Source organism: Dorea chungnamensis (assembly GCF_039832125.1).
GTDB lineage: Bacteria > Bacillota > Clostridia > Lachnospirales > Lachnospiraceae > JAFBIX01.
On sequence record NZ_JBDOHT010000013.1, the window covers coordinates 1 to 57,671 of the forward strand.

Consider the following 57,671-nt stretch of genomic DNA (forward strand, 5'->3'; position numbering starts at 1 on the left):
TTCACTTTTTTCATTCCAAAGGAAAAAACGCCATGAAAATATGACAAAATGGCAAACCCGCCAGGCCCTGTATTTATTGGGCTTGACGGGTATTTTATACTTATTTTCTTGCAAAAGTCAGGTTATTATTTTTTTATTATATCATATTCGTGAAAAAAGTTATAGACATCCTGTGCTGATTTTTCATTCATAGAAGGGAGTTCTTTCAGTTGTTCTATTGTAGCATTTCTTATTGCATCAATACTCTCGAAATGTTTCATCAAGTCCTTTCTACGAGCCGGCCCTACTCCCTTAATGTCATCCAAAATCGAATGTACCTGTCCCTGACTTCTCAATTTACGATGGAAAGTAATGGCGAACCTGTGTGCCTCATCTTGAATTCTGGTAATTAATTTGAAGCTCTCAGAATTCTTATCTATAGCAATTTCTTTATTTTGATAATACAGTCCTCTTGTACGGTGATTGTCATCCTTGACCATTCCACAGACTGGAATATTCAGATGAAGTTTATCCAACACTTTTAACGCCACATTTACCTGCCCTTTTCCGCCATCCATAAGAATCAGATCAGGAAAAGATGTAAATCCACCCATATCTTTTCCTTCTTCTTTTTCTCGCATTCCATGTTCAAATCTTCTGATCAGAACTTCTTCCATACTGGCGTAGTCATCCGCTCCCTGCACGCCTTTGATCTTAAATTTACGGTAGTCATTACGTTTCGGCTTTCCTTTTTCATAGACAACCATAGAGCCAACAGATGCAAAACCACTGGTGTTGGAAATATCATATGCTTCCATCCGTACTACTCCTTTTAACCCAAGAAGATTTTCCAATTCTTTTACAGCGCCGATGGTTCGTCCTTCTTCCCGTTTCAACCGTTCTTTATCTGTGCTCAGAACAAGAGCCGCATTTTTTCTGGCCAGCTCTACCAGTTTTTCTTTCGTTCCTTTTTTCGGAACTCTCAGATGAACTTTATGTCCTCTTTTCTTTGCAAGCCACTCCTCAATAACTTCTGCGTCCTCAATCTCCTCTGGAAGCATCAGTTCCGACGGAATATATGGTGTCCCGGCATAAAACTGCTTCACAAAGCTGGACAGAATCTCTTTTTCAGTCTCTCCTTTCGCTATTTTTAAATAAAAATGATCTCTTCCGATCAAGCGTCCTCCCCGGATGAAAAATACCTGTACAACTGCATCCTCTTCTTCTACTGCCACCGCCAGAATATCTCTGTCATCTCCTGCTGTATCTGTAATCTTCTGTTTTTGAGCAATCTTCTGCACGCTAGAGAGTAATTCACGATATTCAATCGCCTTCTCAAATTCTAACGCTTCTGATGCCGCCTGCATCTTTTCTTCCAGCTCTTTTATGATTACGTCATAATTTCCATTCAGAAAATGAATCACTTCATGGATAGATTTACGATACTCTTCCTGTGATATATAACCCTGACAGGGTGCCTTACACTGATGGATATGATAATTTAAGCAAGGACGTTCTTTCCCGATATCCTTAGGCAACTTCCGGTTACAACTTCGTATGTGATAAAGCTTACGAATCAGTTCAATTGTATCCTTCACAGCACCGGCACTGGTGTAAGGTCCAAAATATTTTGCCTTATCCTTCACCATGCGTCTTGCCATCATCACCCTGGGATAAGGCTCGTCTACGGTTACTTTAATAAATGGATATGTTTTGTCATCCATCAACATTGTATTATATTTTGGTCGATGCTCCTTAATCAGATTGCATTCCAGTACTAATGCTTCCAGTTCAGAATCCGTCACAATATATTCAAATCGAGTGATATGGGTCACCATCTGCTCAATCTTGGCGCCCTTGTTCCGGCTGCTCTGAAAATACTGCCTCACACGATTCTTGAGACTGATTGCTTTTCCAACGTATATGATGTCATCTTTCTCATCATGCATAATATAAACGCCTGGTTTCCCAGGCAGCTTTTTTAATTCTTCCTGAATATCAAACATAGGCTCTCCCCCTATTTCTTCCACTTCATTATTACATAAGAAAAAATTCTTTGCAATCAAGTCTGAGAATTGATCACAAAGAACTTTTATCTGTACGCGTCTTTATTTCTACCTATTCTTCTGTGCTGTCTGTAACTTCAACAGCTTCTGTCTGGATATCTTCTCTTTCCACCGGATTCATACCGATTCTCTGTTCTTCTTTCTTAGGAGCATTCGGATCGATTCCTTCTACTTCATGGAATATTTCCATAAACTCTTTTCCGGTAATCGTCTCCTTCTCAATCAGGAATGCTGCAATCTTATCCAGGGAATTCCTATGCTCACTCAACAGTCTCTTAGCCTCTTCGTAAGCTTCCTTTAACATCTTCATGACTTCCTGATCAATCTCTGAAGCTGTCTCCTGTCCGCAATTGCTTACCGGACGGCCGTCCAGATAACGATTCTGAATAGATTCCAGCCCGATCAAGCCGAATTTTTCGCTCATACCATACTGCGTAATCATGGCTCTTGCGATACTGGTCGCTTTCTCAATATCATTGGCAGCACCAGTCGTAACGGTATCGAACACGACCTCTTCCGCCGCACGTCCTGCCAACATTCCGACTAACATTGCCTGTAATTCCTTCTTCGTATTCAGAAACTTCTCTTCCTCCGGTGTCTGCATGACATAACCGAGGGCACCCATTGTACGGGGAACGATCGTGATCTTCTGCACCGGTTCGGAATCTTTCTGGAGTGCACTGACCAGTGCGTGTCCTACTTCATGATAAGATACGATTCTTCTTTCTTCCTGACTCATGATACGGTCTTTCTTCTCTTTTCCGACCAGTACCACTTCCACAGCTTCGAACAGATCTGACTGAGATACTGCATTTCGTCCATTCTTAACGGCGTTAATTGCTGCTTCATTGATCATATTGGCAAGATCTGAGCCAACAGCACCGGATGTTGCCAGCGCAATTGCTTCCAGATCTACCGTTTCATCCATCCGCACATCCTTCGAATGTACCTTCAGAACATCAACTCTTCCTTTTAAATCAGGCTTTTCCACAATGATACGACGGTCAAAACGTCCCGGTCTCAAAAGTGCCGGATCCAGAATCTCCGGGCGGTTTGTTGCTGCAAGAAGCACCAATCCCTTGTTACTCTCAAATCCATCCATCTCTGCCAAAAGCTGATTTAACGTCTGTTCACGCTCATCATTGCTTCCAAGCTGATTGTCACGGCTCTTACCAATGGCATCGATCTCATCGATAAAGATTATACATGGAGCCATCTGCTGTGCCTGCTTGAACAGGTCACGCACACGGGATGCTCCTACACCTACATACATCTCGACAAACGCAGACCCACTCAATGAGAAGAATGGTACTTTCGCTTCTCCTGCAACTGCCTTGGCAAGAAGTGTCTTACCAGTTCCCGGAGGGCCTACAAGGAGTGCTCCTTTTGGAAGCTTGGCACCAACGCTTGTATATTTACCCGGATTATGCAGAAAATCAACGACTTCCTGCAAAGACTCCTTTGCTTCATCCTGACCGGCAACATCTTTGAAAGTAACACCTGTAGACTTCTCCACATACATCTTGGCATTACTCTTGCCAATACCCATCATTCCGCCGCCTTTTGACATCTTTCGAGTCATCCATACGATCAGACCGACAAAAATGATAATTGGTAAGAACGTCGCCAGAGTCTGCGCCACTACCATAGATGTCGTATCGGGTATCTCCTGACTGAACTTTACATCTGCTTCTGTCAGCTTATCTGCAAGCTTATCATCATTAACAATACCGGTATAATATTCTTTTGCAACTTTCTGTCCATCTTCTTTTTTCTCTTTAATCACGATCCGGTCGCTCTGAATCTGTACTTCATCGACTTTCCCGTCATCTACCATCTTGATGAATTCATCATAAGTGATCTCATTTCCTTCTCCTGTTCCCTGAAACTGGAACAGTGCCATAACTAGAATCATTGTTATTAATGTAACTAATATAATAAAAGAAAAACCCTGCTTATTATCTTTATTATTATGGTTATTTTTGTTTTTATTATTCTGGTTGTCCATATTTCTCCTCCTGTGCTTCTCTTTCATTATAAGGACAGCCTCCTTAGAAATCAACAAAAACATTATGAAAAGATTGTAAACTCTCCACATGGTGTAGTATACTTTTATTAATAATGCTTATGCGTAACTGGCAGTTTTTTTCCAGATACACGGCAATCGAAAGTATAATTCTATATAGAAAGACTAAGGGGAATGAACACAATGAAAATTGGATTTGACAATGAAAAATATCTTCAAATGCAGTCTGCCCATATCCGGGAGCGAATTAATCAATTTGACAATAAACTTTATCTTGAATTCGGTGGCAAATTATTCGATGATTACCATGCTTCCCGTGTGCTACCTGGTTTTCAGCCGGACAGTAAGCTGCGCATGTTAAAGCAGCTTTCTGACCAGGCAGAGATCGTAATCGTAATCAGTGCAGAGGATATCGAAAAAAATAAGATTCGCGGCGATCTCGGCATCACTTATGATTCTGATGTACTTCGCCTGATGGCTGTCTATCAGGAACATGGCCTCTATGTCGGCAGCGTTGTAATCACCAAGTTCAGCGGTCAGGAAAGTGCTACTTTATTTAAGAACCGTCTGGAAAAACTTGGCATAAAAGTATACCGCCACTATATCATTCCTGGCTATCCGTCCAATGTACCTTATATTGTAAGTGATAACGGATATGGCAAAAATGACTATATCGAGACTTCCCGTCCACTGGTCGTTGTTACAGCACCAGGTCCCGGAAGTGGAAAAATGGCAGTATGCCTTTCTCAGCTATACCATGAACATCAGCGCGGCATCTCTGCCGGTTATGCCAAATATGAGACATTTCCGATCTGGAATATTCCATTAAAACATCCGGTCAATCTGGCCTATGAGGCTGCGACTGCTGATCTGAACGATATTAACATGATTGACCCGTTCCATTTGGAAGCATATGGAAAGACTACTGTAAATTATAACCGGGATGTTGAGATCTTCCCGGTATTAAACGCCATGTTCCAACGCATTTACGGGGAAAGCCCTTATAAATCTCCTACTGATATGGGAGTAAATATGGCTGGAAACTGTATCTGTGATGATGAGGTCTGCCGGGAGGCTTCCCGCCAGGAAATCATCCGCAGATACTATGCATCTCTGCAGCGACTTCTCATGGGATCCTGTTCAGAAGAAGAAGTCTGCAAGATCGAGATGCTCATGAACCAGGCCGGAATAACGGTTCACGATCGTCTAGTCGTTGATGCTGCCCTGGAGCTTGCTCAGGCAACGGACGCGCCTGCTGCCGCTCTTCAGCTCCATGATGGACGTATGGTCACCGGAAAGACTTCTAATCTACTGGGGGCTTCTGCTGCTCTTCTTCTGAACGCATTAAAAGAGCTGGCAGGAATTGATCATAAACGTCATGTGATTTCTCCTGCAGCAATTGAACCGATTCAAAAATTAAAGACTTTATATCAGGGCAGCAAAAATCCACGACTCCATACCGACGAAGTACTGATTGCCTTGTCTGTTAGCGCAGCCACCGACCCAGTTGCACAGTTGGCACTCGATCAGCTGCCGGAATTAAGAGGATGCCAGGCACATACTTCTGTCATGGTCAGTTCTGTAGATATGAAGCAATTCAAAAAATTATCCATACAGGCCACTTTTGAAGCAAAGTATGAAAAAAACTCTGTATTTTTCAACGAAAAGGGTGTATAATCTTAAAGTATTTTTTTAATATAATGAATGAGAGACATGACAGATTGAACTTTAAGGAGGAAATTATGGCAGTAAAATACGTATTTGTTACAGGTGGTGTTGTATCAGGACTTGGTAAAGGAATTACAGCCGCATCTCTTGGCCGACTGTTAAAAGCACGTGGTTACACTGTGACCATGCAGAAATTCGATCCTTATATTAATATTGACCCGGGTACAATGAATCCGGTACAGCACGGTGAAGTGTTCGTAACCGACGATGGAGCTGAGACCGATCTTGATCTGGGCCATTATGAAAGATTCATTGACGAAAGTCTGAGCAAGAATTCAAATGTTACAACCGGAAAAATCTACTGGTCCGTTCTTCAAAAAGAACGCCGTGGAGACTTTGGAGGAGGAACCGTCCAGGTAATTCCTCATATAACAAACGAGATTAAAAATCGTTTTTACCGCAATCCTGCAGCAGAAAATACAGAAATTGCCATTATCGAAGTAGGCGGAACCGTCGGTGACATCGAAAGTCAGCCGTTCCTGGAAGCAATCCGCCAGTTCCAGCATGAAAAGGGTCATGAAAATGTTATCTTAATCCATGTTACCCTGATTCCTTACCTGCGTGCTTCCCAGGAAATGAAGACCAAGCCGACTCAGGCAAGTGTAAAGGATCTTCAGGGAATGGGAATTCAGCCGGATATTCTGGTATGCCGTTCCGAGCATCCTCTGGATGTTGGCATCAAAGATAAGATTGCCTTGTTCTGTAATGTACCATCCAATCACGTATTGCAGAATCTGGATGTAGAGTATCTGTATGAGGCTCCTCTGGCTATGGAAGAAGAGAATCTCGCAGGCGTTGTCTGTGAATGTCTGCACCTTGACTGTCCGGAACCAGACTTAAAAGACTGGGCTGAGATGGTAGAATATCTGAAGAATCCAAACACCGAAGTCACTGTAGCTTTAGTCGGTAAATATATTCAGCTTCACGATGCGTACATCAGTGTTGTAGAAGCATTAAAACACGGTGGTATCTTCAGTCGTGCTACCGTAAATATCAAATGGATAGATTCTGAAACTGTTACAGCTGATAACGTAGAAGAACTTCTGGGAGATGTCAGCGGAATTCTTGTTCCTGGCGGTTTTGGACATCGTGGAATCGACGGCAAATTAGAGGCAATCAAATATGCACGTACGCACAATGTTCCATTCCTCGGTCTTTGCCTTGGAATGCAGCTTGCCATTGTAGAATTCGCCCGGGATGTCATCGGCTACAACGATGCACACAGTGCAGAATTAAGTCCAAATACCACACATCCGGTCATCCACATCATGCCGGATCAGATTGGTATTGAAGATATCGGCGGAACATTAAGACTTGGCTCTTATCCATGTGTTCTTGATAAAAGATCTAAGGCTTACAAATTATATGGAACAGAAAATATCAGTGAACGCCACCGTCACCGTTACGAAGTAAACAATGACTACCGCGACGATCTTACATCACATGGTATGATGCTCTCTGGTCTGTCACCAGACGGAAGAATTGTAGAAATGATCGAAATTCCGGAACACCCTTGGTTTATCGCAACTCAGGCACATCCAGAATTAAAATCTCGCCCGAACAGACCACATCCTTTGTTCCGTGGATTTATCGAAGCCGCATTAGAATATCAGAAAAAATAATGATATAAATTCAAAGTCCCTGAGCTACAAGTTAAATGCATCTTGTGTCTCAGGGATTTCTTTTTGCCGGAGGAATTCTCCGTGACTTTCACTTCTCCGTCTTTAATTCAGATGAGCCTTTACGCACTTGAGAGCTTCGGATACAATCTGGTGCATATCGTAGTAGCGGTACATTCCGAGGCGGCCTCCAAAGATGACATGCGGTTCTTTATCCGCAAGTTGTCTGTATTTTTCGTATAAGGTGTTATTTTTCTCGTCGTTCATTGGATAGTATGGCTCCTGACCTTTGGACCAGGATGCCGGGTATTCTCTGGTGATGACAGTCTTTGGATTCGCCGGAATACCTGTATTGCCATAGCCCCCCTGACATCCATACTCAAAGTGTTTGTGTTCGATGATACGAGTATAAGGAATCTCATATTCTGTATAATTGACAACTGCATTGCCCTGATAATTCTCCATATCCAGTACTTCTGTCTCGAATCTCAAGCTTCGGTATTCCAATTCCCCATAACAATATTCATAATATGCATCAATCATTCCCGTAAAGACAATCTCTTCTGCCTCAGCTTCCAGTTCCTTACGATTCTGGAAGAAATCTGTCTCCAGCCGGACTTCGATTCCCTCTAGCATCTTTTCAATCATCTGTGTGTATCCGCCTACAGGAATTCCCTGATATTTATCATTGAAATAATTGTTATCATATACGAATCGAACCGGAAGGCGGCGGATGATGAAGCTTGGAAGTTCGTCGGCACGTTTACCCCACTGCTTCTCTGTATATCCTTTGACTAATTTTTCATAGATGTCCCTTCCCACAAGCGAGATTGCCTGCTCTTCCAGATTCCTGGGCTCTGTGATTCCAGCTTCTGCAATCTGACGGTCAATAATCTCTTTCGCCTCCTGCGGTGTCGTAATGCCCCACATCTTACTAAAGGTATTCATATTAAAAGGCAGATTATATAACTCATCTTTATATCTTGCCACAGGGCTATTGGTATAACGGTTAAATTCAGCAAATTGCTGGACATAATCCCACACTTCTTTATCTGAAGTGTGGAAAATATGTGCTCCATACTGATGTACCTGGATTCCTTCTACTTCTTTGGTGTAGATATTTCCGCCGACATGATTACGGCGGTCAATTACAACCACCTTTTTCCCTGCTTTTTTTGCCTCATGTGCAAAAATGGAACCGAATAGTCCGGCACCAACAATCAAATAATCATACTTCATATCGTTTATCCTGTCCTCCCTTTATCACTTTTCTCTCTGTTACGGTTCTTTCAAACTATATCGGGTCTGTCTCATCAGACCATCGGGCATGACTGCCATGTTCTGTCTTTTTAACCAATAGCTTGCAATCTATTTGTTCCTTTAATTCATTGACATGCGAGATGATACCAACCAGTCTCTTTTCATCTGCCAGATCACACAGGACCTTGATTGCCTGTTCTCTGGCAGCATCATCCAACGAACCAAATCCTTCATCCACGAACATCGTATCCAGATGGATTGCTCCTGCTGTATTCTGCACAATATCTGCAAGGCCAAGCGCCATTGCAAGAGATGCCATAAAGGATTCTCCGCCGGAAAGAGTCTTTACATCACGCACGGAATCACTGGCCATATGGTAGACATCCAAATCCAGCCCTGCCTGTCCCTGACTTCCAAGATTTTTCACTTCCCGGCACTGCAGGATGAATTCATTGGATGTCATCTGAACCAGTCGTTTATTCGCGGCATGTATGATCTGCTTAAAATATTGTCTCTGGACGTAAGTCTCAAAATCCATCTTGACGGCCCCGCTTAACGTTCCGTTAGCTGTCTTACTAAGATTGCTTACTACTTCGTATTGCTTCTGAAGACTTCCTGTTTTTTCAAAATAGCGTTTCAGATGCTCTCTAATCTCTCGATTCTTCTTATTGATACTGTATAACTGAAGATATTCTTCCTGTCTGATCTTCTGTTCCTGACTGACAGACTGAATTTGTACCTGAATCTCTTCCAGATCTTCTACTGTTTTTCCATCTATTTGTTCTTCCAGCGATGTTTTCATCCCGGAAATCTGATGCAGCTTTGTATGATACTGCTGAATCAGATTTTCTGACTCCTGGATCTCTTCCGAAGACATTTTCCCGGCATGATACTCTTCTTCATCTTTAAAACATTGCTGCTGTATCATGGTATGGTATACCTGATTCTGATATTTTTCTTCTTCCCTTTGCTGTTGAACTGCCTGCTTGAGGCTGTCTGTCTGTCCTTCCAGCTGCTGAACACTTTCCTTTGCCTGCTGTTCTCTTCGTTCTGCTAATTCTAACGCTTGTCTCACCTTTTGTAAAGAGTCCTCCAGTTTTTTCAACTGCTCTTTCGCAATCTTCTGCGATGCAGCCGGAAGTCCTTCACTTTTTGAATGAATCTCTGATTCCAGCTGACTAAGCTTTAGCGATACTTCTGCATGCCTTTCTTTTTCCTTCTCCTGGATGAGCTTTTGTTCTTCCACCTTCTTTAGAATCTGTTGTTCTTCTCGCTGGGCCTGTTCCAACTGCTCACTTTCCTTTTGTGCCAAAATCAGCGCATCTTGAAGCTTACAGATCTCTTCTGCGCATTGGAAAGCCTCATCCCGAATCTGCGCACCTGCTCTTGTTCCCTCAGCCAGTTCTTCCAGCGTAAATTCTCTTTCCATCACTCGGAGGAATTCTCTGGAAAATGATTTCTGTTCCGCCTCATATTGGACAGCTGCTGCTTGGAAGGCCTTTGTCGACTGGTCTCTGGACTGCTCCTTCTGATTTCTTATTCGCTTCGCTTCTTCTACTTCCTGCTGGGTTGGTGCTCCTTCTGACAATTGGCAGATCTTGGGATGATCACAGGATCCACACACCGGGCAGGGATCTCCTTCTTCTAATTCCTGCGCCAGTATTCCTGCCTGTTCCGCCAAAAACGCCTGATATTTCTGTTCATAATTCATCAATTCTTTCAAGTACCGGTTGTGATCCTGTTCCGCCTGAATCTTCTTTTTCTGACATTCTCTTTTCATCTTTTCAAGACTTCTGCATAGACCATCAAGGGACTCTAATTCCTTTTGTCTGGTTTTTTGCCGCTCAATTTTCAGGCAAAGCCCTTCCATTTTTTCTTTGCTTCCGGCACATTCTTTTTGAATCTTCACTAAAGTCTCTTTGCGATTCATCAGTGCGTCTAATGTCTGCACAGATTGATGCAATTCCTTTTCCTTCTGATCTTTTTCCTTTTTCTTTTCAACAAAAGATGCCTGCAACTGCTCAATCTTTTCATATAAGGGAAGTGCATCCTGAATTCGGATGATTTCCGGCGTACAGATTACTTCCTGTTCCTTCATCTGCTGCTTTGCGTTATCTTTATCTTTCACGCAGTCTTCTAAGCGAGTTTTCGCACTCTCAAGTCTGTCTACGGTCTCCTCAAGTGTCTTTTTATTCTTCTGAATTGCCTCGGTGATCTGTATCAGCCGACTTTCCTCGATATATACCTTTTCCGCTCTTTTCGCAGTGGATAGCCTTCTTTCTCTGTCCTGATACTCTTCCTTTTGATTCAAAAGTTCTTGTTCCTGATTCTTGATCCGTTCCAGGGACTGGTAAAGCTGGCTTAGTGTCTCCCCTTCCTTCTTTTTGCCATTTAATTCATCTATTTTTCTTTGTAGTCCTTCTGTCTCTTTTTTCTTCGCTTTTTCCAGGACGCTGCCTGCCTGAATCAGATTCTTTAACACTTCCAGAGCTTCTTCTTTCACAACGACAGGCAATGCCTTACATTCTTCCCATTTCCCATTTTCTTCAAAGTCTTCGATGTATTCTACCCGATCCATCTCTTGCCTGATATCCCGAAGATGATCTTCCAGCTGGTAATAAAGCTGATTCGCCTTCCTCTTTAATTCCTCTTGAACCCGATAATACAGACGAGTCTGGAATATCTTAGAAAATATCTTTTTTCGTTCTTTTGACTCTGCATGAAGGAGTTTTAGAAAATCTCCCTGCGCAATCATTGCAATCTGTGTAAACTGATCTGCATCCAGTCCGATAATCTCCACAATCTTCTGGTCTGTCTCGCGTTTCTTTCCCCGATACACATTCCCATCCGGAAGAATCAACTCCACTTTAGGGGACTCCTTTACATAACGCGGCGATCCATCTGCATATCGCCTCTTTCCAAGCCTGGTATACTCTGGATTTCTTCGAATCGTGTAAGTCTTCTCCTGATAGAGGAATGTATATTCTACATAAGTGTCCGTCTCATCGGATGCATATTGACTTCTCATCATATTACCATCGCGCCTGCCGCCGCTGGTCTGATCATAAAGGGCGTAAGTAATTGCATCAAATATGGTCGTCTTTCCTGAGCCAGTATCCCCGGTAATCAGGAAAAGTCCATGCTGGACTTTCGAAAAGTCTATCGTCTCTTTTCCTGCATAGGAACCAAATGCTGACATCACTAACCTGATTGGCTTCACTGCTTTTCCCCCTTTGCCTCTTCCAGAATCTGCATCATAATCTCCTGTTCCTCTTCCCCCATCTCTTTTCCCTGCATTTCCTGATAAAAATCCTCAAAACTTTCCAACGGATCTTTGATGGTCAGCTCTTCATCCAGTTCCTGCAATTTATTCCGTGTTCTGGTATTATCCACACGAACCTCCAGAATATGGCTGAATACCTTTTCCAATTGTTCTTTTGGCTTATATGGTTCAACTTCATCCGTCAAGGTAATACTGATGTAATCATCCTTTTCCTTCTCTTCTGCCTGCTTCAGGATCTCTTCAAGCTGCCCCCGCTTCTTCTGTACATCTCGTAATGGATGAAGCGGCAGAAGCTCAATCTGCGGTGATGTTCCCTTTTCCTTCAGCGTCACCACAGAAAGGGATTTGTGATGACTGCTTTCGCTGACCGAATATTTTAAAAGCGTTCCGCAATAACGAATATGAGACATTCCCACATTCTGTTCTCCGTGGAGATGACCCAGCGCCACATAATCAAACTCCTTCACACATCCGATATCTATATTGTCAATTCCTCCCACGGAAAACGTCTCAGAATCACAAGTCTGCGGATTGTCTTTACCCGTATAGAACTGATGAGAAATCAATACATTTCTTCTATTACAAAAATCAATCTTCTCTCGCTCAATTAAGCATCTTACTGCTTCTGAGTAAGTTTCTGGGATGTCTTCATCGAACACTTTTCTGACATATGCAGGCTTTAAAAATGGAAGCAAATAAAAATCTATTTCCCCATATTCATCCGTAAGGGTCACTTTTTCTATATATTCTTCTTGTGTCTTCGGTGCGATTCCAGCCAGATGGATCTGGTGCTTTTTCAATATGCCGGACGCATACTGTAAACGTTCCGCCGAATCATGATTTCCACTGATGATCAACACTGTAATCGCCGGTTCAATAGCAGAAAGAGCCGTCAAAAACTCGTCAAATATACTGACCGCTTCCGCTGAAGGAACCGATTTGTCATAGATATCTCCGGCAATAATAATCGAATCCGGATGTATCAGCTCTGCATAATCTATGACTTCGCCCAGAATCTTTTCCTGGTCTTCTCTTAAGTTATAATGATGAAGCTGCCTGCCAATATGCAAGTCAGACAAATGAAAAAACTTCATAAAAACGAATCCTTTCTATTTACATCTGAAACCATCTTACACTATAATCTTCTTATCTAGCAAGAAAAGATTATATCAGGAGAAATAACCATGTTAAGAAACATTGATCTAAATGAAATATCTGATGGAAAGCTCTATGGAATCAACGACATGGTCAAGGCTGACTGCGGCGGCTGTCATGGATGTTCCGCCTGCTGTCATGACATGGGAACTTCCATTATCCTTGATCCATTGGATGTCTTCCGCATAACCACAGGTCTTCAAAAATCATTTGAAGAATTACTAGATGGCTTTCTAGAGTTGAATGTTGTAGACGGAATTATCCTTCCCAATCTTAGGATGAGCGGAAATGATAAAGCATGCGCATTTCTTGACCAGAATCAACGATGCAGCATCCACGCCATCCGCCCGGGTATCTGTCGGATCTTTCCTCTGGGACGATTTTACCAGAATCATTCTTTCCAATACATTCTTCAGGTTCACGAATGTCCGAAACCAAACAAAAGCAAGGTAAAAGTCCGTAAATGGATCGACACAGAAGACAGCCGCCGTTACGAGAAGTATATCAACGACTGGCATTATTATCTCAAAGACCTGCAGGAATACATTCAAACTGCCAAAAACGATTCTGAGCAAAAAACAATCAGTATGTATCTGTTAAAACAATTCTTCCTGCTGCCATTTCAAACATCGCAGGATTTTTATGAACAATTTTACTCCAGACTGGAAGAAGCCATGGCATATACAGATCAATTTCTGTAGTCCATGGCTTCACGCCTATCCCTTCTTTAACTTATCATTCATTTTCATCTACAATTCAAACTCTTCCAACAACTTCTTTTGATATTCCTCATTGCCTGCTGCTTTTACAATATCTTCCGTACGATTTTGCTCTGCAAGCAACTGGTTCAGTCGGTTAAGACGCTGTGTTGCTAATACCTTACCTTTTGCCATTCCAGCGGCCTCGCCCTCTTCGTATCCCTCGGCACGTGTCTGACGCATATGTCTCTCTTCATCATATTCGTAGATACTCATTCGTTTCGCCTCCGCTCTGTTCTTCGACAGGAATTCTGACAGAATTCCTTCTTTGATACATTCTGTTATCGCTTGCTCCACAGCATCCTCCAGTGACATTCTATCTGCATATTCCCGTACTCTTGCCGTATACAGGGAATAATCCTTTAATGTTTTGCATGCATTCAACAATTCCGGATTATAATCCGGATTGATATTTAACATAAGCGCCGTTAACTCTAGAGAAATTTCATCTTCCTTAACGCTGTACATGTCTGACAACTTCAGAATCATTCGATCTGGAAATGGGTCTCTTCCGTTATAAAAGATTAAAAATCGAGGCGGTGGTATATTGATAACCTTTCGCCCATACAGATTCTCGTTCTTTGTAATATTCGCATAGATGTCTGATACATACAGTAAATACCGAAGTGGCAGATTCGGACTGTAAGTTGACTGGTGTTCATACAATGACAGTCTGGAATCAATGATAAAAGATACATCGTTCTTCATGGACATATAAATAGCATTTTGCAAAGTGTTGATTTCCAACAATTCAGGGATATCATAATCTGTTTTGTTGACTGCATTATACAAGGCAAGCAATTCTTTTTTGTCACTGAATATCATCTCAAAGATACGGGCTTTGTAGATGCGGTTTGAAGTAACTGTTCCTGTCTGTTCCATAAAAAGGCCTCCTTTTTCTATTCTTGCAGAGGCTTTTCCAATGCATCCTGTTCCATCCTGGAAATCCTCTGCTGTTATGTGGGTGATCAAGCATTGAGATTTCTAAGATTTTCTGATGATTGAGATGAATTTCAGACGCGTTTCGCTTAGACTGATAGAAATAAAATGCTCTGTGTGTATTCTAGCATAATGAATTTTGAAATACAACAACTCATACTATTTTATTTTCGACAGTAAAAATTACATCTATACACTACTCTTTAGTGTATCAATTTTTAAAACCATACGAAGTAGCGATCAGCAAAGCCTTTGAGTTTTCTGTTATTTTTTTCTCCTTTACAAGTTTTTTTACCCCCGCAACAGACAATGCAGAAGATGTTTCTAAATACAATCCGTTTCTCGCCAACTCAGACACCGATATTCCTACATAAGACGCTGGAACAGAGATTGCATATCCATTACTATTTTTTAATGCCAAATATGATTGTACTGTTACCGTATTGCCTCCAATTGATGGTGTATTTTGGCTATTACCTTCGAATTGTTTAATGCATTCATCCAAACTCCTAACTTTTTCTAAACGAGGAAATGGTTCTACCGCAACTAACCGTGGCATTTCTTTTATCTTTTCTGCATCAATCAAATCTTGAAATCCCTCATATATTCCCCACAACAAATCTCCGCGCGATGTAGGTATCAAAATATACTCTGGAATATCATCCTTCATTTCCTCAAATATCTCATAAGATATCGTTTTATATCCTTGCACACCAAAACAGCAACTGCCTACTGGAGGAACATTTACATTAGTTGCACTAAACCAATTTTCAGTCTCCATCTCTTCTCTGATTAATTTCCACCGACTCATTGAATCTTTCGCAATAATTAGTTCCGCACCAGTCGTTTCTATCGCTTTTTTCCAGTGTGAAGCAATGGCATCCGTTACAACAATACTACATGATATTTCATTTGCCGCAGCATAACATGCAAGAGAGATTCCTTCGTTACCACTTGAAGCTGCCACAATTTTAGAATACCCCATTTCTTTTGCTCTCGTTACAATCAAGGGATTCATTCTATCCTTATGAGAACCTGTCGGATTCTGAAACTCACATTTCACATAAAGATTTCTAATTCCTATTTCCTCTGCAAGACGTGGTATCTCCACAACTGGAGTTGCACCTTCCCCCAGAGAGATAAAATCATCAACCGGAAGCATAGAAATGTACCTTTTCATTCCTTTTTTCATCGGAAGTATTTTCAGATTTTCTTTATATTTGAATGTCAAACTAGACGGATGCCCTTTATTCAAACAGTCGGGACATCCTAACGGATACTCTCCAACAGGTAACTCTGCTCCACATTGAATACAGTACATATATTGAATCTTTTCATTTGTCACATCTAATTCCTCCGTAAAATATTATTCTGCTAGCATTGTAAAGAAATTATATTTACAATATGAAATTAATTAACCTTACAGATACAGTTCCGTCCTCCTGACTGAAACATATGGTTTTTCCTGTCGTATCATCGCAGATTCTTTCAAATCAATATCTGCATATAGTATCTTCTCGGTATCATCTGCCTTTACTATCGTCTTGCCTTCTGCAGATACCTGAAAGCCTGTATCAGATGCCGCATAATACTCCTGTTCATAGAACCTTTCTGCCTGAGCAATATGAACCATTTTCTGGATTCCAAGAATGGTACCTTCCTGATCAATCAATATACTTGCATCATAAGACTCACCATTTTCTGTAAGGTAGATATTGGGAACTGCCATGATGTGATAATCTCTGCAGGTATCACAAAAAGCTTTTACAATACATTCTTAAATTATTTTCACTTTTTCTCATATATCTCTCGCATTCTTGAAAGTAATATAAATGTAACTTATTCCAAATATCACACCACTTATGAGTAAAAGGAAATGCCTCAATGCGATGCCGCTTAGCAGAAATATTCCGATGGGAATAATCGCCAGCGCCATACTCTTCCACAATTTCGGCTCGATAAAATACAGCATCCAGGCAACCCAGTATGCAATTAGTAAAAGTACATTTCCTACTCCATACATCAAAAAAGCATTCACAGAACAAAATCCGAATTCCGCAATTCCGATATGAAACACCATAAGAAACATGGATGCATATCTTCCAATCTGTTCCATCAGATTCATTCCCTTATTAACTACTTTATTTTCCTGTCCCCGATAATAAAATGCATAGATAAGATTCGGAAGTAACATTAATATGATAATGATAAATCCAAAGATATTTATCCAGTTTTCTCCCGTCTGTCCTGCTATAAATACAGATGTCGGTCCATCTGCTCCGCCTATAGAATAACTCATTTTAAATCACCTCTGATCAAGACTCATTATATCATCTAATTCTGTTTTACACTAATCCTTTATGCCATAATACTGATAAATTGCTGAACCGATATACTTTGTAATTCCTTTTCCATATTGCTTGTCTGTGGCTTCTTCCATTTGAGAATTGTTTCGGTAATCGTTTGCAACTTCCAACAATAAGGCTCTCGCATTATCTACTTTAAAAAGACTTTTATAATTTTCTGCCAATCTTTTTACCGCTTCCATTGCCATATCGTTATCTGAATTTTCCATTGCATGGGCAAATTGTCTGTAAGTCATATCTATTTCATTTTGCTTCTCAGTAAATTCCTCTTTATCTCCTGTTGACTGCAGACTCGCCTCTATCGCTTTTTCTTTACTTCCATATATTTTAATCAACTGCTCACAGACCTTTTCGTCTTTGAAGTTTTCTGTTACAGTCTGTACGAACTGATCAATATCTCCATACTTCTCTACTATCGTCTTTTTATCTTCTTCACTCATAACCTCTAATGAATGATGAACTATTTTTTGAATATCGTCATGGTTAAATGCTTCAAAGCTCATCTTCTCCTCTCCTTTCAATACGTCAGAAATTAATTCAATTATTCCGTTCAGACGGTTACGCTTCATTTCTAACATCCATTTTTGCATTTCGAGAATTTTTCGCTTATCAGCATCAGGATTTCACATAATTGCTTTTATCTCTGATAATGGAACTTCTAATTCTCTGAAAAACATAATCTGTCGTAATTCCTTCAGCGATTTCTCGTCATACAAACGATATCCTGCTTCTGTTAATTTTGCAGGCTTAAGTAAATTAATTTCATCATAATACCGTAATGTTCTTATACTGATTCCTGTCAGCTCCGACACCTCTTTTACTGTTTTCATACTTCCTCCTTTCCTATTCATCGTAAACCGTTACGTTACTGGAGAGTCAAGATGTTTTCTGTTTTTATCTTATCATATTCCTAATAATCCTACACCCATTTTCGTGCATAGAAAAATGGCGCAGATAATATCTCTATTACCTACGCCATTTCTTATTACACTTTTCAATTCAAGTACTCTATTTGTCGGAAATATTTTCCTTCAATTTATTTCTGTACAATATTGATGATCTTCTTCGGAACATAGATCTCTTTTACAATGGTTCCTGTCAGCTTATCTGCCACTGCTGCTTTTCCGGCTGCAATTGCATCTTCTTTGGAAACATCTGCTGCCACAGAGATGACTGCTCTGGTCTTACCGTTAATCTGTACCGGAACTTCTATCTCATCATCTTTCATAGCTTCTTCATCGTAAGTTGGCCATCCGGCACTGAACACACTGCCTTCGTGTCCTAACTGCTCCCAGATCTCTTCTGCAATATGAGGTGCAAATGGGGACAGAAGAACTGCCATGGTAGACAATGTCTCCTTGTCAATTCCGCCTTCTTTCTTGGCAATCTCAATCAGCTTATTGTTATGCTCCATGAAACCAGAGATTGCTGTATTCAGGCTGAAGCTTTCCAGACGAGTAGTAATATCATATACCAGTCTGTGACGTTCCTTGATCATCTCTTTGGTAGCTTTTACATCTGCTTCTTTACTGTCCATTACCAGATTCCACAGACGTTTTAAGAAACGGTTTACACCGTCAATTCCACGGTCATCCCACTCTGCATCTAACTCCGGTGGTCCTACGAACAGCTCGTACATTCTCAGAGAATCACATCCGTAATCTCTCACAAGATCATCCGGAGATACCACATTTCCTTTTGATTTGCTCATCTTAATACCATTCTTGCCAGTGATCATACCCTGATTGAACAGTTTCTGGAATGGCTCATCAAAATCAATCACACCGATATCGTATAAGAACTTGGTATAGAAACGAGAATACAATAAGTGTAATACCGCATGTTCTACACCGCCGATATACATATCTACCGGAAGCATCTCATCTGCTTTTTCTCTGGATACCAGTTCTTTATCATTATGATTATCAACATAACGTAAGAAATACCAGGAAGATCCAGCCCACTGAGGCATGGTGTTGGTCTCACGTTTTGCAGGCTTGCCACACTGAGGACAGGTGCAATTCACCCACTCATCAATACCTGCAAGTGGTGACTCACCGGTTCCTGTCGGCTCATAGGATTCTACATCTGGCAGACGAAGTGGCAATTCTTCTTCCGGCACTGGTACACAGCCACAATCTGGACAATGTACGATCGGAATTGGCTCACCCCAGTAACGCTGACGAGAGAATACCCAGTCACGGAGCTTGTAATTTACAGTTGCACGTCCAATACCGCGCTCCTCAATGATATGTGGTGCTTCTTTCTTCAGCACTGCAGATTCCATACCATTCCACTCACCGGAATTGATCATTGTTCCGTTCGCTTCGGTATAAGCTTCCGTCATATTTTCAATTTCTTTTCCATCTTTCGCAATAACCTGAATAATCGGAATGCCAAATTTCGTTGCGAATTCAAAGTCACGGTCATCGTGTGCAGGTACACACATGATCGCACCGGTACCATAATCGGCCAGTACATAATCAGACAGCCAGATTGGTGTCTTCTCACCGTTTAACGGATTGATTGCATAACTACCTGTGAATACACCTGTCTTCTCTTTATCCTGCATACGATCTACATTAGACTTCATAGATGCATCGTAGATGTATTTCTCAACAGCCTCTCTGGTCTCATCCGTAGCCAGGCTCTTAGCCAGTCCATGCTCTGGAGCAAGAACCATAAAGGTTGCACCATACAAGGTATCTGGTCTTGTTGTATATACCGTAATCTTTTCTTCTCTTCCTTCAACAGGGAAATCTACTTCTGCACCGTAAGACTTGCCAATCCAGTCAGCCTGCATCTTCTTAACCTTCTCCGGCCAGTCAAGCTTGTCCAGATCATTTAACAGTCTGTCTGCATATTTAGTAATACGGAGCATCCACTGACGAAGATTCTTCTTCGTAACCTCAGTTCCACAGCGCTCACATTTTCCATTTACTACTTCCTCATTGGCAAGACCGGTCTTACAAGACGGGCACCAGTTGATTGGGAATTCCTTCTCATAAGCAAGCCCTTCTTTAAACATCTTTACAAAGATCCACTGCGTCCATTTATAAAAGTCAGGATCTGTTGTATTTACTTCACGATCCCAGTCATACAGTGCTGCAATCTCATTGATCTGACGCTTGATATTCTTAATATTCTCAGCGGTAGAAATTGCCGGATGCACTCCCATCTTAATGGCATAGTTCTCAGCAGGCAGTCCGAACGCGTCCCATCCCATCGGATGAATGATATAGTAACCCTGCTGCAATTTATATCTGCTCCATACATCAGAGATTACATATCCTCTCCAATGTCCAACATGAAGCCCATTTCCTGACGGATATGGGAACATATCCAGACAGTAATACTTCTCACGTTTTGTTCCATCTGCATTTTCTTTGACGTTAACAGGATCTTTTTCCCATCTTTCACGCCACTTTTTCTCAATTGCCTTATGATTATAAGGTACGTTTGACATCTTTCCATTCCTCCTATATTGATTACTTGGTGAGGTTCTACACGAACCTAGTAAGCAATATACAACCTGCTGGCTTAGCGAGGTCCTTTCGAGCTTAGCAGCATGGTTGTCTCCTTACTTACTTGGTGAGGTTCTACACGAACCTAGTAAGCAATATACAACCTGCTGGCTTAGCGAGGTCCTTTCGAGCTTAGCAGCATGGTTGTCTCCTTACTTACTTGGTGAGGTTCTTCACAAACCTGACAATAAAAAAGCCTTCACATCTCTCAAGAGACGAAAAGGCTTAGCTTCCGTGGTACCACTCTTCTTCATATGGAGGTAAAACTCCATATGCACTCATTCTTTTCTGTAACGGGAAATCCCGCTCCTGCCTATACTACTATGACTGCTTCAAATCGCCATAGCATTCAACAGAAGAACTCCGAGGCGAGTTGGGAGATTACGCTTACTGTCTTGCACCACCCGACAGCTCTCTGTAAACGATAGGCTCTTAATACTCCTCATCAACGTTTCTATCATATATAAACTATTTGCCTAATTATTATATGAAGAATGTTAAAATAAGTCAACCCCCTTGTTTTACTTTCCATTACACAACAAACAAAACATTGATCATCTTTCCATGAAAATGTATAATTTTAAGGTTGTTCCCTCTACACCTTTAGTGTATAATAGACATAAGTAAATCGTACTGAGATGTTCAGTATAATATGATACATAAAGGAGAGATTTCCCATGGTAAATTTATTAACAGGTCCGAAAGGCAGCGGAAAAACACAACAAATGATCGAACAGGCTAACGCAAAAGCAAAAGAATGTAACGGCAATGTAGTATTTATCAAGAAAACTCACAGAGATACAGCAAGTGTTGCATTTGATATCCGTACAATTTGTATGGATGATTTCCCGACAATTACCAATACAGACGAATACATTGGATTCTTATATGGCATGTATAGTTCTAACCACGATATCGAATGTATCTTTATCGATGGTATTCTGAAGCATGCTGATATTTCTTTAGACAGCATGCCCGATTTTATTGAAAGACTGAAAAAGATCTCAAAGGAATGTGGTATTGATTTCTATGTAAGCATTAGTGCCGATAAAGCTGATTTATCAGGTGTTAATGCCGAGGGATGCACATTTTTGAACTAATATAACTATTTCAAAAGGAAAGGGCAGTCCAATCGGGCTGCCCTTTATGGTACAAAAAGATGAGTGGGATCAAAGATGCAAAAAAGAAAAGAGCCAGACGCCAGAAGATGAAAAGACTTCGCATAATGTTGTGCATTCTTCTTTTTCTCTTTCTATGTATTCTACTGTTTTTGACAGTGCGTTCTTTTCATTCTAAAGATAAAGAAAAGAAGGTAGAAACACCTCCGCCTTCTGAAAATATTGATACATCCAAAGTCGATGTACAGGAACTAGTGATTAACAGTACAGAACCTTCCGACTCTGAAGCACCGGTTTCTATTACCGTAAGTTCTATGGGTGACTGTACACTGGGAACAGATGTCAACTTTGCGCAATCGACCAGTCTTCCGGCATATTACGATATCAACGGTCCCGATTACTTTTTCCAAAATGTTCGATCCATACTGGAAGCAGATGATCTGTCAATTGTAAATATGGAAGGAACCCTTACCACCTCCGACCAGCGCGCAGACAAAACTTATGCGTTTAAAGCCTCCCAGGATTACGTCAAGATTCTTTCCGACAGTTCTATAGAAGCTGCTAACTTGGCTAACAACCACAGCATGGATTATGGGGAGCAAAGTTATACTGATACAATCAATGCTTTAGATGATGCAGGCATCGCAAGTTTTGGCTTTGAACATGTGAAAATTCTGGACATCAAAGGGATCAAGGTAGGTGTTACCGGTATCTACGAACTTGCAGAACATCTGGAAAAGAAGCAGCAGGTAAAAGAGAATATAGCTGCATTAAAAAAAGCAGGCGCACAATTAATCATTATTAATTTTCACTGGGGAATGGAGCGAGAATACCAGCCAAACGATACACAGAAGCAATTGGCACATCTGGCAATCGACGAAGGTGCCGATCTGGTAATCGGTCATCACCCTCATGTATTACAGGGTATCGAAAAGTATAAAGACAAATATATTGCTTACAGCCTGGGAAATTTCTGTTTCGGAGGGAACTCCAATCCAACAGACAAAGATACCATGATCTTTCAGCAGACATTTACCATTACAGAAAATGGGGTTGAAAAAGACGACAACATCAATATCATTCCATGTTCGCTTTCTTCCGCCAGCAGCTACAATGATTATCGTCCTACACCGCTAGACGAAGACGAAAAGCAACGAGTACTGAACAAAATCAAAGAATATAGTTCGAATCTGTGATGAACAAACTGACCAATAATCCATTCTTGAATTTCAACAACAAAAGTGTTAAGATGAAAGTACGCACTTGCATGGAGGTATGCTATGGATGAGACAAGTCAGAAAATCATTGACGCCACGATGTCTTTAATACGGGACAAAGGATATGTAGCTACAACTACCAAGGATATCGCAAAAACTGCAGGTGTCAATGAATGCACTCTGTTCCGTAAATTTAAAAGCAAAAAAGATATCGTTTTACATGGCGTGGCCCAGGAGAAATGGCGCGGAAATATTACTCCAGAGATCTTCCAGAATGTCACATGGGACTTGCAGCATGATCTGGAAATGTTCATGAATGCATATATGGAGAGGATGACACCCGATTTTGTGAATCTTTCCATTGGATTACGGGCACCACAGCTTTATGATGATACAGCCTCATTAATTATGAAAGTTCCACAGGCGTTCTTATCTTCTCTCGTAGATTATTTTAAAAAAATGGAAGAAAAAGGGAAATTACCACATCTGGATTTTGAATGCCTGGCGCTCACTATCTTTTCATCCACTTTTGGATATACTTTTTTACGCGCATCCTTTGATGATAAGTTGACGTCTATAGAGAAAAAAGCCTTTATTAAGCAAAGCGTCGAAGTGTTTTGCCGGGGAATTCCGCAAATATAATGAATCAGGTACTATCGGATATTTATTTATCTGGCAGTACCTTAAATATTAATTTTATGCAAGCAAGTACATGCATACAAAGGAGGTCGAAATATGAAAATATCTGGTGCTGAATTATTTGTAAAAGCTTTAAAGGAAGAAAAGGTTGACGTACTGTTTGCCTATCCCGGAGGGCAGGCCATTAATCTGTTTCATGCCCTTTATGGCGAAACAGATATCAAAGTCATCCTGCCGCGGCATGAACAGGGATTAGTTCATGCTGCTGATGGTTATGCCCGTTCTACCGGAAAAGTTGGTGTCTGTCTTGTAACAAGCGGACCAGGTGCCGCCAATCTGGTAACCGGCATTGCGACTGCCAATTATGACAGTGTTCCAATGGTATGTTTTACAGGACAGGTGCCGACAAAACTAATCGGTAATGACTCTTTTCAGGAAGTAAATATTGTTGATATTACCAAAAGCATCAGCAAATACGCAGTTACTGTTAAAAGGAGAGAAAATCTGGCTGAAATTATAAAAAAAGCATTCTATATCGCCAAGACCGGGAAGCCAGGAGTCGTGGTAGTTGACATTCCAAAAGATATTCAACAGGAATTGGGAAGCGATGATTACCCTTGCACAGTAGATACTCAGGACTGCAAGCCCAAAAACACCACTCCTTCCCTTCAGATTATCAAAGCCTTAGACATACTAGATCACTCCAAAAGGCCTGTTTTCTTAATCGGTGGTGGTGTAAATATAGCTCATGCAGGTAAAGAAATGACAAAACTAATCCAACTGACCGGCATCCCTGCTGTCACGACCATCATGGGAAAAGGTGCCATACCATCCGACCATGAACTATACATTGGAAACATAGGCATTCACGGCAGTTATGCTGCAAATTCTGCAATCAGTCAGTGCGATGTACTATTTTCTATCGGGGCAAGATTTAACGACCGCATTACAGGAAAAACGGACGAATTCGCGCCAAATGCAAAAATCATCCGCGTTGACATAGATCCAATCTGCATTTCCAGAAATATTGAAGCAGATCTTTCTATCGTTGCTGACGCAAAAGATGTAATCTGCTCATTACTTGAGAAAGCCGGCCCTTTAAATATCAGAAGTTGGACAGAACAAATCAACACATGGAAAAAAGCACACCCTATCCATATATCCGGCGACGGTATGACACCTGAGTCGATTATCGGTCAGATCAACCAGATATTCAAAAATGCTATCATCGCAACAGATGTCGGACAACATCAATTATGGACGACTCAGTTTCTTGATCTCAATGAGCACAAACAACTTCTGACTTCTGGCGGTCTCGGAACTATGGGGTATGGTTTCCCGGCAGCACTTGGAGCCAAAATTGGAAACCCTGAAAAAGATGTGATCGTAATATCCGGGGATGGAAGTATACAGATGAATATTCAGGAATTAGCTACTGCTGTTGTAAATGAACTGTCGATTATTATCTGTATCTTCAACAACAGCTATCTGGGAAATGTAAGGCAATGGCAGGAGATGTTCTACCAAAAACACTATTCGCAGACCTGCCTTCGCCGCCGCAAAAGCTGTGCCGCTATCTGTAATACACCAACCCAAAACTGTCCGGAATATACTCCTGATTTTATACGTCTGGCAGAAAGCTATGGTGCAAAAGGAATCCGTGTCACAGAAGAATCGGAAATAGCAGATGCACTCACCGAAGCAAAGCAAAACCAGAAAGCACCAACAATCATTGAATTTATCATTGAACAAGAATTGAATGTACTGCCGATCGTCCCGCCAGGCAGACCGTTACAGCATATGATTTTAGAAGGCTCACAAAAGAATGCATAATAAAAAGTGGAGGATTTCATCTTTCCTCCACTTATCGTTCCGTCAATCAGTTCAGTTCTTTATATATAAAACAGGAATTCATACAATAGCGTGATCAAAGGCATGGTAATGATACAGAAAATGACAGACATTACATTAATTACGCTGGCATATTGCGCATCTTTATTATATATCTGGGCAAGCTGAGTTACCATAGCTGCCGAAGGTGCCGCTGTAGCAAGTAATACAACCATAAAGATATATTCTGCATCATTATGTAAGCCCAGATGACCCAGGAATGCAAAGGACACTGTTGCAATCAACGGAAATACAATCAACCGCAGCAGACAGATCAGATAAGGACGTTTTTGTCTGAACACCCACAGAAGATTCACATCTCCAATGACCATACCAATGACCAGCATGCTGGCGGTACTCACCATATCGCCAAACCCACTGACACTACTGCCTATTACAACTGGAAGCCTGATTCCAGTGGCAAAAAATACGAATCCAAGGAATATGGCAATCAGATTCGGATTCAACAGAATCTTCTTATAATCTCTCTGCTGTTCCTGATTCACAACGCTTACTCCATGTGTCCAGACCAAAACAGCCTGAACCATGATAAATGCAGATGTATAGAATACCCATTCACTTCCCAGTACCGCCGATACCAGCGGAATGATCAGATAGCCTGAATTCGTATAGATAATAGAAGCCTTTTCAATACTGTTAATATTTAAAGGCTTCTCAATGAGCTTTGTCACAGCAATCATCACAACATGCACAATAACTGAAAGAACCGTTGCCAGAAGCAGCCCATATACTTTGTCCTTTGTTAATTCAATTTGAAAGGAATTAAAGATTGCACATGGTGAACAGATATATACAACGATATTAGATATAATCTTACTGTCTTTCGTTTTAAATAGTCCTATCTTTACAATAATATATCCTACGACCATCGTTAAAAACATGGCCATAATCTGCTCTGCCAAAAGTATACTCAATTCCATTATTTCTCTTCCTTAATCTCCAGAGACATGACTGTGTTTGCTTTGTCCCCCTCTTTGTATTCCATGGTAATCTCCTGCCCGGTTTCACATCTGACAACATCAATATAATCAACAACTGATACGTCAAAGATATCATCAGAACCTTCCACCATGATATAATAGTGCGATGTTCCCTCTAGCACTGCCTGTGCAATCTTTGTAATCTTACCTTGGATGGTTTTTACCTCTCTGGTATCTTCTTCAACCTGTTTCACTCCATTGCTCAGCAATAATTCCAGATAATTTTCTTCACACTGGCTTACACTGTCGCCAATGGCAACAATCTGATATTTCTGAACATTTACCATAGCATACTTTTTCACAAGCCCCGCATCATCTTTTAGAGCAATAAAATATGTCGGTTCATCCGAAATATTCAACAACAGAGGAAATGTCGCAAGATATCCCAGATTCTGTACCTGTCCTTCTGCGGAAGACATGGCAGATGCTTCTGTCGCACCTTCTACTTTATAATATTTTGTCTCCATAGTACGCTGGTTCGAAAGCACAAAACCAACATTAGACTGATCTCCGTTTACAGATGTCACTCCTGTATACATCCACACGTCATCATCCAGAGCCAGGTAATTATATCCGTCTGTCGTTTCCAGACAGTCTTTCTGACTTAAAACGCTGTTCAGAAAACCATGTTTCAATGTTCCGTAATAATCAAACAACTGCACCAGAAGATCTGCAGAATATGCACGGTCTACCCACTGTGGTACATCTTCAATATCATAAGTCTTGGTTTCTCCGGTAATGGCATTACACAATACTACTTTCCCAACCGTTTCACCGCCAAAAAGTCCAATATTAAACTTCTTTACCGGTGCGATCCAATAAGGTACACCTTTGTCATCAATTTCAAAACTTAAGTCTCCATAGATATAGGTCGGATGTGCAAACCGCAGATGCCTGTAAATATTCCGATTCAGATGTTCACTGGTCGTATACTTCATTCCCTCGTCAAGTTTTACAAGTTCCGTAGTCTGTGTTGCCATATTAATACGGATATAAGCCGGAATTCCATTCGAACGATTGGTAAACCATTTGATCAAATTCGCATATTTCAGCGGAGACACACGAACCGGATTATCCTGATAATTAATCTGGCTATAGATATCATCCACCTCAAACTGTGAGACCATATCTACCATACTTCCCATCTTACGGTCTCCCAGAATCTCTGCCGTATCTTTATCCAGAAGCGGAATCTTATCAAACGAAAGTTCTTCTACATCTTCCGTAAACTCTCCTTCTTCAACAGTCAACAATTTCTGATACTTTTTGGCATTTACAATCGGAGACGATAATAGAGAGCCGATCAGATAGATGATTCCGAGTCCAAGTATAATAATTCCAAAACCTTTCATCACTTTACTCTGCCGGAATTCACCTCTTCCGAGTCTTTTACGCATTGCATAACAGACCGCCAGCACAATAAATATCACAATTACAAAAAACCATGTGTCTGAAGAGTGGATATTGATTGCCGGCAATGAAATATAATAATATAAACCTGCCAGCAATACTACAATAATTGCAATTAAAAACTTCTTTTTTCCTTTCATACTACCTCCTGTTCTATACTCTAGAACTTTCTTTTCCATGCTGAAGCTGTAAATAACATTAAAAATGGAAAGATTTCCAAACGCCCTGCAAGCATATCAATGCAAAAAACCAGCTTGGATAATGGTGAAAATGCTGCAAAATTTCCTGCCGGCCCTACCTTTGAAATTCCAGGTCCGATATTATTCATTGTCGCTAACACAGAGCTGAATGTAGTCGCAAAATCCATATTATCAATAGAAATAAGCAGAACAGACCCTATCAAAAGAGCAGCATATGACATCAAATAGACATTGACGCTTCGAAGAACTTCATGATCCACTTTTTTCCCGTTGACTCTGATAATATTTACAGACTTAGGATGTGCCAGTTTCATAATCTCCTGTTTAATATTTTTCAACACCATCAGAAAACGCGATACTTTCATTCCGCCGCCGGTAGATGATGCACACGCTCCAACGATCATCAAAAACAAAAGTATACATTGAGAAAACATCGGCCACTCATTATAATCTGCCGTTGCATATCCTGTCGTTGTAATAATGGATGCCACCTGAAATACTGCGTAGCGGAATGCTTTTAATGGATTGGGATACTGACCGCTGATATTCAGTGTAATCGCCGCTGTCGAAAGAGATATAATCAGCAAATACGCCTTTAATTCTTCATTTTTGAAAACCATTTTGTATTCTCCGATCAACAGCAGAAAATACAAGTTAAAATTAATACCAAATAATATCATAAATGTAGTAATGACACCATCGATATATGCACTGTTAAAATATCCGACACTGGCTCCGTAATTGGCAAATCCTCCGGTACCTGCTGTTCCGAATGAAAAGATCAGGCTGTCAAAAAGTCCCATTCCACCAAAGATCAAAAGTATGATTTCTATAGATGTCAGTCCAAAGTACATTCCATAAAGAATTCTCGCTGTAGAAGTCATCTTGGGAACCAGTTTATCTTTCTCTGGCCCCGGAACCTCTGCACGCATCAGGTGCATGGTATTCTTCTTGTCCAGAGAAGTAAGCACCATAACGAATACCAGCACTCCCATACCGCCTACCCAATGAGTAAAGCTTCTCCAGAAAAGCATACATTTTGGTAACGCTTCTATGTCTTCAAGAATACTGGAACCTGTTGTCGTGAAACCGGATACCGTCTCAAAAAAAGCATCAACAAAATCAGGGATACAACCTGACAGACAGAACGGTAACGCCCCAAATAAAGACCATAAAATCCACGCACTGGCGACAATAACCATTCCTTCTTTTCCATAGATTGTCCGATTCGCCGGGCTCTTTCTTCCAAACAGGAAATAAGCAACGAATAATATTACTGTGGGTATCAGAAAATACACTCCACAGAACTCCTGATAAATAAGGGATACAAAAGCCGGGAGCAGCAAAAGTACGCCTTCGACTCCCATCATCTTTCCCAATATGTATCGTATCATCTTTGTATTCATAATCTTTTCTCGTCTCCCTACGCCAAAATATCTTTCAAATCATTGATGATATGATCTTTCGTAATTACAATTACACTGTCGCCAACTTCCAGATGATCCTCTCCGTTTGGAATAATGATTCTTCTGTTTCGTCCAATACATGCAATCAGATTATTTGGCTTTGTCGGAAGATTTTTAAGCGGAACATTGGTCAGGCTGCTTTCCTTTTTTATAATAAATTCCATTGCCTCTAAGCTGCCATTTAATAACCGATATATAGTCTCAACATTGGCACTGCTATAAGAATTATTTCTTGCTCTTACATAACCGACAATTGCATCTGCTGCCGCACTTTTCGCAGAAATAATACTGTCAATTCCAAGACCTTCTACCATCTGCGCTCTGGAATCTTCATTCACTTTGGCAATAATCTTGCTGACTCCCTGCGTTTTAGCGAAAAGTGACATAATGATATTCTCTTCATCCATTCCTGTCAACGCAACAACTGCATCCGCATTTCCGATTCCTTCCTCCAGAAGCAGATCATGGTCTGCCGCATCTCCATGGATCACTGTAGCGCCCGGCAATGCCTCACACAGATATTCACAAGTCTTTTCATTACGCTCTACAATCTTTACCTGCATTCCTACCTGGAGAAGCTGTCTGGTAAGATAAAAGCAGACATTACCGCCGCCGCATATCAAGACCTTCTTTATCTTTGCATTTCTGCGTCCTAATGCCTTAAAAAAAGCTTTTAAATCCTGATGTGCAGCTGCGATATGGAGTCTGTCACCTTGCTGCAATACAAAATCTCCATCAGGAATATAGATCTCACTTCCACGCTTCACCGCGCACACCAATATTTTGATCTGGAACTTTCGATATATTTCAGCCAGTGACAATCCTGCTAACAGACTTTCTTCTCTCATAACATGCTCGATCAGTTCCACTCTTCCCTTCATAAAGGTCTCTACTTTACATGCCTCAGGGAGTAATAATACACGAGAAATCTCATTTGCTGCCGCGAGTTCCGGATTGACTGCCATACTCAGATGCAAATCTTCTTTTAAAATATCTATCTGGCGATAATACATTGGATTACGGACTCTTGCGATCGTATGTTTTGCCCCTAGCCTTCTTGCAAGCAGACAGCTTAACATATTCATCTCATCCGTAGATGCACATGCAATAACCAGATCGGCATGTGGTACATCTGCTTCTTTCTGTATCTCAACATCAGCGCCATTCCCTGTAATACAGAAAACATCCATTTGATTCAACGATTCCCTTAACTTTCCGGCATTCTGATCAATCAAAACAATATCATAATCTTCTTCTGACAACTGTGCTGCTACTTTATGCCCGACTTTGCCATCACCAATTACTACTATCTTCATTTTCTATGATCCTCTATCTACTATTATTTTTCATATAACAAGGAGATTATAGCACTTTTAATCTAAGAAAAAAAGCCCTTACGGGCTTTTCTTCTATGTGAAAAATCTCTATTCTTCTGCTGCTCTTTTTGCGATCTCAGCTTCCTGAACGTCAGATGGAGCCTGCTCATAACGTGCAAATTCATAAGAATATGTTCCTCTTCCTCCAGTCATAGAACGTAATACTGTACAATAACCAAATAATCCTGTCATAGGAATATCTGCAACGATCTCCTGGTAACCACCTGCAATTGGATTCATGCCAAGCACTCTTCCGCGGCGCTTATTCAGATCTCCCATAACATCTCCTGTATAATCATCCGGAACGATAACTTTAATAGAGGCAATTGGTTCCAACAGAACCGGTCCTGCTTCCATGAAACCTTTCTTGAAAGCCTGAATCGTCGCTGTCTTAAATGCCATTTCAGAAGAATCTACCGGATGATAAGATCCATCATACAATACTGCCTTCACACCAACTACAGGATAGCCAGCCAAAGGTCCCTTAAGAACAGATTCCTGCAGACCCTTTTCAACAGCCGGGAAGTAATTCTTAGGAACGGCACCACCAACAACTTCTTCTTCGAAGATATATGGTGTCTCAAGATCACCGGATGGCTCGAATCTCATCTTAACATGACCATACTGTCCATGTCCGCCAGATTGCTTCTTATATTTTGTATCTACGTCTGATTTCTTCTTCAAAGTCTCACGGAAAGCAACTTTCGGAGTCTCCAGAGTAACTTCACATTTGTATCTCTCTGCCAACTTGCTTACTGCAATTTCAAGATGCTGGTCGCCCATACCATAGAGCAATGTCTGACGGTTCTCACTGTCATTAACTACTTTCAAGGTTACATCTTCTGCCATCATCTTCTGCAATGCCTGAGATACTTTATCTTCATCTCCTTTATTCTTGGTTACATATTTCATATATGTATATGGCTTTGAATAATCTGTCTTACCATACAGAACCGGAGTTGTCTTAGTAGAAAGAGTGTCTCCTGTCTTTGTAGCCGTAAGTTTTGCAATTGCTCCGATATCACCGGCAAATAATTCACTTACTTCTACTGGCTTATTTCCAATCATTGTATATATCTTTCCTAATTTCTCATCCGTCTCTGAATCAGAATTGTAAAGTGTATCATCGCCTTTTAATACACCAGAGCAAACTTTAATGAATGAATATTTTCCAATGAATGGATCTACCATTGTCTTAAATACATATGCAGATTTTGCTTTTGCGAAATCATAATTTGCTTCATATATCTCATTTGTCTTGCGATTGATACCTGCACATTCTCTCCAATCAGGACTTGGGAAGAATCTGACAATATCAGATAAGAGATTTGCAACGCCCTGTGCCTGAATATTTGATCCCATTGCAACAGGAACGATACTGCCTTCCATAACCTCTGTACGCATCGCAGCACGAATCTCTTCTACAGAGAACTCATCTCCTGCAAAATAACGCTCCATATATTCATCACTGATTTCTGCAACTGCCTCTAACAATTTCTCACGATAAATTTCAAGGTTCGGTTTACAATAATCCGGAATCTCACATTCCTCTCGCTGCCCAATACCTGTATAACGTCTTCCTGCATTCTTAATAACATTGACATAACCAACTAATTTCTCATTCTCACGGATTGGCTGGAAATGAGGTGCGATTACTTTTCCGTATCTGTCAGTCAGATCCTGAACAACCTGACGGAAACTAGCATCGTCTACATCCATCTCCGTTACATATATCATACGTGGCAGGTTATACTTATCACACAATTCCCATGCTTTCTCCGTTCCTACTTCCACACCTGCCTTACCGGACACAACAATTACAGCTGCATCTGCCGCACTGACTGCTTCTTCAACTTCTCCCACAAAATCGAAGTATCCCGGTGTATCCAGTACATTAATCTTTGCTTTTTCCCACTCGATTGGTACTAAAGTTGTACTAATTGAAAATTCACGTCTCTGTTCTTCTTTATCAAAATCACTAATCGTATTACCATCTGTAACTTTTCCCATACGATTGGTAGCTCCTGATACATAAGCCATAGCCTCTACAAGGCTTGTCTTTCCGCATCCCCCATGTCCTAACAGGACAACGTTTCTAATCTCATCCGTTCTGTAAACCTTCATAATTAGCTGCCTCCTTATATTGGTAAAATCTCATGTATATATTGTACTAAAAAAAAGCTTCTATTACAACTCTTTTATACACAATTTACAACAAAGTATGCTTCTATGCTTTAAAGCGTTATAGTATTGACAAGTAATTGGGGACAGGGTAAAATGAATCGGGGACAGGGTAATTTTAATCTGGGACGGAGGAAAGCTCATTTTCCCCCGTCCCCTACCCCAAAGGAGGACTAACATGAAACATAAAATTGGTTTTATCGGTCTGGGACTTATCGGTGGTTCTATCGCAAAAGCAATCCGGCAGTACTATCCTGAATACGAAATTGTCGCTTTTGATAAAAATAAGGAAACTTTGGCGCTGGCAACCCAGGAATCTATTATTGATGTGGCTGCAACTACTATTGATGATAACTTCAATCACTGTAATTACATCTTTTTATGTACACCAGTATCGTTTAATACAGCCTATCTGAAGCAGTTAACCAATTATCTGCATGAAGATTGTATTCTTACGGATGTTGGCAGTGTAAAGTCGAGTATCCATAAGGAAGTAGAGGCTCTTGGCATTGAAGAATATTTTATCGGCGGCCACCCTATGGCTGGTTCTGAAAAAAGTGGTTTTATCAATTCTAAAGCTATGCTGATTGAAAATGCATATTATGTGCTGACTCCAACCAGGAAGGTATCGCAGGAAAAGATAGATGCCTATGTCAAGTTTGTTGAAAGTCTGCGTTCTATCCCGATTATACTGGATTATCAGGAACATGATTATGCAACCGGAACAATCAGTCATCTGCCGCATATCATTGCTTCTACACTGGTCAATTTTGTCCGGGATACGGATACAAAAAATGAATTAATGAAGAATCTTGCTGCCGGAGGATTTAAAGATATTACTCGTATTGCTTCTTCTTCACCGACTATGTGGCAGCATATCTGTTTAAAAAACAAAGAGAATATTTCTCATATCCTTGGAGAATATATACATTCGCTTGAAAAAGCAAAAATGCTGATCGACCAGGAAGATGAACATGCACTGTACAATATGTTTGATTCATCCAGAAATTACCGTAACTCTATCCCAGATGTGTCTGCCGGTCCGATCAAGAAAACATTTGCTGTCTATTGTGATATTATTGATGAAGCAGGCGGAATCGCTGCCATTGCTACAATTCTTGCATCCAACAATCTGAACATCAAGAATATTGGAATCGTAAATAACAGAGAATTTGAAGAAGGGGTTCTGCGTATAGAATTCTACGACGAAGGTTCTTCCAAAAAAGCCGCAGAATTATTGCAGAAATTCAGGTATATTGTTTATGAGCGTTAAAAAAATTAATCCAACTACCAATTTAAAAGGGAAAATTCATATACCGGGAGATAAGTCTATCTCTCATCGTTCCGTTATGTTTGGTTCTATCGCCCTTGGCACTACGGAAATCACCCATTTTCTAAATGGCGCAGATTGTCTATCTACCATTGACTGTTTTCGAAAACTTGGCGTCGATATCGAACAACGCCCAGATTGTATTCTGGTTCACGGAAAAGGACTGCATGGTCTGTCAGCCCCCGCTGATATATTAAATGTAGGGAACAGCGGAACAACCACTCGTTTAATGTCCGGTATTCTGGCCGGGCAAGAATTTACTTCTGTGATGTCCGGCGACGATTCTCTGAATTCTCGTCCCATGGGCAGAATCATGAAACCATTGAACAGTATGGGAGCTCACATTACCAGTATTCACGGAAATAATTGTGCTCCTTTAAAAATAGAGCCGGGCAATCTGCATGGTATTGATTATCAATCACCCGTTGCATCTGCACAGGTTAAATCTGCCGTCCTTCTGGCAGGACTTTACGCAGACGGTACCACTTCTGTTACCGAACCTGCTTTGTCTCGTAATCATACAGAACTCATGTTAAAGAGCTTTGGCGCTGACATTTCCTCTGTTCAACATACTGATGGAACTGCCACTGCACATATTGCTCCATGCAAAGAATTATATGCACAAAAAATACAGGTCCCTGGAGACATCTCTTCTGCAGCATATTTTATTGCAGCCGCACTTTTAGTCCCAGACTCAGAGTTGTTGATTCAAAATGTAGGAATCAACCCGACTCGCGCCGGTATCTTAAAAGTATGTCAGGACATGGGCGCTGACATTACTTATCTGAATCAGAAAAATGCCGGTGGTGAACCAACTGCTGACCTTTTAGTCAAATACAGTCATCTCCACGGAACCACTATTAAAGGTAGCATGATTCCCACACTAATTGATGAAATTCCAATGATTGCCGTAATGGCTGCACATGCCGAAGGTACTACAGTGATTAAGGATGCTGCTGAATTGAAAGTAAAAGAAACCAATCGGATTGATACCGTCACAGAAGGACTAAAAGCCATGGGCGCTGAGATAATTCCAACCGATGACGGCATGATCATTGAAGGCGGAACATCTCTTACCGGTGCCCACATCCAAAGCTATCTCGATCATCGAATCGCCATGGCATTTGCAATTGCAGGCCTTACCGCACAAGGAGAGACAATCATTGAAAACAGCCAGTGTGTAGATGTATCATATCCCGAATTCTTTACAACACTGGAATCTCTCCAATAGGAATTTAGATGAGTTTGTTGGTGATTGGGATGTGTACGGCGCAAGAGAGCTGGATAGGCTGGTCTGTATCCGACATCCTTCGCCAAGAATCCATAACAGAAAAAAGAGTTGCAATTTCGTGACCGGACTGATTCACCGAGAAATTTGAATAATTTCTCGATTCAGCAGTCCTTTCGAATTTGGCTGGATGCCAAATTCTCACACGGAATTGCAACTCTTTTTCTGTAACGGATTCTATCGCTTGGCTAAACGGATACGGACCAGCCTATCCAACTCCCTTGCGCCTGACATTCCCAATTACTGAACGAACTCATCTGCGGGAAATCCCTGGCGAGAAGCGTAATGGGGAGCGGTGTTTTTATACTATTCATCATTATTTCAATGGAAGAATCAGTTAGTTATTCTGCCAGTTTTTTGACAATATCTTTACTATGCCCATCTGCATGACGCGCAGGAATCCACCCTGATGAGGAAGTTGCGGACTTGGGGGATGTCAGGCGAGAAGATGGATGGGATGGTTTCCATTCGTTGGACAAGCGATAGAATCCGTTACAGGAAAAGAAGCAGGTATTTCGCGCGAAGATCTGGCATCAAGCCAGATCTGAGAAGGCTGCTGAGCCTCGAAATCATCAAGATTTTGGGGCGAATCAGCCTGGTCACAAAATATCTGCTTCTTTTCCTGTTATGGATTCTAAGCGAAGGACTCCGCAATGGAAACCATCCCATCCATCCTCTCGCCGTACACTCCTCAATCACAAACTAACTCATCTAAATTCCCATCAATAATATTGCACATGTACATTTTTCCCTAGATGTTCTACGCATTCTTTTAACTGTTCCACCAGGTTCATCCTGACGCTCAGATTGAATGGCAGATTGGAGTTCTGATGTGCCACATTCATGGCTTTTCCTACGAACAGATTCAATTCTGTACATTCTTCGATAATATATTTTGCCAGTTTTGCCGCTCCATTATCTGCATCGAGTTCTTCGAAGAATAATTCGTCAAATGCATCCTGTTCGTATCGTTTTAATAATCCCAGGGCTTTCCCTATTGTAAGCACACCTTCCGTTACAAGGTCAAGACCTTCTATCGTTGCTGTTGGCGGAACTGTTGGATCTGCATAATTTAACGAGGTTATGATCTCTTTTTTCAGTACTCTGGCTATGATATTCGCACTGGTACCTCCGCAGACAATCTTTTTACCTTCCTGTGCCATAAAATCACGTACCACACGCTCATCGTCTTCTTTATGTGTAGGTGGTCCGGTAAAAATATTAATAATCCGACGTTCGATGACCCTTGCAACTGCAACGGTTGTATCGTCCCCTGGTTTCTGCCCATACAGATCATCACATGCCTGACTTAGCATAGCGGCAAGGCGTGAAGCTGACAATGTCTGCTTTGTACATTTCAGCGTATATTCGGCCATATTTTCCCAGGTCCATCCAAAATTCAGTAATTCCCCGACTCCTGCATAGATAACACCATCACTCATGAGTACAAAACAGTCTTTTAGCTGCACTTGAAAACGATACTCTCGAATGGTCTTTCCTTCTATCACTCTTTCTTTATAAGGATAATTTACAATCTTTCCATCTCTTACAAATACACACAGCGGGTTATCATATTCTACCAGATATGCTTCTCCATTGCAGAAAATCTGCAAAATACTAAAGGTTGCATATGCTACTTCTCTGACTTTACAGACTGGTAAGGTCTTAGCAATGGTATCGACACATGCATCAATAGAAGCACCTTCCAAAAACATTGTCCCAAGGATCTTGGAAGTCAAAGTCGCAAGGATGTTCGCTTTTACACCGCTACCCATTCCATCTGCAAGAATCACGATTTCTGAATCTTCTGTCGACAACACTTCCACCTTGTCTCCACATAGTTCTTCGTGGTGTTTATTCAGACTTTTCCAAGATATATCTACACTTACACTCATCTTACTCTTCCTCTTCAAACAGAATTGAATCTCTCAGTTTTGACAAGGTCACTTTCGTCTCAGCTGTGGTTTCTCCCAAAAGTCCGGCAATCTCCTGTGCTACCATCATCTGTTTATCAATTACTTTCTGTGCCATTTCTACAGTTTCCATCTTCAAATTATAATGCTGTAATTTTGCTTTTTCTTCCTTTGTAATATCCTGATAAGTCACAAGCACAGATTCAATACTTTCAATATATACGATCGACTCAATGACGGTTAATTTCACAGATTCAAGATTAATCTTCTTCCGAGCGACCTGCTGCTTGTTTCTTAGAGCCTCTTCAATATCCAGCGCATCTACAAATTCAAAGATATACCGTTCCAGTGCCTCTTCCCGTGATACACCCAGCATCTCCTGCGCTTTTTTATTACACTCCCGTATCCTCAGATCTTTATCAACGATAAGAATCATATTCGGTGTCACATCCATGACAACATTAGACATGGATTCTGCCTGGGCAACCGCATATGGAAGACACATACTGATCTCCGCTTTTTTCTGGTATACTGCCAGGGCTTTTGCACGACAAGTCGGATAACCGCATGCTCCACAGTTCAGCTCATCTGACTTCGTATATTTTCCCATTGCATGAAGAATTGTTTTCATTTCCTGATCTGAAGGCATCGGATCTTCTACACGTCGATCTGTAAATGTTTTATGAAGTTGGATACCATTTCCGTCAATCTCTGTTGCTTCCTCCCTGTGAGCCACCTGATCTTCTACATCCATCTTAGCACGGATCAGCGACTGATTCCATTTATCAGATGCAGGACCCTTAATACATCCGCCTTCGCAGACATTCACTTCAAAAAAGCTATGTTGAATATCACCCTTTTTCAGTTCATCAAATAACTCCATACAGGCTTTCAGCCCATCAATATGTATTTTATAATAATTATCTTCTATAGAGCTTGCCCGGACAGATTGAATGATACCGCCGCTGATCGGATAGAGCTGATTAACTCTAGGACTCGGATTCCCCATCGGTCTGTCCTCACACTGATGGATATCGATACCTTCTGCTTTCCACCATTTTACTATTTCCTCAAATGTAAGGATCGCATCTATCGCTCCGCAAACACGTTCATCCCCAATCGCTTCTTCTTTTTTTGCAATACAAGGTCCCAGGAATACAACCTTGACATCTTCTCCATAAATCTTTTTTATCAAACGGCCATGCGCAATCATCGGAGAAACGACTGGCGCCATCATCGGCACAAGCTCCGGATAATATTTTTCGATCAGATCATTGACACTTGGACAGCAGGTGGTAATGATATTCGTCATCTCTCCTGCTTTCAGAAGCTTCCAGTATTCCTTCGTGACAAGTGCGGCACCTTCTGCCGTCTCACGCACTTCATAAAATCCAAGTTTCTGAAGTGCATCCACAATCTGTCCCGGTCTGTCATATTCCAGGACTCCCAGATAAGAAGGAGCAATCGATATGATCGTCTTCATTCCCTGGCGCAGGTATCCTTTCACACGTTCTATATCACTGGCAAATGTTTTTGCATTCTGCGGACAGACCTCCAGACAATGTCCACAATTTATGCAATGATTCTTCATAATATGTGCCTGCTCATTCTCTACAGAAATTGCCTTCACTTCACAATAACGCACACATTTATAGCAATGTTTACAACTCGCATCCTTGAAATCAATTACTCGCACGTTTCAGCCTCCTTCAATATCACCTCATTAAAGAAATCTTCTGCATCTTCCGGCTTCACATGATAGATTCTGTCTTTGATCTTGATACTGACACCTTTGGAACATGCTCCCATACAAAATGAACCACTCAACTCAATATCAACTTTTGTCTCATACTCCTTGACCAGTCTGGTCAGTGTCTCAATCACACTCTTGGAGCCGCGCACATGGCAGGAACTCCCGATACATATCAGAACCTTCATAGTTACCTCCTTTTCCCGCTAAATCCGTTCTGAACAACACTTCAATCACTTCGTGTTCTCAGTGTCCATTATATCATTTTTTATTTGAAAATGGAATTGTTGACAGACTATTTGCCTGAATAAACTGCCGGCATTCTTCAGATTGATATACCTGCAGAATCTATTTCCGGCAGCATAGACATTCAAAAACAGCAGCCATACAGACTGCTGTTTTTAATCATAATAATTATTAGTATGCGTTTAATTAATGGTTCTCTTTACATAAGATGTATGTAAGGTTTCATGCGCTTTATGGCTTCCTGGCTCTCCAAGATACTCTTCATAAAGCTTCTTAATTGCCGGATTCTCGTGTGACTTACGAATCGGTTTTGCAGCATCGTTCTTATACAATACGCTTGCACGGATACCGCGTACATCAGTAAAGTTGCGCACCTCACCAGATACCTGCGGCTGTCCGCCTCCGTTAACACATCCGCCAGGGCATCCCATGATCTCAATGAACTGGTAATCTGCTTCACCGGATTTTACTTTATTCAGAAGTTCTCTTGCATTGCCAAGGCCAGATGCAACTGCAACTTTCACATCCATGCCTGCCACATTATAAGAAGCTTCTTTGATACCCTGTGTTCCACGAACATCTGTAAATTCAAGATTTGCCAGTTCTTCTCCAGTCAGAACTTCAACCGCTGTACGAAGAGCAGCCTCCATAACACCACCAGTTGCACCAAAGATAACACCTGCACCTGTAGACTCTCCCATCGGATCATCGAAATCCTCATCCGGAAGTGCGGTAAAGTCAATACCACAGCGTTTGATCAGTCTTGCAAGCTCTCTTGTAGTAATCGCGATATCTACATCAGGTACCCCTGCTGCATTCTGATCATCTCTTCCGATCTCAAATTTCTTAGCAGTACATGGCATAACACTGACAGATACAATCTTCTTAGGATCAATTCCTTCTTTTTCAGCGAAATAGGTCTTCAGCATTGCACCAAACATCTGCTGTGGTGATTTACAGCTTGACAGATTCTCTGTCATATCCGGGAAGTAATGCTCACAGTATTTGATCCATCCTGGAGAACAAGAGGTAATCATCGGGAGAACGCCGCCATTCTTGATACGATCAAGAAGTTCCGTTGCCTCTTCCATAATTGTAAGGTCTGCTGCCCAGTCTGTATCGAATACTTTATCGAATCCGATTCTACGCAGCGCTGCTACCATCTTACCTTCTACATCAGTTCCCATTGGATATCCGAATTCTTCACCAAGACCTGCACGAACAGATGGTGCTGTCTGAACAACTACATATTTTTCCGAATCTGCAATCGCATCAATGATCTGCTTCGTGTAATCTTTCTCATATAATGCACCTGTTGGACAGACAGCAATACACTGACCACAGGATACACAACTGGTCTCACCCAGCCCCATGCCAAATGGAGAGCCGATCATAGTAGCAAATCCTCGATTATTAGTACCGATTACGCCAATTCCCTGTACTTTCTCACATGTTGCAACACACCGACGGCATAAGATACATTTATTATTATCACGAACCATATGTGCTGCGGAATCATCCAGTTCATAATGATTCATAGCACCTTTGTAATAATCTTCATCATCTACGCCATATTCACGGCATAACTGCTGCAGTTCACAGTTACCGCTTCTGACACAAGACAGACATTTTTTCTCATGGTTAGAAAGTAAAAGCTGTAATGTCTTCTTTCTGGATTCGATCAGTTTCGGAGTATTCGTATATACTTCCATTCCTTCATTGATCGGATATACACAGGCTGCCACCAGGTTTCTGGCGCCTTTTACTTCAACCACACACATACGGCATGCGCCGATTTCATTAATTTCTTTTAAATAGCACAAGGTAGGTATTTTAATTCCTGCAAGATGTGCTGCTTCAAGGATAGTAGAACCTGCAGGAGCTGATACATCAAGGCCATTAATTTTAAGATTAATATTTTCCATATTCTCCATCCTCCATTACTCTTTATAAATAGCACCGAAACGACATTTTTCCATACAAGCTCCACATTTTACACACTTATCTGGATTGATGACATGTGGTTCTCTTACTGTACCGGAAATAGCATCATTCGGACAGGTTCTTGCACACAAAGTACATCCCTTACATTTATCTGCGTCAATCTTATATGTAAGAAGTGCTTTACAAACGCCTGCCGGACATTTCTTATCTACAATATGTGCAACATATTCATCTCTAAAGTAACGTAAGGTTGAAAGTACCGGGTTCGGAGCTGTCTGACCGAGAGCACACAGTGAATTTGACTTCAGATGTGCTGCCAGCTCTTCCAGCTTATCCAGATCTTCCATAGTTCCCTGACCATTGGTAATCTTCTCTAGAATCTCTAACATACGTCTGGTTCCGATACGGCATGGAGCACATTTTCCGCAAGATTCATCTACTGTGAATTCCAGGAAGAATTTTGCGATATCAACCATACAGGTATCTTCATCCATTACGATCAATCCACCAGATCCCATCATTGATCCGATTGCAATCAGGTTATCATAATCGATTGGAACATCGAAGTGTTCTGCCGGAATACATCCGCCGGAAGGTCCTCCGGTCTGTGCTGCTTTGAACTTCTTACCGTTTGGAATACCTCCGCCGATTTCTTCTACGATCTCGCGAAGTGTTGTTCCCATTGGAATCTCAACAAGACCTGTATTTTTAACTTTTCCACCAAGAGCAAATACTTTGGTTCCTTTAGATTTCTCTGTTCCCATGGATGCAAACCAATCCGCACCATTTAAAATGATCTGAGGAATGTTTGCCAGAGTCTCAACATTGTTCAGAATTGTCGGTTTCTGGAACAGACCCTTTAATGCAGGGAATGGCGGACGTGGACGAGGTTCTCCTCGATTACCTTCAATAGAAGTCATAAGCGCTGTCTCTTCTCCACACACGAATGCTCCTGCACCAAGACGAAGCTCAATATCAAAATCAAATCCTGTATCAAAAATATTTTTTCCTAACAGGCCATATTCTCTTGCCTGTTTAATTGCGATATTTAGACGCTCAACTGCGATCGGATACTCAGCACGTACATAGATATATCCCTGAGATGCTCCGATTGCATAGCCGGCAATTGCCATTGCCTCTAATACTACATGCGGATCTCCTTCCAGAACGGAACGATCCATGAATGCACCCGGGTCTCCTTCGTCGGCATTACAACAGACATACTTCTGATCTGCAGCATTTGCAGCAGCAAATTTCCATTTCAATCCAGTCGGGAATCCTGCTCCGCCACGTCCGCGAAGTCCGCTGTCCAGAATGATCTGGATAACCTCTTCCGGTTTCATCGTTGTAAGGACTGTACCAAGAGCTTCATATCCACGGGTTCCAATATATTCTTCAATATTTTCCGGATTAATAACACCACAGTTACGAAGTGCAACTCTGTGTTGCTTCTTATAGAACTGTGTTTCCTGCAGTGGAAGAATCTCTTCACTGCTCTTTACTGTCTCATCATAAAGAAGACGTTTTACAACTCTTCCTTTTAAGAGGTGCTCGGATACAATTTCCGGAATATCTTCTTCCTTTACCATTGCATAAAAAGAGCCTTCCGGATATACAATCATAATTGGACCTAATGCACACAAACCGAAACAACCGGTCTTAACAACACCAACTTCATTCTCTAATCCGTTTTTCTTAATCTCTTCTACAAGTCTTTCTCTGATCTTCTGGCTGCCTGAGGAAGTACATCCTGTTCCACCACATACCAAAACGTGCGAACGATACATAGACCTATACCTCCTTTACTTATAATTGCTGCGCCCCTAATGTGTATTTTGTAACGACCTGTCCCTTCTTCAGATGAAGTTCAAATACCTCCATCGCTTTCTCAGGATTCATCTTCACATAAGTTACTTTTTCTTTTCCTGGTTCCAATACTTCAACGATCGGCTCATACTGGCATAATCCAATACATCCTGTCGGAGTCACACTGATCTTATCCGTCAAAAATTCCTTCTGCACTGCATCTGATAAAGCCGTAAGCACCGGTCTTGCTCCACTTGCAATTCCACAGGTCGCCATACCGACAACGACTCTGGTCTGTGTCTCACTCTCAGAACGGACACCGACTTTTCCTTGATTTCTTTCTCTTATTGCTTTTAATTCTTCCAGAGATTTCATACCTTTCCTCCCTTTACGTCATAATGTTTTTCCGTCATCCACTTCTGCCTTATTCGTATCCAGATATTCCCGAATAAACTGAGACACTTCAGCATCTTTGAACGACAAGCCGCCTAATATATTCTTCATTTCCTTTGTATCAAGCACAAATCCTTTACCGTCATATTCATATTTATAATGAAAATCAATTGATTCATTGAATACTATCAATGTATAAATAGTCGAATTAATGTCACCCAACGGCATCCTGTCAATATGAGACAATCCAAATACTGCCTTTACACAGGTGCCTTCCTGTTCCTTCGAGCAAATCGAAAAGCTTCCCCCGGTACTCTCAGCTGCCTGCTTAAAAAATGGAATACCAAGGCCAACTCTACGGGTCGTTCTTGTCGTGTAGAAAGGGTCCGTCACCTTTTTCACTTGCTCCTCACTCATTCCACATCCATTATCAATTACCGATACTTCAAGAATGTCCTTTTCTGTATTTGCTATGACACTAATCTCTATGTAGCTGGCTCCAGCACGCACAGAGTTTTCTGTAACATCCAGAATATTCAATGCAATTTCTGTCATCATATCTATTCATATTTGGCCAGAATATCATCAATATCATCTACTGTAAGCCGGCCGTATACTTCATCATTAACCATCATGACTGGTGCCAGTCCGCAGGCTCCTACACAACGACAGGCATCCAGGGAAAATTTACCATCTGGAGTACATTCTCCTCCTACGATTCCCAGTTTTTCCATCAGCTTATTGTAAATATCACCAGAACCTTTTACATAGCAAGCTGTACCAAGACAGACAGATATACGATAACGTCCTTTTGGGTTCAAGTTAAACTGAGAATAGAATGTGGCAACCCCATAGATCTTCTCTAATGGAATACCCGTTTCATCAGAAATGATTGTCTGAACCTCAATAGGCAGATATCCATAAATATCCTGAGCCCTTTGCATAATCGGCATCAAGGAACCTTTTTCGTCTTTCAGTTCATGAATCATCTCTAACAGTTCTTTTTTTTGTTCTTCCGTTCCATTGAACTGAACTGTAGATTTTTTAGAAAGCATTCTCTTTTACCTCCCTTAATTATTGTCAAATTTTGTCGTTTTCACCAGAAAACTCATTTCATTTTTTCATTCTAGCATACAAATTTCCAAAAATCTATAGCTTTTTCTCATGTAATTTAGTTAATTTTCCAACAGCTTCGTTTGTTATTTCACTATCATATTGTTAAAATATTTTCAATTTTAAAAACCATTTTTTGTGTATTTTGTACAATTTCATGGTTGAATTCATCTTTTTGCAATGCTATACTAAAATAAATCTATCCATTCGGGAGGTATTTATGACAATCGAAAGAATAAAAACTTTGTTAGATGCGGATGTTCTTTATGGCAATAATTGTCTGGACAGTGAAGTACATTATGCTTTCTCATCCGATATGATGAGTGATGTCCTTGCCTACGCCGATGAACACTCCGCCTTAATTACTGGTCTGTGTAATCCACAGGTCGTACGGACCGCCGAGATGCTTGACATTGTCTGTATTATATTTGTAAGAAATAAAATCCCAGACTCCAACATTCTGACTCTGGCAGAAGAAAAAGGGATTGTCATACTCTGCACACGCCACGACATGTTCACATCATGTGGCATACTATACAGCAATGGATTACTTGGAGGTGTATAGCTTCATGTGTGAAAAACTTGTATTTAATTACGTCATCTCTGGGGATGACTTTACACGTGCCGGGGAAGCCAGCAGTGATGTGAAAAACAAACTAAAAGTGATGGGGATTGACAATAATGTAATACGCAAGGTCGCAATTGCTATGTATGAAGGCGAGATTAACATGGTCATTCATGCCAATGGCGGCACGATCAAGGTCGAGATCGCCCCAGATAATATTCGCATGATCCTTGCAGATGTCGGCCCAGGGATTGCAGATATCGATAAAGCAATGGAACAGGGATATTCCACTGCACCAGAAGAGGTTCGCGCTCTTGGCTTCGGTGCTGGAATGGGACTCCCCAACATGAAGAAATACTCAGATTACATGAACATTGACTCAACAATAGGAGTGGGCACTACAGTCACCATGGATGTGCATTTTTAAACTGTAGGGAGGGAAACTTTTGAACAAATTCATTAATTCTGTACAACTGGATAAAAAAGCCTGCACAGGGTGTATCAATTGCATTAAGTACTGTCCTACCCAAGCCATACGCGTACAGAATGGGAAGGCAAAGATCAACCCGAAATTTTGCGTAGATTGCGGCCGTTGCCTCAGGTATTGTCCACATCACGCAAAAGTGGCAATCTATGATTCCGTTGACGAAATCAAAAAATACAAATATACGGTTGCTCTACCAGCACCTTCACTCTACTCACAATTTAATAACCTTAAGAACATTGATATTGTGCTGAATGCCCTGCTTTCCATGGGCTTTGATGATGTTTTTGAGGTCAGCGCTGCCGCCGAACTTGTCTCTGAAGCTTCTCACGCATATATTCAGGAACATATTGATGAAGCACCTTTCATCAGCACCGCATGCCCTACCATTGTAAGAATCATTCGTGTGAAATTCCCAACGCTGATTCCAAGACTTCTCCCATTAAAGCCACCCGTAGAGGTCGCTGCAGAGATTGCACGAAAAAGAGCTATAGAAAAAACAGGTCTGAACTCGGAAGATATCGGCATTTTCTTTATCTCTCCATGCCCATCAAAAGTAACTTATGTAAAATCGCCTTTGGGTATTGAGAAAAGCGAAATCGATAAAGTCCTTGCAATAAAAGAAGTGTATCCTATTTTACTGGAGCACATGACACACGATGAATCTAGGTTAAAGCCCCTGTCTGAGTCTGGGCGGATCGGAATCGGCTGGAGCAACGCAGGTGGCGAATCCAGTGGATTGCTTACCGACAATTATCTGGCCTGCGATGGTATCATGAGTGCTTTAAGAGTATTAAGTGATCTGGAAGACGAAAAATTCCACGATCTTAAATTTGTAGAATTAAATGCATGTAACGGTGGATGCGTGGGCGGTTCTCTGACCGTTGAAAATCCCTACATCGCTACTGCAAAATCCAAGAAGTTACATAGGAATCTCCCAGTTTCAAGATCCCATATCAAGGATTTTGATGAACTTGATTACCACTGGTCTACCTACGTTGAATATGAACCTGTATTCCGCTTGGGCAAGTCTTTCCGCGAAAGTTTTGAAATGATGGGATTAATCGAAGAATTGACAGAGCAGCTCCCCGGTCTTGACTGTGGCTCCTGCGGTGCACCGACATGCCGCGCACTGGCAGAAGATATCGTACGGGGAAATGCAACGAAAAATGACTGTATCTATTCTTTCCACGAATATATCGGCACTTTATCAAAAGACATCTCTTCTATGATGTCTTCTCTGGAGAAAAGCGCTGATAAAGATGAAGATACCATGCGTATGCTAAAGGATTATATACTAAAACTGACATCCGAAATCGAGAAAAAGGAGCAATGATTATGAAAACTATTCAGTCACTGATCGACTCAGGAATCTTCACACTTAGTACAGTTGGAGATTCTTCCAGAACAATATCCAAAATATTTTGCTGTGATCTTCTGAGCATTGCCATGAGTAAGGCACCTGCTGAAAGTGCATGGGTCACTGTCATGGGAAATAAAAATACAATTGCTGTTGCTTCTCTGACCGACGTTTCCTGTATTATACTGGCAGAAGGAATTACTTTTTCCGAAGAAGACCTTTCCTGTGCTGAAAAAGAGGGGATTACCGTCTTTTCAACTGATCTTCCCATCTTTGATGCCGCACTAAAATTGCAGGAGTTATTACTATGATGCCCCTGTACTACGATCTGCACTTGCATTCTTGTCTGTCTCCCTGTGGTGATGATGACATGACACCCGCCAATCTTGTAGGCATGGCTTCTGTCAAGGGACTCGACGTAATCGCATTGACAGATCATAATTCATGCAAAAATTGTCCTGCTGCAATGAAACATGGGGAAGAATATGGCGTAATCGTGATCCCCGGAATGGAACTTACTACTGCCGAAGAGGTTCATGTTGTCTGCCTGTTTCCGGATCTGGAAAGTGCAATGTCCTTTGACGCATATATCTACGAACATATTCTTCCAATTAAAAACCGAGAAAATATATTCGGGAAACAACAGATCATGAATGAATTCGATCAAGTCATCGGACAAGTTGACCGGCTTCTGATCAGCGCTACTGACATATCTTTTGATCATGTATTCTCATTGGTAGAATCCTATCATGGAATTGCATATCCCGCTCACATTGATAAATCTACAACGAGCTTGCTGTCAAATCTCGGCTTTGTTCCTCCAGACAGCACATTTTCCTGTGCAGAAATTAACAATTTTGACCATCTCCATCGCATACAAAAAGAGCATCCCTACTTTTTAAATTGTAACATGATCAGTAGTTCCGATGCTCATTATCTTATAGATATCAATGAACCTTATTATCAGATTCATTCAGAATCCCGCAAGATTCCTCATATATTGAATAGTCTTATTCACCGGAATAATTAATTCCGGTGAATCTTATCCTTTGACCTTGTTCACAGATCTGCGTAATCTCCCCATCTTGTATCAGGTAAGCTTCCCCGTATATTGTCGTATTGTCGTCCTCACACAACACATAACTTCCATCTACCAGTGCATAAAATCTATTTCCCATACTGTCAGGACAGGTAATATCTTCTATTATCCGCTTTCCATCCAGCATATGTTCTCTAACTTCCTGATAATGAGGCAAAATCATCAGTTCTGTTAACCCCAGTCCTTCCATATATCTCTGATACTCTGGATCTTCTGATTCTCCTTCCAACTCCGGCTGTGCATATACGATTCTGGCACAATTCATACTTCCGGCACTGATTCCCATAACAATTCCCGAAAATCCACAGAGTAATTCTTTTAACCCCAATTCTCTAAAGAATGCATTTTGTGTTGGAACATGACCGCCTCCTAAGATCAATATATCACTCTCCTGGATCAGCCACTGGATATCCTGTGCATTCCTGCTGTCACACACCGCAATATCTGCAAGGGACAGCCCTGCATATTCAAATGCCATTCCAAAAGTATCGCACATCTCATCATTCATCTCATAATTTTCAGGGTCTGCACTGATAATCAGACACTGCGAATTCTCGTTCCATCCATCAGACAGATTCTTTACAAATTCATTTTCCTCATTCCATTGACACGGAATATCTATCCCTTCCTGTTCACACGGACAACAGGGACTGCTTGTCAAAAATACTCTCATAATAATCTTCTCCGCTTATTATCTAATAAATACCATCTTATGTTCATCAGAATATTCTTCTGTAAAATGATAATCAAGCCTGTCAAAAGTACTCATATCTTCTACACATTCTATCTGATGTTCCGCCATAAAACGCACCATCTCACCTCTTGCCATCTTGGCATACGTTCCTTTTTCCTTCACCTTGCCGCCAATCAGTTCCCCAAACACAATTTCAATCATAGAAACATTTTCCGGCAAATAACGACTTATGCATTTGCTGTATTCTTTGGAAGCCAGATTTATAACCACATCCGTTCCTTCACAGACTTTTCTGGCAATCTTATCTCCCCAGAATTCATATAGATTGTACGGTTCTTTCTGAAATCTTGCCTGCATCTCCAGGCGATATGGAACCACTCCATCTAATGGATTTAAGACACCATAAAATCCCGACAAAATTCTCAAATGTTCTTCCAGATAATCCCATGAAGTCTGATCCAGTACGGCAGGTGCCATATATTGATATTGAATTCCCTCGTATGCAAGAATTGCCGGAGTCAGGTATGTATCCAGTTTCATATTCTGAAAACGTTCATAATTCAAAGAAGCAATCTTATCATTGCAATTCCAAAGTTCTTTCGCTTCCTGATAAGATAAACTCTGTATCACATTTCGCAGATACTCTGTCTCTTCCATGAAGCACGGTATTCGGCTTACTGCTATAGAATCATTGTCTATTACCATTTTTTTTGCCGGTGATATTATAATCTTCATAGTATCCTCCTCTGCTTTCCATGATTATTATACATATTTTTCTCTCAAAAGTCATTTTATTTCATCCATTATCCCAATGTCACAGCTTCGTGCATACATTCATACTCCTTCGCAAGAAAAAGTTCCGTCACGAAATCTGCCAGATCTTTCTTAAGATAATCATACATTTCTTTATTATCTTCGTATTTTTCGCACATCAGTTGTTTTAATAGTTTTTTAAGCAATTTTTTTGTTGCTTCCTTTCCCATCTTATCAACTTTTTCCTGAAGTTTATAATAATCCTCTTCTGTTGCCGGTAATCCCATTGGTTTCTGTATCATCATGCATCCAAGTACATGGCGAAGCACTATTCTGCAAATATTATAAAACTGATTCTGATATTCTCCATCGTAATCATTCAGAATCTGAACAATATATTCCATCGGAAGTTTTTCCAAAAATTTCTGCTCCAGGCAGATGCATTCTATATAGCGTTCTATCGCTTCTATTCCTTGATAGGCATGGAATTGGCTAAGTGTCGGATAATCCATAGTAATCAACGTTTCCTGCGGTGCAAATCTCACATCATAATAGCGGAAGAAGCCTGGAATTGCCTTCTTTACCGTCTCTCCATAATTCTTGTTCCCATAATCACAAAATCGAACAATCATCAGATTATATTGTTCCTTGGCATCTTTTACCTTTTGAAGGATTTTCTGAACACCCGTTTCATACGCATCACTGGCCAACATCTTTTTTCGCTTTGAATCCGTGCTTGGATACATCTTTGAAGGATTCGGCTCAGCACCTGCTTCCTGCTCCTGTGCCATCCGAATGCAGAATTGAACTGCTTCCATTAATTTTCCTGCCGTTTCATAGGTGACAGAAGTACTTTCATAAGATGTATATCGTCCTGCAAGCTTTGTTACGATAGGAAGAAGTTCTTCCAGTCCATACCCTTCTTCCTCATATTCCTTTTGCATCTCATATCATCTCCCTTCTTGTTCTTCTGTCGCTTAATAAAGATCCCTAAGAGCCTGCAGATACAACTCTCGATCCCATCTGGGCACAACATCAAACCTTACATATTCTCCTCTTCCATCTGTCCTGTGATGTTCCCGGTATCCTGCACGTATCGCCCGCGCAAAAACTTCCAGGCAGGTGCTTTCCAGATATTCCAGGTCACCGTAACAGACTGTCTCATACTGTTCTTTCATAAAATGCAACAATTCATCATCCGAAATCTCATCTTGCATCTCATTCTTATACAGCATAAAGATGTCGTGTAGCCTTGCAATTGTATCCACATAATTTTCCTGAGAAATATACTGTGAATCGCAGAATTCATAGATAATCTTCGGAAGAATCCCCTCGCCAAACTCAATTCTTCTCTGCCGCCTTGAATTACCAGTCCGTTCCCGAACCAGAAGTTTTGCTTCTTCCTTCGAAAGAACCAGTCCAAACTTCTGCGCATACTCATTTGTATGAACGATAGCAGTTAATTGATTCTGATCCGACAACATCTCTAACAGATTATTTTTTTCCACCTGACAAACGCCCCTTTCATGGTAAGTTCCATGATTATACACCCGCGGTTGGATACTTACCAGACTTGAAATTTTGGCGATTTTGTGGTAATATAAAGGCACAAAATAAAAAAGGATGAAGGTTTTTTAGAATTCTTCATCCTTTTTTCCATTTTACAGCATATACAACAATGCATTACAGATACATGCCGCGATATTGCTTCCGCCTTTTCTTCCTTTTGCTATGATGTATGGTGTATGTTCCAGTGTTAATATCATCTCCTTAGACTGCACCACATTGACAAAACCTACCGGAACACCAATCACAAGTTCCGGTCGGATCTTTCCTTCCCGGATCAGTTCATACAGCCGAATCAGAGCAGTCGGTGCATTTCCAATTGCAAAGATCAGTTTCTCATTTAATTCGCAGGCTTTTTCCATACTGGCGACTGCGCGGGTCGTTCCATTTTGTTTTGCTCTTTCTGCCACATCATCGTCGGACATAAAGCAATAGACCTTACCACCATACCTTCCCAGTTCCTTTTTATTGATACCTGAGCGACCCATCTGTGTATCTGTCACAATAGATGCGCCATTTCGAATTGCCTCCAAAGCCTGTTCTGTTACGTCTTCTGAAAAGATAAGATTCTTTGCATAATCAAAATCTGCACTGGTATGAATACATCGCTTGATAATCGGAGCCTCTTTTTCCGGCAAAACGATTCCTTCCTTTTGTAATTCTTCTGTTATAATCTCAAAACTTCGCTTCTCTATCTCAGTAGGAAGCACATTTTCAATCTCCATCTTCATCGATCCGTTATCCCTCTGTCCATAATCTCATAGATTTTCTTCATATCCAGATGCTGTCGAAGGCTATCTGCCAGCAGATCATACTGAGTTTCCTTAAATGCTTTCATATCTACACCTTCCATTTCATCTGGATCTATGCCCTTGTGTTTTGCGATTGCACGTATCATTGTCGTAGTTACTTCTTCCTTATCAAAAATGCCATGGACATAAGTTCCGTAGACATTTCCCTTAGATAATCCATCCTCACTACTTTTTTCCTGAACATAGTCTTTTATTCTGCTCATCGGCATATCCTTGCCTCTGGTCTCTCCCATATGAATCTCATACCCTTCAAATGCAATGCCAGACAGTTCCTTAAGGATTCCTCCGATATGTTGAAATGTACCATTTACTCTCGTTCTGGTCTTCTGACGAACAAATGTTGTCTCCATTGGTAGTAATCCCATTCCATCGATTCTTCCACCGGCTTCCACACTTTCTGGATCACTCAGGCTTTCACCAAGCATCTGATAACCGCCACAGATCCCCCATACGATTGTTCCCTTAGCTGCCCCTTTTTTCACTTCCGTCTCCAGCCCATTCTGCCGCATCCAAAGCAGATCTTCCATCGTATTCTTCGTTCCAGGCAAAATGATCATATCGGGATGTTTTAACTCTCTGCAATCTCTTACATATCTCAAAGATACACCTTTGATATTCTCCAACGCAATAAAATCCGTAAAATTAGAGATTCTTGGTGTCCGAATGACTGCAATATCAATGAGTTCTGCTTCTTTTCGCCCCTGAAAACGCTCTGTCAGGCTGTCTTCATCTTCAATCTCAACAGAAAGATATGGAGTAACTCCTACCACGGGAATACCGCCACGCTCTTCCAACATCTGAATTCCAGGATCCAATATTGTCTTATCTCCACGAAATTTATTAATGATCAGACCTTTGACCATATTCTTTTCTTCTTCCTCCAGGAGCATTAATGTTCCCAAAAGCTGAGCGAATACTCCTCCTCTGTCAATATCTCCAACCAGAAGTACCGGGGACTTCGCCATCTTCGCCATCCCCATATTAACAATATCATCTTGCTTTAGATTAATCTCTGCGGGGCTTCCCGCCCCTTCGATCACAATGATATCGTAAGTCTCTTCCAACTTATGGAAAGCCCTCATAATCTCAGGAACTAATTGCTTTTTATAGGCAAAGTACTCCCGGGCACACATATTCTGTAAGACTTCTCCGTTAACGATTACCTGCGATCCCGTATCATTGGTCGGTTTTAACAGGATTGGATTCATCTCTACCTGAGGAGCAATTCCTGCCGCTTCCGCCTGAACCACCTGAGCACGTCCCATCTCCAGGCCATTTTCCGTAATAAAAGAATTCAATGCCATATTCTGGGATTTAAAAGGTGCCACTTTATATCCATCCTGCCGGAAGATTCGACATAAACCCGCGCAGATCAGACTCTTTCCTGCATTTGACATTGTTCCCTGTATCATAATTGTCTTAGCCATGCAATCATCCTCTCATTCTCCTCTTTTGTACGGACGGCAATACGATAGTAACCTTCCGATAATCCCCGGTAATTCTTGCAGTCACGAATCAGGAATCCTGCGTTCAACGCTTGAGCATAAAGCCCCGGTTTTCCTGAGAAAAATATATAGTTTGCTTTGGAACCATATACGGAATATCCCAACATCTTCATTTCTTGAATCATTGCATCTCTTTCCACAGAAATATATTCTCTTGTATCCTGTATATACTGTGCACAATCATCAAGCGCAGCCACTCCTCCCAGCTGTGCCAGAATTGAGACATTCCAAGGCTGAAGTACTTCTGCCATCCTTCCAAGTAATTCCTGATTGCAGCTGATTCCATAACCAAGCCTGAGCCCAGGCATACAAAAAAGCTTCGTAAATGCTTTGACAATCAGAAGCTTAGAATAATTCTGCCTCTTTGAACACATCTCAAAGAATTCCGGATGATCCAAAAAGTCAATAAAACATTCATCCAAAACCACCCAGACATCACATTCCTGACATCGCTTCAGAATCTTTTCCAATAATTCCTGCTGAATCGGCTGTCCGGTCGGATTGTTGGGATTGCACACAAAAAACATATCCATCTGTGGAGTTATCTGATCAAGGATCTCTTCTGTAACCTGGAATTCCTGAGACTTTTGAAGTTCATAATATTGAATCTCGGTTCCTACCGCCTTCAATGCCTTTTCATATTCCGCAAAAGTTGGCGCCAACAAAAGAGCCTTCCTTGGCATCACTGCAAGTACCGCTGCATAGAATAATTCTGCCGCTCCATTTCCACAGACAATTTCTTCTTCCTGTACATGCTCGAACTTTGCGATCGCTTTACTCAATGCACTGCATTGAATGTCTGGATAATGCACAATCTGATCTGCCTGCTCACGAATCGTTTTCAATACTTGTATCGGAGGACCTAACGGATTACTGTTCACTGAAAAATCCAGGACATTTTGATTACGATAGATATCGCCTCCATGAATCTGTTCTCTCATTTATTTCTCCTGTCTAATTATTTTCTATATCATCCATAGAATGCCAATTTTAATAACACTGAAAATCACCAGTGCAGATATCGCTGTTGCATACAGCAGCGTATGTGCCTTTCTGATATCCTGAATCAAAATTGCGCGAATTGGATCTCCAATCGTTGGTTTCTCATATAATTTTCCAAAATACCATGCATTTCCTGCCAGCTGTATATCCAAAGCTCCCGCCATGACAGACTCTGTCTGCGCAGCATTCGGACTTTTATGGTTATATCTGTCTCTTCGATAAATATGGACTGCATTTTTCCAATCCATCCGTGTCAACACAGATGATAATATCATACACCATGCTGATAGTCGGGCCGGAATATAATTCACTATATCATCCAATTTTGCTGCTGCCGTTCCAAAATAAAGATATTTTTCATTCTTATATCCCACCATGGAATCCATGGTATTCACTGCCTTATAAGCAAATCCCAGCACTGCGCCACCAATCATCAGATAGAAAAGCGGTGCGATGACTCCGTCAGATGTGTTTTCTGCAACGGTTTCCACTGCCGCTTTTGTCACGCCTTCTTGTGTAAGATTCTCTGTATCTCTTCCAACGATCATGGATACTGCCTTTCTTGCCTCTTCAATCCCTTCCCGTTCCAATGCCTGATAGACCTTATCGCTTTCAGTTTTCAAGGACTTTGTAGCAAGTATCTGATAGCACATGAAACTTTCCACTGCCATTCCAAACTGCCATGCATATCCATAAGCAGCCCACAAGATCAGTGCAGGAACCGCCGCACTGATACCGACTACTATTAGCACCAGAACACCCCCACCAATACGCTCTCCTCGTTTAGACTCTGGGAAACAATTTCTGATAATTCGTTCCGCTGTCGTAATCAGATGCCCGATCAGCCGGACCGGATGATACAGCCACCTGGGATCTCCTAAGATCAGATCCAGCAAAAAACCGATCCATACTGATATTGTCATCTGTAATAAAAAGCTCATAACCTTCTCCATTTCCTACCTGATAATCATAATAACTTCCGGCAGGATACGCATATTTTTCCATAATACTCATAATCGTCCCGCCATGTACTACAAATGCTGCCCTTTCAATCCTATCTCTGCGACATTCCTCTAATGCTGCCTCAAATCCCAGAATACTTCTCCTTGAAAATTCTTGCCGACTCTCTCCGCCGGGGAATGGCAAGGTTCCGTTACTGTCAATCCACTTCTGATAATCCTCGCATTCTGCCAACTCCCGATAATTCTTATTTTCAAAAAGTCCAAAATCGCACTCTGCAAGTTCATGAATTACCGTAACTTTTCGCCCTGGATAGACAATGTCCGCCGTCTGCCTGCATCGCTTCAGCGGACTGGTATATATTCTCTGGACATCCGGATAAGATCTCTGTCTCAGAAGCTCGATTCCTTCCGTACATAAAGGTTCATCCGTTTTACCGATATATCGCTTCATTCGATTGCCCTCTGTCATCGAATGACGCAATAAAAAGATTCTCATCCTTTAATCACCTTCCCAATCCCGCAAGACACACGGTGTACAATTTCTGCCTCTTTAGCAAGTCTGGTACAGATCCTGCCCGTCTGCTCACGATATACCCTCTCAAATGGATCTGCCGGAACAATTCCGTAACCAATCTCATCACTGATCACAATCATTTCTGGATTTCGCTTTAAAATCTGCTCTGCAAAATCCTCCGGCAATATATCGTTACGCATCATCCTCTCGATATAAACATGAAAATGATGGATTCCCTGACATTCATACACATCTTCTTCTCCACAGCTTCGTCCATCTATCCATGATATCCTCGGATATATCTTCTTTGCATAATCGAGCTTACCCTGATAAGCCCCTCCGATAATTAAGATCATACAGCCAACCCTTTCACAATCACGTCCACAATGACAACCGACACTGCCATCAGAAGTTCACACATCTGCAGAAAATATCCCGCCAGATCTCCCGTAATTCCACCAAATTTTGACATAGACATCCGATAATAATACCAAAACACCAGCCCGGCAGTCACAATTGCCACAATTCCTAAGATCTTCCCGGTCAATACCATACTGCTGCAGATAATTGCCACATAGATAAGTAATACTCTCTTAGATGCTTTTTTTACAGCATTCTGAGAGAATGTTGCCGCCATTCCTTCCTTTCTTGCCTGCGGAAATGTAATCACTGACAATCCGCTTAATGATCTGGATAGCAGAAAACTCCATGCAATTACGGTGACACTTCTAATCGTAAGGGAGGAATAAATTCCCAGATAAGCTAACAGATAAACCGCACAAGAGATGATGGCAAACGCTCCTGCATGAGAATCCTTCAGAATCTCAAGTCTCTTCTCCCTTGGCTGATAGGAACTGACAGCATCCTGCGTATCCAGAAATCCGTCCATATGAATTCCTCCAGTAATCGCAATCGGCACCAACAATAATAGAATGGTCCAAAAAAGATCCGAGAATAGGACACCTTGTGAAGCAGCCACTCCTTTCAAGACAAATAGTCCATATGTTATAGCTCCTATCACGCCTCCAACCAACGGGAAAAAGCACATAGCATACGATATATTTTCTTCTGTCCATTCACTCTTTGGCATAGGGATTCTGCTATACATCGAAAATGCAATTTTAAAACTATTCCATATTCTGCTCATCCTTAATTAACACTGGGATACCATACACCACTTCCGTCACTCGATCTGCCAGACTGGCAATTCTCTGATTCACCATTCCCATCATCTGCCGATACTGTTCTGTCTCAGGACTGTAACCATTGATATCCGAATTCACTTCATTGGTCACAATCGTAAGACACAACGTATGCTCTGATAAGTGAATCAATCCGTCCAGAATCTCTTCCAGTGTCTCCTTCCTTCCC

Annotated in this window: 51 protein-coding genes and 1 other annotated feature (1 of these 52 running past the window's edge); of the genes, 14 read left to right on the plus strand and 37 right to left on the minus strand. The window is 41.2% G+C overall.

Annotated elements, in window-relative coordinates:
* Positions 1-125: 125 nt before the first annotated feature.
* Both uvrC and ftsH read right to left on the minus strand, forming a co-directional pair.
* On the minus strand, positions 126-1,985 hold the full coding sequence (uvrC, locus tag ABE613_RS11455; protein ID WP_347376432.1) for an excinuclease ABC subunit UvrC: 1,860 nt from the start codon (positions 1,983-1,985) through the stop codon (positions 126-128).
* A gap of 112 nt (positions 1,986-2,097) precedes the next feature.
* Entirely contained in the window at positions 2,098-4,053 is a 1,956-nt protein-coding gene (gene ftsH, locus ABE613_RS11460; protein WP_235231729.1) for an ATP-dependent zinc metalloprotease FtsH, read from the minus strand.
* A gap of 201 nt (positions 4,054-4,254) precedes the next feature.
* Between ftsH and ABE613_RS11465 the strand changes: the two genes are divergently transcribed.
* Both ABE613_RS11465 and pyrG read left to right on the plus strand, forming a co-directional pair.
* Positions 4,255-5,748, plus strand: a complete 1,494-nt coding sequence (locus tag ABE613_RS11465) for a DUF1846 domain-containing protein (RefSeq protein ID WP_347376433.1) — start codon at positions 4,255-4,257, stop codon at positions 5,746-5,748.
* Between the two features lie 65 nt (positions 5,749-5,813).
* Positions 5,814-7,421: a CTP synthase gene (gene pyrG, locus ABE613_RS11470; RefSeq protein ID WP_235231732.1), complete on the plus strand. Its 1,608-nt coding sequence runs from the start codon at positions 5,814-5,816 to the stop codon at positions 7,419-7,421.
* Between the two features lie 102 nt (positions 7,422-7,523).
* On the opposite strand, the gene glf is transcribed toward pyrG, so the two are convergent.
* Genes glf through ABE613_RS11485 form a run of 3 tightly spaced genes read right to left on the minus strand, consistent with a single transcriptional unit; the run spans position 7,524 to position 13,055 of the window.
* On the minus strand, positions 7,524-8,657 hold the full coding sequence (gene glf / locus ABE613_RS11475) for a UDP-galactopyranose mutase (protein WP_235231733.1): 1,134 nt from the start codon (positions 8,655-8,657) through the stop codon (positions 7,524-7,526).
* A gap of 55 nt (positions 8,658-8,712) precedes the next feature.
* Positions 8,713-11,898 carry an SbcC/MukB-like Walker B domain-containing protein gene (locus tag ABE613_RS11480; RefSeq protein WP_235231734.1) on the minus strand — a complete coding sequence of 1,062 codons (3,186 nt, stop codon included), beginning with the start codon at positions 11,896-11,898 and terminating at the stop codon, positions 8,713-8,715.
* Positions 11,895-13,055, minus strand: coding sequence for an exonuclease SbcCD subunit D (locus ABE613_RS11485; protein WP_347376434.1), 1,161 nt, complete (start codon positions 13,053-13,055; stop codon positions 11,895-11,897). The genes ABE613_RS11480 and ABE613_RS11485 overlap by 4 nt, the downstream gene beginning before the upstream one ends.
* A 90-nt stretch (positions 13,056-13,145) precedes the next feature.
* Here ABE613_RS11485 and ABE613_RS11490 point away from each other — a divergent pair, with 90 nt between their 5' ends.
* A complete protein-coding gene (locus tag ABE613_RS11490; protein ID WP_235231737.1) occupies positions 13,146-13,817 on the plus strand; it encodes a YkgJ family cysteine cluster protein in 672 nt (223 codons plus the stop codon).
* A 48-nt stretch (positions 13,818-13,865) separates the two neighbouring features.
* On the opposite strand, the gene ABE613_RS11495 is transcribed toward ABE613_RS11490, so the two are convergent.
* The 7 genes from ABE613_RS11495 to leuS all read right to left on the minus strand — a co-directional run bounded on the left by ABE613_RS11495 (position 13,866) and on the right by leuS (position 20,645).
* On the minus strand, positions 13,866-14,756 hold the full coding sequence (locus tag ABE613_RS11495; protein WP_235231739.1) for a hypothetical protein: 891 nt from the start codon (positions 14,754-14,756) through the stop codon (positions 13,866-13,868).
* A gap of 268 nt (positions 14,757-15,024) precedes the next feature.
* Complete coding sequence (locus ABE613_RS11500; protein ID WP_347376435.1) at positions 15,025-16,158, minus strand: pyridoxal-phosphate dependent enzyme; 1,134 nt, start codon at positions 16,156-16,158, stop codon at positions 15,025-15,027.
* A 75-nt stretch (positions 16,159-16,233) separates the two neighbouring features.
* On the minus strand, positions 16,234-16,542 hold the full coding sequence (locus tag ABE613_RS11505; protein WP_347376436.1) for a hypothetical protein: 309 nt from the start codon (positions 16,540-16,542) through the stop codon (positions 16,234-16,236).
* 69 nt (positions 16,543-16,611) lie between these two features.
* Positions 16,612-17,112: a hypothetical protein gene (locus ABE613_RS11510; RefSeq protein ID WP_347376437.1), complete on the minus strand. Its 501-nt coding sequence runs from the start codon at positions 17,110-17,112 to the stop codon at positions 16,612-16,614.
* A gap of 51 nt (positions 17,113-17,163) precedes the next feature.
* Entirely contained in the window at positions 17,164-17,748 is a 585-nt protein-coding gene (locus tag ABE613_RS11515) for a TipAS antibiotic-recognition domain-containing protein (RefSeq protein ID WP_235231745.1), read from the minus strand.
* 54 nt (positions 17,749-17,802) lie between these two features.
* A complete protein-coding gene (locus ABE613_RS11520) occupies positions 17,803-18,009 on the minus strand; it encodes a MerR family transcriptional regulator (RefSeq protein WP_235231746.1) in 207 nt (68 codons plus the stop codon).
* Between the two features lie 206 nt (positions 18,010-18,215).
* The gene (gene leuS, locus ABE613_RS11525) at positions 18,216-20,645 is read right to left on the minus strand and encodes a leucine--tRNA ligase (RefSeq protein ID WP_347376438.1); all 2,430 of its coding nucleotides are present in this window, start codon (positions 20,643-20,645) and stop codon (positions 18,216-18,218) included.
* Between the two features lie 266 nt (positions 20,646-20,911).
* Positions 20,912-21,161: a binding site (T-box leader), on the minus strand.
* A 219-nt stretch (positions 21,162-21,380) separates the two neighbouring features.
* On the opposite strand from leuS, the gene ABE613_RS11530 reads away from it, so the two are divergent.
* The 4 genes from ABE613_RS11530 to ilvB all read left to right on the plus strand — a co-directional run bounded on the left by ABE613_RS11530 (position 21,381) and on the right by ilvB (position 25,510).
* Positions 21,381-21,803, plus strand: a complete 423-nt coding sequence (locus tag ABE613_RS11530; protein ID WP_235231748.1) for a hypothetical protein — start codon at positions 21,381-21,383, stop codon at positions 21,801-21,803.
* Positions 21,804-21,862: 59 nt separating this feature from the next.
* Positions 21,863-23,017 carry a CapA family protein gene (locus ABE613_RS11535; RefSeq protein WP_347376439.1) on the plus strand — a complete coding sequence of 385 codons (1,155 nt, stop codon included), beginning with the start codon at positions 21,863-21,865 and terminating at the stop codon, positions 23,015-23,017.
* A gap of 84 nt (positions 23,018-23,101) precedes the next feature.
* Positions 23,102-23,680, plus strand: a complete 579-nt coding sequence (locus ABE613_RS11540; protein WP_235231750.1) for a TetR/AcrR family transcriptional regulator — start codon at positions 23,102-23,104, stop codon at positions 23,678-23,680.
* A gap of 93 nt (positions 23,681-23,773) precedes the next feature.
* Positions 23,774-25,510, plus strand: a complete 1,737-nt coding sequence (gene ilvB, locus ABE613_RS11545) for a biosynthetic-type acetolactate synthase large subunit (RefSeq protein WP_347376440.1) — start codon at positions 23,774-23,776, stop codon at positions 25,508-25,510.
* 59 nt (positions 25,511-25,569) lie between these two features.
* On the opposite strand, the gene ABE613_RS11550 is transcribed toward ilvB, so the two are convergent.
* From ABE613_RS11550 to ABE613_RS11570, 5 genes are all read right to left on the minus strand, one after another.
* Positions 25,570-26,508 (minus strand): AEC family transporter, encoded by a 939-nt coding sequence (locus tag ABE613_RS11550; RefSeq protein WP_235231752.1) that lies wholly within the window; start codon positions 26,506-26,508, stop codon positions 25,570-25,572.
* Positions 26,508-28,118, minus strand: a complete 1,611-nt coding sequence (locus tag ABE613_RS11555; protein ID WP_235231754.1) for a CvpA family protein — start codon at positions 28,116-28,118, stop codon at positions 26,508-26,510. The genes ABE613_RS11550 and ABE613_RS11555 overlap by 1 nt, the downstream gene beginning before the upstream one ends.
* Positions 28,119-28,138: 20 nt before the next feature.
* Complete coding sequence (locus ABE613_RS11560; protein WP_235231755.1) at positions 28,139-29,584, minus strand: TrkH family potassium uptake protein; 1,446 nt, start codon at positions 29,582-29,584, stop codon at positions 28,139-28,141.
* Between the two features lie 17 nt (positions 29,585-29,601).
* Positions 29,602-30,960 (minus strand): Trk system potassium transporter TrkA, encoded by a 1,359-nt coding sequence (gene trkA / locus ABE613_RS11565; RefSeq protein ID WP_347376441.1) that lies wholly within the window; start codon positions 30,958-30,960, stop codon positions 29,602-29,604.
* Positions 30,961-31,068: 108 nt separating this feature from the next.
* The gene (locus ABE613_RS11570; RefSeq protein ID WP_235231757.1) at positions 31,069-33,144 is read right to left on the minus strand and encodes an elongation factor G; all 2,076 of its coding nucleotides are present in this window, start codon (positions 33,142-33,144) and stop codon (positions 31,069-31,071) included.
* Positions 33,145-33,379: 235 nt separating this feature from the next.
* Between ABE613_RS11570 and ABE613_RS11575 the strand changes: the two genes are divergently transcribed.
* Both ABE613_RS11575 and aroA read left to right on the plus strand, forming a co-directional pair.
* The gene (locus tag ABE613_RS11575) at positions 33,380-34,474 is read left to right on the plus strand and encodes a prephenate dehydrogenase/arogenate dehydrogenase family protein (RefSeq protein ID WP_347376442.1); all 1,095 of its coding nucleotides are present in this window, start codon (positions 33,380-33,382) and stop codon (positions 34,472-34,474) included.
* A complete protein-coding gene (gene aroA / locus ABE613_RS11580) occupies positions 34,464-35,762 on the plus strand; it encodes a 3-phosphoshikimate 1-carboxyvinyltransferase (RefSeq protein ID WP_347376443.1) in 1,299 nt (432 codons plus the stop codon). The genes ABE613_RS11575 and aroA overlap by 11 nt, the downstream gene beginning before the upstream one ends.
* 779 nt (positions 35,763-36,541) lie before the next feature.
* Here the strand turns inward: aroA and ABE613_RS11585 are convergent.
* The 8 genes from ABE613_RS11585 to ABE613_RS11620 form a co-directional block, all read right to left on the minus strand.
* Entirely contained in the window at positions 36,542-37,714 is a 1,173-nt protein-coding gene (locus tag ABE613_RS11585; RefSeq protein WP_235231761.1) for a SpoIIE family protein phosphatase, read from the minus strand.
* 1 nt (position 37,715) lies between these two features.
* Positions 37,716-39,428, minus strand: a complete 1,713-nt coding sequence (locus tag ABE613_RS11590; protein ID WP_235231762.1) for a [Fe-Fe] hydrogenase large subunit C-terminal domain-containing protein — start codon at positions 39,426-39,428, stop codon at positions 37,716-37,718.
* Positions 39,419-39,670, minus strand: a complete 252-nt coding sequence (locus ABE613_RS11595; protein ID WP_235231763.1) for a (2Fe-2S) ferredoxin domain-containing protein — start codon at positions 39,668-39,670, stop codon at positions 39,419-39,421. The genes ABE613_RS11590 and ABE613_RS11595 overlap by 10 nt, the downstream gene beginning before the upstream one ends.
* A 240-nt stretch (positions 39,671-39,910) precedes the next feature.
* Positions 39,911-41,653: an NADH-dependent [FeFe] hydrogenase, group A6 gene (locus ABE613_RS11600; RefSeq protein WP_347376444.1), complete on the minus strand. Its 1,743-nt coding sequence runs from the start codon at positions 41,651-41,653 to the stop codon at positions 39,911-39,913.
* A gap of 15 nt (positions 41,654-41,668) precedes the next feature.
* A complete protein-coding gene (gene nuoF / locus ABE613_RS11605) occupies positions 41,669-43,459 on the minus strand; it encodes an NADH-quinone oxidoreductase subunit NuoF (protein WP_235231765.1) in 1,791 nt (596 codons plus the stop codon).
* A 19-nt stretch (positions 43,460-43,478) separates the two neighbouring features.
* The gene (locus ABE613_RS11610) at positions 43,479-43,853 is read right to left on the minus strand and encodes a (2Fe-2S) ferredoxin domain-containing protein (protein ID WP_235231766.1); all 375 of its coding nucleotides are present in this window, start codon (positions 43,851-43,853) and stop codon (positions 43,479-43,481) included.
* An 18-nt stretch (positions 43,854-43,871) separates the two neighbouring features.
* The gene (locus ABE613_RS11615) at positions 43,872-44,429 is read right to left on the minus strand and encodes an ATP-binding protein (protein ID WP_347376445.1); all 558 of its coding nucleotides are present in this window, start codon (positions 44,427-44,429) and stop codon (positions 43,872-43,874) included.
* A gap of 2 nt (positions 44,430-44,431) precedes the next feature.
* Positions 44,432-44,926, minus strand: a complete 495-nt coding sequence (locus ABE613_RS11620; protein WP_235231769.1) for an NADH-quinone oxidoreductase subunit NuoE family protein — start codon at positions 44,924-44,926, stop codon at positions 44,432-44,434.
* A gap of 278 nt (positions 44,927-45,204) precedes the next feature.
* Between ABE613_RS11620 and ABE613_RS11625 the strand changes: the two genes are divergently transcribed.
* The 5 genes from ABE613_RS11625 to ABE613_RS11645 are packed head-to-tail and all read left to right on the plus strand — an operon-like array spanning position 45,205 to position 48,423.
* Entirely contained in the window at positions 45,205-45,549 is a 345-nt protein-coding gene (locus ABE613_RS11625) for a DRTGG domain-containing protein (RefSeq protein ID WP_235231771.1), read from the plus strand.
* A gap of 4 nt (positions 45,550-45,553) precedes the next feature.
* Entirely contained in the window at positions 45,554-45,976 is a 423-nt protein-coding gene (locus tag ABE613_RS11630) for an ATP-binding protein (RefSeq protein ID WP_235231772.1), read from the plus strand.
* A 19-nt stretch (positions 45,977-45,995) separates the two neighbouring features.
* Positions 45,996-47,369: a [Fe-Fe] hydrogenase large subunit C-terminal domain-containing protein gene (locus ABE613_RS11635; protein ID WP_347376446.1), complete on the plus strand. Its 1,374-nt coding sequence runs from the start codon at positions 45,996-45,998 to the stop codon at positions 47,367-47,369.
* Between the two features lie 2 nt (positions 47,370-47,371).
* Positions 47,372-47,704 (plus strand): DRTGG domain-containing protein, encoded by a 333-nt coding sequence (locus ABE613_RS11640; protein WP_235231774.1) that lies wholly within the window; start codon positions 47,372-47,374, stop codon positions 47,702-47,704.
* Positions 47,701-48,423: a PHP domain-containing protein gene (locus tag ABE613_RS11645; RefSeq protein WP_347376447.1), complete on the plus strand. Its 723-nt coding sequence runs from the start codon at positions 47,701-47,703 to the stop codon at positions 48,421-48,423. The genes ABE613_RS11640 and ABE613_RS11645 overlap by 4 nt, the downstream gene beginning before the upstream one ends.
* On the opposite strand, the gene ABE613_RS11650 is transcribed toward ABE613_RS11645, so the two are convergent.
* The 12 genes from ABE613_RS11650 to ABE613_RS11705 form a co-directional block, all read right to left on the minus strand.
* Positions 48,404-49,165 (minus strand): Type 1 glutamine amidotransferase-like domain-containing protein, encoded by a 762-nt coding sequence (locus ABE613_RS11650; RefSeq protein ID WP_235231776.1) that lies wholly within the window; start codon positions 49,163-49,165, stop codon positions 48,404-48,406. The two genes, ABE613_RS11645 and ABE613_RS11650, sit on opposite strands and share 20 nt — an antisense overlap.
* An 18-nt stretch (positions 49,166-49,183) precedes the next feature.
* The gene (gene yaaA, locus ABE613_RS11655; RefSeq protein ID WP_235231777.1) at positions 49,184-49,921 is read right to left on the minus strand and encodes a peroxide stress protein YaaA; all 738 of its coding nucleotides are present in this window, start codon (positions 49,919-49,921) and stop codon (positions 49,184-49,186) included.
* A 68-nt stretch (positions 49,922-49,989) separates the two neighbouring features.
* Positions 49,990-50,883 (minus strand): DUF6179 domain-containing protein, encoded by an 894-nt coding sequence (locus tag ABE613_RS11660; protein WP_347376448.1) that lies wholly within the window; start codon positions 50,881-50,883, stop codon positions 49,990-49,992.
* A 33-nt stretch (positions 50,884-50,916) separates the two neighbouring features.
* Positions 50,917-51,447, minus strand: coding sequence for a DUF6323 family protein (locus tag ABE613_RS11665; protein ID WP_347376449.1), 531 nt, complete (start codon positions 51,445-51,447; stop codon positions 50,917-50,919).
* 153 nt (positions 51,448-51,600) lie between these two features.
* Complete coding sequence (locus ABE613_RS11670; protein WP_347376450.1) at positions 51,601-52,236, minus strand: precorrin-8X methylmutase; 636 nt, start codon at positions 52,234-52,236, stop codon at positions 51,601-51,603.
* Positions 52,233-53,744, minus strand: coding sequence for a cobyric acid synthase (locus ABE613_RS11675; protein ID WP_347376451.1), 1,512 nt, complete (start codon positions 53,742-53,744; stop codon positions 52,233-52,235). Before ABE613_RS11675 ends, ABE613_RS11670 begins: the two co-directional genes overlap by 4 nt.
* The gene (locus ABE613_RS11680) at positions 53,726-54,763 is read right to left on the minus strand and encodes a pyridoxal phosphate-dependent aminotransferase (RefSeq protein WP_347376452.1); all 1,038 of its coding nucleotides are present in this window, start codon (positions 54,761-54,763) and stop codon (positions 53,726-53,728) included. Before ABE613_RS11680 ends, ABE613_RS11675 begins: the two co-directional genes overlap by 19 nt.
* Positions 54,764-54,787: 24 nt before the next feature.
* Positions 54,788-55,720 (minus strand): adenosylcobinamide-phosphate synthase CbiB, encoded by a 933-nt coding sequence (cbiB, locus tag ABE613_RS11685; RefSeq protein ID WP_235231812.1) that lies wholly within the window; start codon positions 55,718-55,720, stop codon positions 54,788-54,790.
* On the minus strand, positions 55,608-56,282 hold the full coding sequence (locus tag ABE613_RS11690) for a histidine phosphatase family protein (RefSeq protein WP_235231784.1): 675 nt from the start codon (positions 56,280-56,282) through the stop codon (positions 55,608-55,610). Before ABE613_RS11690 ends, cbiB begins: the two co-directional genes overlap by 113 nt.
* Entirely contained in the window at positions 56,279-56,656 is a 378-nt protein-coding gene (locus ABE613_RS11695; protein ID WP_347376453.1) for a bifunctional adenosylcobinamide kinase/adenosylcobinamide-phosphate guanylyltransferase, read from the minus strand. The genes ABE613_RS11690 and ABE613_RS11695 overlap by 4 nt, the downstream gene beginning before the upstream one ends.
* Positions 56,653-57,447 carry an adenosylcobinamide-GDP ribazoletransferase gene (locus tag ABE613_RS11700; RefSeq protein ID WP_268826415.1) on the minus strand — a complete coding sequence of 265 codons (795 nt, stop codon included), beginning with the start codon at positions 57,445-57,447 and terminating at the stop codon, positions 56,653-56,655. Before ABE613_RS11700 ends, ABE613_RS11695 begins: the two co-directional genes overlap by 4 nt.
* Positions 57,428-57,671, minus strand: partial view of a bifunctional adenosylcobinamide kinase/adenosylcobinamide-phosphate guanylyltransferase gene (locus ABE613_RS11705; protein WP_235231788.1) — the final stretch only. The gene runs 311 nt beyond the window's last position; only the last 244 of its 555 coding nucleotides appear in the window; its start codon lies beyond the right edge, outside the window; the stop codon is at positions 57,428-57,430. The genes ABE613_RS11700 and ABE613_RS11705 overlap by 20 nt, the downstream gene beginning before the upstream one ends.

Bases quoted from the DNA above. Each gene is read 5' to 3' on its own strand.
- uvrC (WP_347376432.1), bottom strand. From the start codon at position 1,985: ATGTTTGATATTCAGGAAGAATTAAAAAAGCTGCCTGGGAAACCAGGC.
- ftsH (WP_235231729.1), bottom strand. From the start codon at position 4,053: ATGGACAACCAGAATAATAAAAACAAAAATAACCATAATAATAAAGAT.
- ABE613_RS11465 (WP_347376433.1), top strand. From the start codon at position 4,255: ATGAAAATTGGATTTGACAATGAAAAATATCTTCAAATGCAGTCTGCC.
- pyrG (WP_235231732.1), top strand. From the start codon at position 5,814: ATGGCAGTAAAATACGTATTTGTTACAGGTGGTGTTGTATCAGGACTT.
- glf (WP_235231733.1), bottom strand. From the start codon at position 8,657: ATGAAGTATGATTATTTGATTGTTGGTGCCGGACTATTCGGTTCCATT.
- ABE613_RS11485 (WP_347376434.1), bottom strand. From the start codon at position 13,055: ATGAAGTTTTTTCATTTGTCTGACTTGCATATTGGCAGGCAGCTTCAT.
- ABE613_RS11490 (WP_235231737.1), top strand. From the start codon at position 13,146: ATGTTAAGAAACATTGATCTAAATGAAATATCTGATGGAAAGCTCTAT.
- ABE613_RS11495 (WP_235231739.1), bottom strand. From the start codon at position 14,756: ATGGAACAGACAGGAACAGTTACTTCAAACCGCATCTACAAAGCCCGT.
- ABE613_RS11505 (WP_347376436.1), bottom strand. From the start codon at position 16,542: ATGGCAGTTCCCAATATCTACCTTACAGAAAATGGTGAGTCTTATGAT.
- ABE613_RS11510 (WP_347376437.1), bottom strand. From the start codon at position 17,112: ATGAGTTATTCTATAGGCGGAGCAGATGGACCGACATCTGTATTTATA.
- ABE613_RS11515 (WP_235231745.1), bottom strand. From the start codon at position 17,748: ATGAAGCGTAACCGTCTGAACGGAATAATTGAATTAATTTCTGACGTA.
- ABE613_RS11520 (WP_235231746.1), bottom strand. From the start codon at position 18,009: ATGAAAACAGTAAAAGAGGTGTCGGAGCTGACAGGAATCAGTATAAGA.
- leuS (WP_347376438.1), bottom strand. From the start codon at position 20,645: ATGTCAAACGTACCTTATAATCATAAGGCAATTGAGAAAAAGTGGCGT.
- ABE613_RS11530 (WP_235231748.1), top strand. From the start codon at position 21,381: ATGGTAAATTTATTAACAGGTCCGAAAGGCAGCGGAAAAACACAACAA.
- ABE613_RS11535 (WP_347376439.1), top strand. From the start codon at position 21,863: ATGAGTGGGATCAAAGATGCAAAAAAGAAAAGAGCCAGACGCCAGAAG.
- ABE613_RS11540 (WP_235231750.1), top strand. From the start codon at position 23,102: ATGGATGAGACAAGTCAGAAAATCATTGACGCCACGATGTCTTTAATA.
- ilvB (WP_347376440.1), top strand. From the start codon at position 23,774: ATGAAAATATCTGGTGCTGAATTATTTGTAAAAGCTTTAAAGGAAGAA.
- ABE613_RS11550 (WP_235231752.1), bottom strand. From the start codon at position 26,508: ATGGAATTGAGTATACTTTTGGCAGAGCAGATTATGGCCATGTTTTTA.
- ABE613_RS11555 (WP_235231754.1), bottom strand. From the start codon at position 28,118: ATGAAAGGAAAAAAGAAGTTTTTAATTGCAATTATTGTAGTATTGCTG.
- ABE613_RS11560 (WP_235231755.1), bottom strand. From the start codon at position 29,584: ATGAATACAAAGATGATACGATACATATTGGGAAAGATGATGGGAGTC.
- trkA (WP_347376441.1), bottom strand. From the start codon at position 30,960: ATGAAGATAGTAGTAATTGGTGATGGCAAAGTCGGGCATAAAGTAGCA.
- ABE613_RS11570 (WP_235231757.1), bottom strand. From the start codon at position 33,144: ATGAAGGTTTACAGAACGGATGAGATTAGAAACGTTGTCCTGTTAGGA.
- ABE613_RS11575 (WP_347376442.1), top strand. From the start codon at position 33,380: ATGAAACATAAAATTGGTTTTATCGGTCTGGGACTTATCGGTGGTTCT.
- aroA (WP_347376443.1), top strand. From the start codon at position 34,464: ATGAGCGTTAAAAAAATTAATCCAACTACCAATTTAAAAGGGAAAATT.
- ABE613_RS11585 (WP_235231761.1), bottom strand. From the start codon at position 37,714: ATGAGTGTAAGTGTAGATATATCTTGGAAAAGTCTGAATAAACACCAC.
- ABE613_RS11595 (WP_235231763.1), bottom strand. From the start codon at position 39,670: ATGAAGGTTCTGATATGTATCGGGAGTTCCTGCCATGTGCGCGGCTCC.
- ABE613_RS11600 (WP_347376444.1), bottom strand. From the start codon at position 41,653: ATGGAAAATATTAATCTTAAAATTAATGGCCTTGATGTATCAGCTCCT.
- nuoF (WP_235231765.1), bottom strand. From the start codon at position 43,459: ATGTATCGTTCGCACGTTTTGGTATGTGGTGGAACAGGATGTACTTCC.
- ABE613_RS11610 (WP_235231766.1), bottom strand. From the start codon at position 43,853: ATGAAATCTCTGGAAGAATTAAAAGCAATAAGAGAAAGAAATCAAGGA.
- ABE613_RS11615 (WP_347376445.1), bottom strand. From the start codon at position 44,429: ATGATGACAGAAATTGCATTGAATATTCTGGATGTTACAGAAAACTCT.
- ABE613_RS11620 (WP_235231769.1), bottom strand. From the start codon at position 44,926: ATGCTTTCTAAAAAATCTACAGTTCAGTTCAATGGAACGGAAGAACAA.
- ABE613_RS11625 (WP_235231771.1), top strand. From the start codon at position 45,205: ATGACAATCGAAAGAATAAAAACTTTGTTAGATGCGGATGTTCTTTAT.
- ABE613_RS11630 (WP_235231772.1), top strand. From the start codon at position 45,554: ATGTGTGAAAAACTTGTATTTAATTACGTCATCTCTGGGGATGACTTT.
- ABE613_RS11640 (WP_235231774.1), top strand. From the start codon at position 47,372: ATGAAAACTATTCAGTCACTGATCGACTCAGGAATCTTCACACTTAGT.
- ABE613_RS11645 (WP_347376447.1), top strand. From the start codon at position 47,701: ATGATGCCCCTGTACTACGATCTGCACTTGCATTCTTGTCTGTCTCCC.
- ABE613_RS11650 (WP_235231776.1), bottom strand. From the start codon at position 49,165: ATGAGAGTATTTTTGACAAGCAGTCCCTGTTGTCCGTGTGAACAGGAA.
- yaaA (WP_235231777.1), bottom strand. From the start codon at position 49,921: ATGAAGATTATAATATCACCGGCAAAAAAAATGGTAATAGACAATGAT.
- ABE613_RS11660 (WP_347376448.1), bottom strand. From the start codon at position 50,883: ATGCAAAAGGAATATGAGGAAGAAGGGTATGGACTGGAAGAACTTCTT.
- ABE613_RS11670 (WP_347376450.1), bottom strand. From the start codon at position 52,236: ATGAAGATGGAGATTGAAAATGTGCTTCCTACTGAGATAGAGAAGCGA.
- ABE613_RS11675 (WP_347376451.1), bottom strand. From the start codon at position 53,744: ATGGCTAAGACAATTATGATACAGGGAACAATGTCAAATGCAGGAAAG.
- ABE613_RS11680 (WP_347376452.1), bottom strand. From the start codon at position 54,763: ATGAGAGAACAGATTCATGGAGGCGATATCTATCGTAATCAAAATGTC.
- ABE613_RS11690 (WP_235231784.1), bottom strand. From the start codon at position 56,282: ATGAGAATCTTTTTATTGCGTCATTCGATGACAGAGGGCAATCGAATG.
- ABE613_RS11695 (WP_347376453.1), bottom strand. From the start codon at position 56,656: ATGATCTTAATTATCGGAGGGGCTTATCAGGGTAAGCTCGATTATGCA.
- ABE613_RS11700 (WP_268826415.1), bottom strand. From the start codon at position 57,447: ATGAGCAGAATATGGAATAGTTTTAAAATTGCATTTTCGATGTATAGC.